Here is a 57,459-nt window from a genome sequence, read left to right on the forward strand (position 1 = left end):
CGAACTCGACCGTCCGGGGTCGGCGGCGCGTCGCATCATCCTCGACGAATGCCGCCGGGCGCTCGACGAAGACGGTTCGGACGCGATCGTGCTCGGTTGCGCGGGCATGGCCGAACTGTGCGCGGAAATCGAGGATGCGCTGGGTGCGCCGGTTATCGAAGGCGTCACGGCGGCGGTCAAATGGGTGGAGGCCCTGGTGTCGCTGCGTCTGGGTACAGCCAAGCGCGGCGATTATGCGCGGCCGCTGGCAAAGCGCTACGACGGCGAGTTCGCGCGCTTCAGCCCGACGGGCGATGCGACAGATGCAGCTGCACCAGGGGTAAACGCGAGCGGTTCGGCGGGCGAAGCCGCGCCCACGGCGCCGACGCACATACATTCCGTCTGACCCGCACTATCTGTCCGGATGTATGGGCGCATCCGGGTGTTTTCGCTACACTGACTTCGTCCTGGTGGCAGGATAGCGATACGGCTTTTCGCCGTTTCGCGCCTGTCGCCCCCGCGAATTCCCGTCGCAACGTCATTACCCTGTTTTCGTCAAAATCATGTCATTCGATTCGAACTACCCACGCGATCTGATCGGCTACGGCCGGCATCCGGTGCAGGCGAACTGGCCCGGTCGCGCCCGCGTCGCCGTGCAGTTCGTGCTCAACTACGAAGAAGGCGGCGAGAACTGCGTGCTGCATGGCGATCCGGGCTCGGAGCAGTTCCTGTCGGAAATCGTCGGTGCGGCGGCCTATCCGTCCCGACACATGAGCATGGAGTCGATCTACGAATATGGCTCGCGCGCCGGCGTGTGGCGCATCCTGCGCGAATTCGAAAAGCGCCGGCTGCCGCTGACCGTGTTTGGCGTGGGCATGGCGGTCGAACGTAATCCGGACCTCGCGCGCGCATTTGTCGAGCTCGGTCATGAGATCGCATGCCACGGGTATCGCTGGATTCACTATCAGGACATGTCGCCGGAGAAAGAAGCAGAGCACATGCGTCTTGGTATGGAAGCGATCGAACGCATCACGGGCGAGCGTCCGCTCGGCTGGTACACCGGTCGCGACAGTCCGAACACCCATCGTCTCGTCGCCGAATACGGCGGCTTTCTGTACGACTCGGATTATTACGGCGACGACCTGCCGTTCTGGATGGACGTCGAAGTGACGGGCGGCGAAACGAAACCGCAACTGATCGTGCCCTACACGCTCGACACCAACGACATGCGTTTCGCAAGCCCGCAGGGCTTTAACACCGCCGATCACTTTTTCACGTATCTGCGCGATGCGTTCGACGTGCTTTACGAAGAGGGCGGCGAAGCACCGAAGATGCTGTCGATCGGCATGCATTGCCGGCTGCTGGGCCGTCCGGGCCGCTTCCGGGCATTGCAGCGTTTTCTCGATCATATCGAGCAGCACGATCGCGTCTGGGTAACACGGCGCGTCGATATCGCGCGTCACTGGCGCGAACATCATCCTTACCAGAACAATCACCACGGGGCAGCGGTATGAAGGCCATGCAATATACCCTCGACCAGCTCAATCACACCTCGACCGACGCGTTCGTCGCGGCGTTGTCAGGCATTTTCGAGCACTCGCCGTGGGTCGCGGAAATCGCCGCTTCGCAACGGCCTTACGTCGATATCGACGCGTTGCATCGCACGATGTCGCACGCGGTCGAAACAGCCGGTGAAGCGAAACAGCTGGCGCTCATCAACGCTCACCCGGAGCTCGCCGGGAAAGCCGCGGTGCGCGGCGAACTGACCGCCGAGTCGACGCGCGAGCAGAGCGGCGCGGGCCTCTCGCAGTGCACGCAGGAAGAGTTCGACAGGCTGCTGCACCTGAACCAGGCTTATCGCGAGAAGTTCGGCTTCCCGTTCGTTCTCGCGGTGCGCGGCTATGACCGCCACGACATCATCGCGAACTTCGAGGCGCGCGTGAACAATAGCCGTGCGGACGAGTTGCGCGCGAGCCTCGACCAGATCTATCGCATCGCACGCTTCAGACTCGACGACCTGATCGACGCGTAAGTGCGTCCGGTGCGCCGGACGCATCACGCAGGCCGAACCGAAATCGAAGCGCTTTTTGCATTAACAGACACAAAGGAAGACAACGATGGCACTCCCGACTCTCGATCCCAACGCCCCCGACTTCACGCGCCGTTATGTGAACCTGGCGGATCCGCGTCTGGGCGCACAGGCGCTCGAAACCAGCGACGATTTCTTCGCGCCGAAAGAACGCATGCTGAATCCCGAGCCGGCGGTCTTCATTCCGGGCAAATACGACGAACACGGCAAGTGGATGGACGGCTGGGAGACGCGTCGCAAGCGCGTCAGCGGCTACGACTGGTGCATCGTGAAGCTCGCGCGCCCGGGTGTGATCAAGGGTCTCGATATCGACACGAGCCACTTCACCGGCAATTTTCCGCCGGCGGCTTCGGTTGAAGCGGCGCGTGTAGTGGATGGCGCGCCGAACCCGTCGACGCAATGGACCGAAATCGTTCCTTCGATGACGTTGCAGGGCAACAGCCATCACTACGTCGACGTCGCAGATGCGAACGCGTTCACGCATCTGCGCGTCAATATCTATCCGGACGGCGGCATTGCGCGCCTGCGCGTGTATGGTCAGCCGCAGGTCGACTGGGCGGGCGCGAGCCGCACCGAACAGTTCGATCTGGCCGCGATGGAAAACGGTGCGTATCTCGTGGCTGCGAACAACCAGCACTTCGGTGCCGCATCGACGATCCTGATGCCGGGCCGCGGTGTGAACATGGGTGACGGCTGGGAAACGCGCCGTCGTCGCGAGCCGGGTAACGACTGGGCGATCGTGGCGCTGGCGCAACCGGGCGTCATCAGGAAGATCGAAGTCGACACGGCCCATTTCAAGGGCAACTTCCCGGACCGCTGCTCGATCCAGGCTGCGTACGTGACGGGCGGCACGGACAGCTCGCTCGTCACGCAGGCGATGTTCTGGCCGGTGTTGCTCGGCGAACAGAAACTGCAGATGGACAAGCAGCATGACTTCGAAAGCGAGCTTGCGGCGCTCGGGCCGGTCACGCACGTGCGCTTTAACATCATTCCGGACGGTGGTGTGTCGCGTCTGCGTCTGTGGGGCACGCTCGCATCATGAAAACGCTCGCCATCGAACCGTTGACGCGCGAAGCGTTCGCCCCGTTCGGCGACGTGATCGAACTCGAAGGCGCGAAGCAGATTCCGATCAATCTCGGCACGACGATCCGCTTTCACGATCTCGCGAAAGTCGATGTGACGGACGAGGGCGGCCGCACGCTCGTCAACCTGTTTCGCGGACAGCCGCGCGTGCTGCCGTTCGAGGTGAAAATGCTCGAGCGGCATCCGTTGGGAAGCCAGGCGTTCGTGCCGCTCAACGACAAGCCGTATCTGGTGGTCGTGGCGCCGACGGGCGATCTGGATGCGGCGGAGATTCGCGCGTTCGTCACGAGTGGCTGGCAGGGCGTGAACTACGCGAAGGGCGTCTGGCACCATCCGTTGATCGCGCTCGGCGAGGTAAGCGATTTTGTCGTCGTCGATCGTGGCGGCGACGGGCTGAATCTCAACGAGCAGGATCTGGCCGAATCGCTCTGGCTTACCGAAGATGCATTGAGCGCAGTGTCGGCCTGACTGCATGGACGGTTCGATGCGAAAAAAACCCACGGCATCCGTGGGTTTTTTGTTTGCCGGGGCAGTCGGGGCCTAAATTCCGCCGCGTTTGCCCAGTAGCGGCGAGCGTCCGACGACTTTTCGCGGGGGTTCGGCCGGCTCCGGATCCGAGAATCCAGCGGCTTCTATCGCAGATGTCAGCCCCTTGAAGTGCACGCTCTTTCTGGGGCGACGCAACGATTCCATTCCTTCATTCCACGCGTGCAGCATCTGTTTGGCCACGGTGCGCCACTGCGGCTCGTTATTGGCCGCCGCGATCACCTCGTGACCCACGGATACCGCTGAGTCGCAGAGTGCTTCGACCATCGTCGCATAAACACGCGGCGCAATACCGGCTCGCGTGTTGAAGAAACGTTCGAGTGTCTTTCCGGCCGCCCATGTCTTGCGGCCATCGACGGGTAGCCCCGGCGGGTTCGCCGCGAAGCGCGGATAAGCCTGGGTCGTTACGATGTCGTACGCGGGCGTGAACGCGACATCGTCGACGGACGTGTAGAAGAGCGCCACGTTCTTCGTGTGACAGTCGGCGTTGCGGACAACGTAGTTCGTCAGCAGGTGCCACGCGAGCTGTTCGAGCTGCAGGCGCAGACTGTCCCGCTGAAGCAGATACGCTTTTGCTGCGTTGACCATTTTCTCGGTCGTCGAGTTGTACTTTTCGTGCGGCGGCAGACCGAGCAGGCCGCACATGTCCTCGACGCCATGCACCGGCAATCCTGCTTCGTTCACGTCGAAACGTTCGACAACGAGCGCGCGGCCATCGTCGGACATCTGCGTGCGTGCAACAGGCGCGACGTCGAGCTTGTCTAGTACGCGCATCGAGTAGAACTCGTTGAAGCCGAGAAACGGCGTGTTCTCGTCCGAGCCTTTGACGATATACCGGCTCGTCTTGATCGTCGATTTGCCGAGCGGCAGTGGCGGCGTTGCCTGGCTGGCGGTATCGCTTTCCGGCGCGATGAACTTCGGAACAGCGCCGGAGATAGCCGCCCGCGCGTATTGGCGAACCAGCTGGGCGAAGTGATCCGCCGTGTTGTCGCCCTGAAGAATTTCCTTGACGTCGAGCGCCTGCAGTTCCGTTCCGGGCGCGACGCCTTCCGGGGTCACCGTGACACGGCCAATTCCCATAGCGCCGACCACGGCAAGGAGCGACAGGTCGGTGCCGTCGAGCAAAGGCCCGAACTGCTCGCGGATCAGGCCCAGCAGATAACCTTCGGGGAGGTTCTGGCGAAAGAAAGGATGCAGGTCGCGCGGCCAGCGCCACGCTTCTTCGCGCACCGGCATCGCGAGGCTGATGAAATCGGTTGCCGCGACGTCACGCCCATACTTGAGCACGTAGTCGTCGCGCTCACGAAACAGCGAGGCGACCTTGCGGCCTTGCACATGAACATCAAGCCTCATTGCGCCGGCCCGCTCGATGCACGCTGCTCGGCGAGGATGTCCTCAAGCGTGCGACCGTGCCCGTGAGCAACAACTTTCAGATCGTAACCGGCGGCCTCCAGCAGGCGGACAAGAACCGACACGCTCATGTCGCCTCTCGCCAGCGTTTCCATACGGGCGACTGTCGTGCGCGCGACACCGGCGCGTCGAGCCAGTTCGCCCTGTGAAAGGGCGGTTTCATGGCGGACATCCTTTAGCATGTCCGAGACGTCTGCGAGCGTGGTCATATGTAGCCCTTGGGCATCAATAGGCGGGTTTATGCAATTTATTGTAGCCCACAGGATACAAACTTTCCACGCTAACTTGTAGCCCAAAGGCTGCATAAATAGCTAATAGCGCCAAAAATGTAGCCCAAGAGATACAGACATAACTATTCCGGGCTTCAGATGAAAACGGGCCTTTGCTTCCGCAAAGGCCCGTTCTGATGCACCGTAACAGGGAAACTGGAAGCCCGATGTCCCGTAGCACCCGATAAGTAGCGCTATTTGATCGCACCGCCCTGGAACCACGCGGCGATTTTCTGCCGCTCGTCGTCGGTCATGTGCGTGACGTTGCCAAGCGGCATTGCTTTCAGCGTCACCGCCTGCTGATAAATCCGCTGCGCGTTCCGCGAGATTTCGTCGGGCGTATCGAACAGCACGCCGGCCGGCGCGCTACCCATCATCGTCGGGTGCGCGGAGTGGCAGGCGACGCACCGCTGCTGCAACACCGGCTGGATGTCGGCGATCTTGAGGACGGGCGCGTTCGCGGCCTGTGCCTGCGCGACCACAGGCTTGGGCATCGTAGAGGCCACGGCGACGAACATCAACGCAATCCCGACCAGCGGCAGATACCACAGCACCTGGCCGCGATGGCGCATCACGAAGAACTGGCGGATCAGCGCGCCCGCCAGCATGATCACGACGAGCACGGCCCAGTTGTACGGATGCGTGTACGTCATCGCGTAGTGGTTCGAGAGCATCGCGAACACGACCGGCAGCGTGAAATACGTGTTGTGTACCGAGCGCTGCTTGCCGCGCTTGCCGTAGACCGGATTCGGCACTTCGCCCTTGAGCATTGCGTCGACCATCTTGCGCTGACCCGGGATGATCACGAAGAACACGTTCGCCGACATGATCGTCGCGAGCATCGCGCCCATGATCAGATACGCGGCGCGGCCCGCGAAGATGTGGCAGGCAAGCCATGCCGCGATCAGCACATAGATGCCGACGCAGATGCCGAGCACGCGGTCCTTGTTGCCCAGCAGGCGGCACAGCGAGTCATAGACAATCCAGCCGGCCATCAGGAACCCAAGCGCCGAAAAGATCGCGACGACGGGGCCCATGTCGAGCACGTTCTTGTCGATCAGGTAGGTGTTCGGTGCGAACAGATACAGCACGGTGAAAAGGCCGAAGCCCGAGAGCCACGTCGTGTACGACGGCCACTTGGACCAGTGCAGGTCTTCCGGCATTTCCGGCGGCGCGACGGTGTACTTCTGCATGTTGTAGAAGCCGCCGCCGTGCACATGCCACAGCTCGCCGAAGACCCCCCGGCGACGCTGGTTCGGGTCAGTCGGTGGTTTCAGGCTGTTGTCGAGCGCGACGAAATAAAACGATTCGCCGATCCAGGCGATCGCAGCGATAACGTGAAACCAGCGAATCGCGAGATTCAGCCAGTCGGTGATAAAGCCTTCCATGAAACGCCTCCACTTCTCATTCGTTGGCGCGTAGCGCCTTGCTATTCGATTCGACGGCGTTTTGCAGGTGCGTCTCCTGGCATCTGCAAAACGCGGCGGTATTGCGGGTCGTTGCTATCCAGTCGGGTTGTGTCGGAGTGAGCGCGGTGCGCGGGTGTGCGGTTTTCACCAGGGCTGCCGGTTCATATCCGCTGACCGTCTGTTCCTTGCATGCATCGAGACAACCGCTGCCGCCCTAACTGCCGCGATACGTGCTCCATGACCACGGCGACACCAGCAGCGGCACATGCCAGTGCGCGCCCGCATCGGCGACGCCAAAACGCAGCACGACACGATCGACGAAGCGCGGTTCGGGTGCTTGCGTGCCGGTCCCGGCAAAGTAGTCGCCTGCATGGAACACGAGTTCGTATTCGCCGGTAACGAGTGCGTCGCCTTCGAGCAGGGGCGCATCGCAACGGCCGTCGTGATTGGTGGTGGTGGTTTTGATCGCGCGGCGCGTGTCGCCGGAGAGCGCGAAGAGTTCGACCTTGATGCCGGCGCCGGGACGGCCGTTCGCGGTGTCGAGCACGTGGGTAGTGAGCTTGCCCATTCGCAGTTTTCCTTGTGTAAATTGCGAGTTTCAGCGGCGGCCCGATCCAGAATACGTTGCGGCGGATCGAGGCTCCACGTCAGTGGCTACATACCCGTCGGCGAATTGAAGCGAGCGCCGTGGGAGCCATTGTAAAAAGGATGTTGCGTCCGCGCGTGCCCGATAGGAAAGATAATACCTGGCGCATATATATACGCGTTTCACGTCCGCTGGATACGGGTTTTCCCGGGCACGCCGAAACCTGGACCGATCCTGCCGACGTCAGAAAAGGACCGGTATATCGGGTTTGTGAAGACAAGTATGGCGACTGGGTGAATTGCCAGCGCAATTTTGGCCGCTGAAGGTTACGCCAATGCGCAGCGTGCTGTGCATCCCGAAGACGGCGCTGTACGCTGGGTAACCGGGCCAACGGCGTTCGAATGGACGCGGCGGCGCCGGAGCGTGCTCGCCGCATCGCGTTCGGACGGTATCAACCTCGCGGGAACCGGGAGACACGAATGACGATGCAGACACAAACATCACAGATATCACAGACACCAAGGCGCGGCCGGACGATGCTGGTGAAGCACGCCGACGTGCTGGTCACCATGGATGCCACGCGGCGCGAAATACGCGACGGCGGCCTCTATATCGAAGACAACCGGATCGTCGCGGCGGGCCCGACCCACGAACTGCCAGAAAGCGCCGACGAAGTGCTCGACATGCGCGGACACCTCGTGATTCCGGGGCTCGTCAACACCCATCACCACATGTATCAAAGCCTGACGCGGGCCATTCCCGCCGCGCAGGATGCGGAGCTTTTCGGCTGGCTGACGAATCTGTACAAGGTGTGGGCGAACCTCACGCCGGAGATGATCGAAGTGTCGACGCTGACCGCGATGGCCGAACTGCTGCTTTCCGGCTGCACGACGTCGAGCGACCATCTGTACATCTATCCGAACGGCAGCCGGCTCGACGACAGCATCGTGGCCGCGCAGCGCATCGGCATGCGTTTTCATGCGAGCCGCGGCAGCATGAGCGTCGGGCAGAAGGATGGCGGATTGCCGCCGGATCCGGTCGTCGAAAAAGAAGCGGACATCCTGAAGGACACGCAGCGGCTGATCGAGACGTATCACGACGACGGTCGCTACGCGATGCTGCGGATGGTCGTCGCGCCCTGCTCGCCGTTTTCGGTGAGCCGCGACCTGATGCGCGAATCGGCGGCGCTCGCGCGGCAGTATGGCGTGTCGCTGCACACGCATCTGGCGGAGAACGTCAACGACATCGCGTACAGCCGCGAGAAGTTCGGCATGACGCCGGCGCAGTACGCGGAAGATCTCGGCTGGGTCGGGCATGACGTGTGGCACGCGCACTGTGTGCAGCTCGACGACGAAGGCATCGCACTCTTCGCACGGACCGGAACCGGCGTCGCGCATTGTCCGTGTTCGAACATGCGGCTTGCGTCCGGAATCGCGCCGGTGAAAAAGATGCGGCTCGCGGGCGTGCCGGTGGGTCTCGGTGTCGATGGTTCCGCGTCGAACGACGGCGCGCAGATGGTCGCCGAAGTGCGTCAGGCGCTGCTGCTTCAGCGCGTCGGGTTCGGTCCCGAGGCGATGACTGCGCGCGAAGCGCTCGAAATCGCGACGCTCGGTGGCGCGAAGGTGCTCAATCGCGACGATATCGGCGCGCTGGCGCCCGGCATGGCAGCGGATTTTGTCGCGTTCGACCTGCGTCAGCCGTTGTTCGCCGGCGCGTTGCACGACCCGGTTGCCGCGCTTGTGTTCTGCGCGCCGTCACAGGTTGCGTACAGCGTGATTGGCGGAAAGATCGTGGTGAAGGACGGCGTTTTGACGACGGTCGAGCTGGGCACGGTGATCGAGCAGCACAACCGTCTGGCGAAAAGTCTGTACGAAGCCGCGGCCTGAGCTGCACGCAGGACGAAGGACGCAAGAAGAAAGACATTCGCACCGGCCACGCGTTCCGCGCGCTGGTGTGAACGTCGAAGAGAACGCTTAAGGCTTGTCGATCAGCGTGCGGGTCGCTTCGGAGACGAGGCTTCTGAGCCAGCGCACTTCATCGGAGTAATGGCAGCGCTCGTGCCACAACTGGTAGTACTGCATCGGCGGAAAATCGAGCGGCGCGGGCACGACGGTGAGCGGCAGGAACTTCGCGTAGTGATCGGCGAAAAGACGCGTCGTGGTGAAGATCAGATCGGACTTGACCAGCACATACGGCGCGAGGTTGAAGTAAGGCAGTGTCACGACGACATGGCGTTTGAGACGTTCACGCGCGAGGTGAACGTCGATCGCGCCGCGCTGGCCCACCGAATACGGCGTCGGTGCGAGATGCGGGGCGTTCAGGTACTGGTCGAGCGTCAGGCCGCCGCGTTTGGCGAACGGATGCGTGTTGCTCATCAGGCATACGATCTGGTCGACGAACAGATTCGACAGATGCAGTTGCTCAGGCGGTTCCGGCCAGTTGCCGACGACGGTATCGAGCTTGCCGTCCTCGAGCGCGAGCTCGTAGTCGAAGGAGGGGCCGAGCGAATGAAACTCGAGCGTCGCGTTCGGCGCAGCCTGACGGAAGCGTTCGACGACCGTCGGCACGAACAGCACGTTGAGGTAATCCGGGCAACCGATGCGGTAGCAGCGAATGGACGTGGCAGGATCGAAATTGTGCTGCTGGAACTTGATGCGCTCGATTTCGCGCAGTGCGTTCTGCACGGGTTCGAGCAGACGCAGCCCATACTCGGTCGGCACCATGCCGGACTTGCCGCGCACCAGCAGCGGGTCGCCGGTGATGTCGCGCAGGCGGCGCAGCGCCGCGCTGATGGCGGGTTGTGACTGGTTGAGCTTGACCGCCGCGCGGGTCACGCTGCGTTCCATCAACAGCGTGTGCAAGACGCGTAGTAAGTAAGTATCGATCGCCTCGCGTTGCTGACTCATGACTTCTCCGGAATATATGTTCTGGCTGATCGAATGGGCTTTGGGGTATATGCGTTTTAGTATGGACAGAAAGAGCCGTCAAGGGAGGCTTACCCGCAACGCCTTGTTGCGACGCGGGTTTCCGGGAATTTTGATGGCTCGACGGGTTGTGTCGAATTAGGTATTGTCACCCGGCTGCAACGTCGTCCAGCGCGCTTCGCACGGCTTCGGACGGCCGCGTTGCGAAAGGGCAGTCACTGCGAACAACGGAATTACATGGTCGACATTTCCACCTGGGGCGGCGACGCCGCCGAACGGCCCGCGGGTACATCGCCGGCGAAAGCCGCGGCCGCGCCGCGTCTCGCACTGTCGGGCATCAGCAAACAATATCCGGCCGTGCGCGCCAACGACGACGTGACGCTTGTCGTCGAGCCCGGCGAAATCCACGCGGTCCTCGGCGAAAACGGCGCGGGCAAGAGCACGCTGATGAAGATCATCTACGGCTCGGTGCGGCCCGACGCGGGCGAGATCCGCTGGGAAGGGCAAGCCGTCGAGATCGCGAGCCCGGCGGCCGCGCGCAAGCTCGGTATCGGCATGGTGTTCCAGCACTTTTCGCTCTTCGAGACGCTGACCGTCGGCGAAAACATCGCGCTCGCGCTCGACGATCCGTTCGACCTCAAGACACTCTCCCGGCGCATCCGCGAAGTATCGGCCGATTACGGCCTCGACATCGATCCGCAGCGCCACGTGCACAGCCTGACGGTGGGCGAGCGGCAACGCGTCGAGATCGTGCGTTGCCTGCTGCAGAATCCGCGTCTGCTCATCATGGACGAGCCGACCTCGGTGCTCACGCCGCAGGCCGTGCGCAAGCTCTTCGCGACGCTGAAGCGCCTCGCGTCCGAAGGCTGCAGCATTCTCTACATCAGCCACAAACTCGACGAAATCCAGGAACTCTGCGACACCGCGACGGTGATGCGCGGCGGCCGCGTGACGGGCCACGTGAAGCCGCGCGAGGAAACGCACGCGTCGCTCGCGCAGCTGATGGTCGGGCATTCGCTGCCGGACTACGAGCGCCGCACGCACACGCCGGGCAATGTGCTACTCGACGTGAAGCATCTCTCCGTGGCGAGCGAGGATCCGTTCGGCACATCGCTCGACGATGTGTCGTTCTCGGTTCACGCGGGCGAAGTGTTCGGCATTGCGGGTGTCTCGGGCAACGGTCAGGCAGAACTGCTGGCGGCCCTCTCCGGCGAGCAGCGCGGCAACCGGGCCGAAGCGGTCACGATCTGCGGCAAGGCCGCGGGCAGGCTCGGCGCGGGCGGCCGGCGTTCGCTCGGCTTTGCGTTCGTGCCGGAAGAGCGGCTCGGGCGGGGCGCGGTGCCGGCGATGTCGCTCTCCGACAACGCACTCCTGACCGCGCACCGGCAGAAGATGGTGAGTTCCGGCTGGATCAGCACGAAGGCGATGCGCGCGTTCGCGGACCGTTGCATCGCATCGTTCGACGTACGCTGCGGCGGCCCCGACGCGATCGCGCAAAGCCTGTCGGGCGGCAATCTGCAGAAGTACATCGTCGGCCGGGAAATTCTCCAGGCGCCGAAGGTGCTGGTGGTCGCGCAACCCACGTGGGGCGTCGATGTCGGCGCGGCGGCGTTCATCCGTCAGCAGCTGCTCGACCTGTCGGCGAGCGGCGTCGCGATCCTGGTGATCTCCGAGGAGCTCGAAGAGCTGTTCGACATCTGCGACCGCCTCGCGGTGCTCGCGCGCGGCCGCCTGTCGCCGGTTCGGGCGACGGGCGATACGAACGCGGAGGAAATCGGCCGCTGGATGGCGGGCCTCTTCGGCGAGCGCAACGGCGGCGCCGGCGGCACGCCGCCACCACCGGCGGGCGAGCCGGCGCACGCCTGAACGCACGGCCGCAGCCTGAGACCGAACCCCTGCGATCGAATACATAACAACACGCTAACCACGGCTACCCATGATTTTTCCGTACCGACTCGAAGCGCGCACGATGCCCTCCCGCACGATGCGGCTCGCTGTGCCATTGATCGCCGCGCTGCTCACGCTCGCGATCGGCTTTCTCATTTTCGGCCTCGTCGGCCGTGATCCGCTGGAGGCGATGCACGCGTTCTTCATCGAACCGCTGTCGAGCGTCAACGGCTGGTCTGAACTGCTGCTGAAAGCCTCGCCGCTGTGCCTGATCGGCCTTGGGCTCGCGGTCGGATATCGCGCGAACGTGTGGAACATCGGCGCCGAAGGGCAGATGATTCTCGGCGGCATCGGCGCGAGTGGCGTCGCGATTTATTTCGATCAGGCGTCGGGCTGGTGGATCCTGTTCCTGATGATGATCGCCGGCATGCTGGCCGGCATGGCGTGGGCGGCGATTCCCGCGCTCCTGAAAAGCCGCTTCAACACCAACGAAATCCTGACGAGCCTGATGTTCACCTACGTCGCGACGCAGTTGCTGATCTGGCTCGTGAGCGGCCCGTGGCGCGATCCGCAGGGCATGAATTTCCCGCTTTCGGAGATGTTCAGCGGCGACGCGCTCTATCCGACGTTCGCCGGCGACTGGCACTGGAAATTCCTGCACGGCACGCGTTTGAACGCGTCGGTCATCGTTACGCTGATCGCGATTCCGCTGGTGTGGGTGTTCATGAAGAAGAGCTTCGCGGGCTACCGGATGAACGTCGGCGGTCTCGCGCCGCTTGCCGCGCGCTACGCGGGCTTCTCCGAAAAGAAGGCCATCTGGACGTCGCTTCTGATCGGCGGCGCGCTTGCCGGTCTCGCCGGTATGGGTGAGATCGCCGGCCCGATCGGCCAGTTGCAGGCGACGTGGTCGCCGGGCTACGGCTTCACCGCGATCATCGTCGTGTTCGTCGGACGGCTGCATCCGGTCGGCATTGTGCTCGCGAGCCTGCTGATGGCGCTGCTGTACCTCGGCGGCGAAGCGGTGCAGACCTCGATGCAGTTGCCGCAGGCGCTCTCCGGCGTGTTCCAGGGGCTGCTGCTGTTTTGCCTGCTGGGTGCCGACGTGTTTGTGAACTACCGCGTGCGCCGCCACACCGTGGCCTCCCAGACGCATTAAGACCCACTGATTTCCCGGCGATCCCCATGGACATTCAACAAGCCAGCGCACTGACCTCGAGCGCCGTCACCGCCGCCATTCCGCTGATGTTCGCGGGCGCGGGCGAACTCGTCACCGAGAAGTCGGGCGTACTCAACCTGGGCGTCGAAGGCATGATGCTGATGGGCGCCGTCACCGGCTACGCCGTGACCGCCGTCACCGGCAGCCCTTGGCTCGGCGTCGTGGCGGCCATCGGCGCCGGTCTCGCGATGGCGCTGCTGTTCGCGTTCCTCACGCTGACGATGCTCGCCAACCAGGTTGCCACCGGCCTCTCGCTGACGATCTTCGGCATCGGCCTGTCGGCCTATGTCGGCAAGCCGTATACATCGGCCGCCGTGCGCGCGACGATCGACACATGGACGATCCCCGGTCTGTCGAAGATTCCCGTCATCGGGCCTGCGTTTTTCAGCCTCACGCCGCTCGATTACCTCGCGTTCGCGATGTTCGCCGTGATCGGCTGGTTTCTGTATCGCACGCGCGCCGGGCTCGTGCTGCGCTCGGTCGGCGAATCGCCCGCGGTCGCGCACTCGGTCGGCTTTCCAGTGATCGGCGTGCGCTACGGCGCGACGCTGTTCGGCGGCGGCATGGCGGGTCTCGCGGGCGGCTACTACTCGATCGTCAACCTGCACCTGTGGCAGGAGCAGCTGACGTCCGGCCGCGGCTGGATCGCGCTTGCGCTCGTCGTGTTCTCGACGTGGCGTCCGGGGCGCCTCCTGATCGGCGCGCTGCTGTTCGGCGCGGTGACGGGCCTGCAGTTCTACGCGCAGGCGATCGGCGTGCCGGTACCGACACAATTCCTCGCGATGACGCCTTATATCGCGACCGTCGTCGTGCTGGTGCTGATTTCGCGCAATCCGAACACGATCCGGCTGAACGCGCCGGCTTCGCTTGGCAAGCCGTTCTTCGCCGCGGGCTGACGGCGACGCGAGCCCGCGCATTACAAAACTGTTTCGAGTATTTCCATCACACGACAGGAGAAACCACGATGAAAAGAAAACTACTGGGCGCGCTCGCGCTGACCGGCGCCGCGCTGGGTCTCGGTGCCGCGCTGACCCAGACCGCGCGCGCGGCCGATGCGCCGGGCGTCGCGTTTGTCTATCTCGGCAACCCGGGCGACGCAGGCTGGACGTTCGCGCACGATCAGGGTTCGAAGGAAGTCGAGGCGAAGTTCGGCAACCGGATCAAGATCACGCGCGTCGAAAACGTGCCTGAATCGGCCGACTCGGAACGCGTGTTCCGCGATCTGGCGAACAAGGGCAACAAGATCATCATCGGTTCGAGCTTCGGCTTCCAGGACTTCGAACTGAAGGTCGCCAAAGACTTCCCGGACACCGTGTTCCTGCACGCGACAGGCTACAAGAAGGCCGCGAACTTCGGCACGTACGACGTGCGGATGTACCAGGGTGCGTATCTGGCGGGCGTCGTCGCGGGCCACGTGACGAAGACGAACACGCTGGGCTTCGTGGCGTCGGTACCGATTCCGGAAGTGGTGCGCAACATCAACGCGTACACACTTGGTGCGCGTTCGGTGAATCCGAAGATCCACACGAAGGTTATCTGGATCAACAGCTGGTTCGATCCGGGCAAGGAAAAGCAGGCGGCGGAAACGCTGATCGGGCAGGGCGCCGACGTGCTGCTGCAGAACACCGATTCGAGCGCGACGCTCGCGACGGCTTCGGAAAAGCACGTGCACGCGTTCGGCTGGGATTCGGACATGAAGAAGTTCGGTCCTGACGCGCACCTCGGTTCGGTGGTCGCGCACTGGGGCGTGTATTACAACGCGGCGATCCAGCAGGTGCTGGACGGCAAGTGGAAGAACGATCCGGTGTGGTGGGGCATCCCGCAAAAGGCCGTCAACCTCGAGGACCTGAACACGGGCGCGATTCCGGCTGACGCACAGAAGGACGTCGAAGCGAAACGCACCCAACTTGCCGGCGGCAAGTGGGACGTGTTTACCGGCCCGATCAAGGACCAGTCAGGCAGCGTGAAGGTGCCTGCCGGCAAGACGCTGTCCGATCCGGAACTGCAACGCCTCAACTGGTATGTGGAAGGCGTCGACGGCTCGCTGCCGAAGTAACGCAGACAACAGCCCGCGGCACCCGCGGGCTGTTCACTTTCGACCAGACGGCGACCTTGCAGGGCCGCCGCTTTCAGGGGCTGTGCCCGAACCGGCATGGCCCTTTTCCGTTGCGCCGCGCACGCACCATCGCGGGCGCGCTCGTGGCGCAACTGCATGTACTAGTCGTCGATACGCAGGCCGACCTTGAGCGTTACCTGCCAGTGGACGACCTTGTCGTTCTCGATCTGTCCGCGTGTCTCCGTGACCTGGAACCAGTGCAGGTTTCGCAGCGTCTTCGCCGCTTTTTCGATGGCTGTACGCACGGCGTCATCGCTCGATTTCGTCGACGATCCGGTCAGTTCGATGTGCTTGTAGACGTGGTCTTTCATGAGCCCTCCTTGGGTTGAAGAAAGTATAGGCAATGACAAGGCCGTTAGCGGCCCGCGCGGAGCGTGCCCGGCGCGGCGCGGTACGTCCGGCAGCAACTGGCGGGCGGTATCATGGCCAGGACTTCAACACCAGACCAGTAAGGAAAACAACGTGGAAACCGGATTCTGTGGCCCCGGCCTGATGGGCGCGCCGATGATCAGGCATCTGCTGCGCGCGGGCCATGTCGTGCATGTCTGGAACCGCACGCGTGCGAAATCCGAGGCGTTGCAGGGCGACGGTGCAACGGTCGTCGATACGCCGCGTGAACTCGCGGCGTGCGCCGAAGCCATCGTGCTATGCGTCGCCGACGCCGCGGCGGTCGAAGCGGTCGTGTTCGACGAACACGGCGTGCTGGGTCCGGATGCGCACGCTCATGGTCGAGATCGCACAAAAGGGAAATTGCGCTGGATCGTCGATCATTCGAGCATTCCGCCGGGCGTGACACGCAGCCTCGCGGCGCGCGCCGCGGCGGCCGGCGTGGGCTGGATCGACGCGCCGGTTTCGGGTGGCACGACGGGCGCCGTAGCCGGCACGCTGGCCGTGATGGCGGGCGGTGAGGCCGCCGATGTCGAAGCCGTCACGCCGCTGATCAAGGCGTACGCGTCGCGCGTCACGCACATGGGCACGGCCGGCGCGGGCCAGACCACCAAGCTGTGCAACCAGGCGATCGTCACGTCGACCATCGCGGCGATCGCCGAGGCGGTCACCCTTGCCGAACGCAGCGGCATCGACGCTTCGCGCCTGACGGAAGCGCTTGCTGGCGGCTGGGCCGATTCCGTGCTGTTGCAGACGTTCGTGCCGCGCATGACGCAAACCGGCTTCGCGCCGCTCGGCGCCTTCAGGACGTTCCAGAAAGACGTCGAGACGGTCGCCGCCACGGCTGTCGAGACCGGCACGCCGATGCCGGTCTCGGGCACCGTCCAGCAACTGCTGCGGCTGGCGGTCGCGGCAGGTCTCGCGGATGCCGATTTCACGGCATTTATCGACGTATTGCAGCCAGAGCGCCGTCAGGCGCCGCGCGGCGACGGCGGAACAAAGCGGGCCGGATCGTAACGGCGATGAGGGGGCGCCGGGCAGGGCGTCCCGTTTCAATAACCTGCTAAAATGTTGGGTTTTTCGCAGTCAACACATTCAAAGGACGCACCGTGCTGTCTACCGCCAACATCACCATGCAATTCGGGCCGAAGCCCCTCTTCGAGAACATTTCGGTCAAATTCGGGGAAGGCAACCGCTATGGCCTGATCGGAGCGAACGGTTGCGGCAAGTCGACGTTCATGAAAATCCTAGGCGGCGACCTCGAATCGAGTTCGGGCACCGTGATGCTCGAACCGAATGTGCGCCTCGGTAAATTGCGTCAGGACCAGTTTGCGTACGAAGACGTGCGCGTGCTCGACGTCGTCATGATGGGTCACACGGAGATGTGGGGCGCGATGACCGAGCGCGACGCGATCTACGCGAACCCCGACGCCACCGACGACGACTACATGCACGCCGCCGAACTCGAAGCGAAATTCGCGGAGTACGACGGCTACACGGCCGAAGCACGTGCGGGCGAACTGCTGCTTGGCATCGGCATCGCGATCGCCGACCACAACGGCCCGATGAGCAACGTGGCGCCGGGCTGGAAGCTGCGCGTGCTGCTCGCGCAGGCACTGTTCTCGAAGCCGGACGTGCTGCTGCTGGACGAACCGACCAACAACCTGGATATCAACTCGATCCGCTGGCTGGAAGACGTGCTCAACCAGTACAACTCGACGATGATCATCATCTCGCACGATCGACATTTCCTGAACCAGGTCTGCACGCACATGGCCGACATGGATTACGGCACGCTGAAGGTCTATCCGGGCAACTACGACGACTACATGCTCGCCAGCACGCAGGCACGCGAGCGTCAGCAGACCGCCAACGCGAAGGCGAAGGAACGTGTCGCCGATCTGCAGGACTTCGTGCGCCGCTTCTCGGCGAACAAGTCGAAGGCGCGTCAGGCCACGAGCCGCGCGAAGCAGATCGAGAAGATCAAGATCGAGGAATTCAAGCCGTCGTCGCGGCAGAATCCGTTCATTCGCTTCGAGTACGAAAAGAAGCTGCACAACATCGCGGTGGTGGCGGACACGATTACGAAGAAGTACGACCGTACGATCTTCCAGAACTTCAACCTGAGCGTGCAGCCGGGCGAGCGTATTGCGATCATCGGCGAGAACGGCGCGGGCAAGACCACGCTGCTGCGTTCGCTGCGCGGCAATATCAAACTCGATCACGGCACGGTGAAGTGGGCGGAAAACGCGAACATCGGTTACATGCCGCAGGACACGTACGAAGAGTTTCCGGACGACATCACGCTGATGGACTGGATCGACAACTATCGTCAGGAAGGTGACGACGAGCAGTCGGTGCGCGGCACGCTGGGCCGGCTGCTTTTCAACGCGGACGATATCCGCAAGTCGGTGAAGGTGCTTTCGGGCGGCGAGAAAGGCCGCATGATCTGGGGCAAGCTGATGCTCGGCCGCCACAACGTGCTGCTGATGGACGAGCCGACGAACCACATGGACATGGAATCGATCGAATCGCTGCAGATCGCGCTGGAGAAGTACGAAGGCACGCTGATTTTCGTCTCGCACGACCGTGAGTTCGTGAGCGGTCTGGCGAACCGCATCGTCGAAGTGCGCACGGACGGCACGCTGAACGACTTCGGCGGCAATTACGAAGACTTCCTGCTGAGCCAGGGCGTGCAGTAACGTTTCAATGCAGGTCCGAGGTACAAGAGCCCGCTTCCTCACTCGAAGCGGGTTTTTTCATGGCGCGACGCGGCCACGGTGATGCAGCGTTGGGCGCAATACAGGCGAAGCTATTTGCATCGCCGCTGATCTGAATCAGGAAGCGGTGTGCCGATACCGGTCCACGCGCCTTTTGTTTGACCTCACGCAATGCGAGGTCTGGCCCATTCGCGACCATGGACGTTTCATGTCGACGAAGCGGGCCTCTCATGTTTCCAGCGCATTCTTTTTCCCCACTCGTGATTCGTGGCCGCTCGCTGTTGCCGGTCGTGCAGGGTGGGATGGGCGTCGGCATATCGGCGCACCGGCTTGCCGGCAGTGTCGCCCGCGAAGGCGCGATGGGCACGATCGCCAGCATCGACCTGCGGCATCACCACGCGGATCTCGTCGAGACATGTCGCACGCATCCTGATCGCGAGACGCTCGAACGCGCGAACCTCACGGCGCTCGCCCGCGAAATCAGGGCTGCGCGTGTGCTCTCGGAAGGACGCGGCATGATCGCCGTCAACGTGATGAAAGCCGTCAGCGCACATGCCGATTACGTGCGGGTTGCCTGCGAAAACGGCGCCGACGCGATCGTCATGGGCGCGGGCCTGCCGCTCGACCTGCCTGACATGACGCATGCGTTCGATGTCGCACTCATTCCCATCCTGTCGGATAGCCGCGGCGCGACGCTTGTACTGAAGAAGTGGATGAAGAAGGGGCGCCTGCCGGACGCTATCGTGATCGAGCATCCCGCGCACGCGGGCGGCCACCTTGGCGTGACGAACCTCACTGAAATGCACGACGGCCGCTTCGAATTCGCGCGCGTGCTCGACGAGATGCAGGCGGTGTTCGCGTCGCTAGGCTTAGGTCGTAACGACGTGCCGTTGATCGTCGCGGGCGGCATCAACAGTCACGACGCGGTGCGCATGTGCCTTGCAGCGGGTGCGAGCGGCGTGCAGCTCGGTACACCGTTCGCCGTCACCGAGGAGGGCGATGCGCATCCGGATTTCAAGCGCGTACTGGCCGAGGCGACGCCCGAGGACATCGTTGAATTCGTCAGCGTGACGGGGCTGCCGGCGCGTGCCGTCCGCACGCCATGGCTCACACGCTATCTGCGTCACGAGGAACGTATCCGTACAAAAATCGGCGCGCTCAGGCAGGCGTGTCCGACAGCGCTTGAGTGTCTGAGTGCATGCGGATTGCGTGACGGCATCGAGAAGTTCGGTCACTTCTGCATCGACACGCGCCTCGCGGCCGCGCTGCGCGGCGATGTCGCGAACGGCCTGTTCTTTCGCGGTCGTGAAGCGCTGCCGTTCGGCCACGCGATCCGCAGCGTGCGCGATCTGCTTGAGCTGCTGCTGACAGGCACAGCGCGACCGGCGGTTGCACGTCACGGTGCGTTTTCGCTTCGTTGATACCGGTCAACACGACCGGTCGTAAGTCCCTGGAAAATGTAGGGGCTTTACGACAACGAGGAAAGAAAGATGAACAGATGGACCAACGGGGTAGGCGCGGCGGTATGCGCGCTGAGCATGTGCATGCCGGCAAGCCAGGCTGCTGCGGCAGAGGAAGCTGTTCAGGCGGCAGCCATGGGCGGGATTCACGCAGGTGATGTACTCGTGCGTCTGCGCGCCATCAGCATCTTGCCGCAAGTCAGCACGAGCAATACGTTGTCGGCGCTCAATGTCGACGTCAACAACGCCACGGTGCCGGAACTCGACTTCACGTACATGATCCGCGACAACATCGGCGTTGAGCTGATCCTGGGTACGTCACGGCATCAGTTGACATCGAATCTGGGCGGTCTGGGTGGTGTGAACGTGTTGCCGCCCACGTTGCTGCTGCAATATCACTTCAACCATCAGGGGACGGTGCGGCCTTATGTCGGCGCCGGCCTCAACTACACGTTGTTCTACAACAATGGCCTGAGTGCAGGCGGCCAGCCGGTCTCAATCAGCAATCACAGTTTCGGACCGGCGTTACAGGCAGGCGTCGACGTGCAGGTGGCGAAAAATCTCTTCGTCAACGCGGACATCAAGAAGATCTGGATGCACACTGATGCGTCGCTTGGCGGTGCCTCGCTCGGCACGCTGCATATCGATCCGCTGGTGGTCGGCATCGGCGTCGGGATGAAGTTCTAGCGTTTGCTTTCGTTCCCGGGCGCACCTGGTGCCGCGTGTCAGGTTGCGCTGCTGACGTCCGCGCGCGGACGTGGCTGCTCAGAGGTGATCGTTCTGGAATCGCATCGCGGTGCCTTCGCGTTTGATGCGCTCCCAGATCGCGAGCTTTTCGTCGTCGCTCAGGAACACCCAGTTCGACACTTCGCCGGCGGTGCGACCGCAGCCCTTGCAGACTTCATCGAAAAGCGTCGAGCAGACACCGATGCAGGGGCTGTCGGGAAGATCGTGAAGATTTGAAGCCATGAAAACGCCCGGGCGAAGGAAGGGTGAACGGAAACCGTTCGACATGTTAACCGATCCGCCGGATTCCCGATCCGGGTGACGCGCCAGGTCGATCGACCTGGCCGGATGCGATGGCAGTCATGACCGCGTCACCCGCATGCGAACGTCAACCTCGCCGTGCGCATGCGAATGTGCCTTTCATCGCGCGATGCTGTAGCCGATGCGCGCGACCCAGTGCTGGCGATTGTTGTAATCGAGAATGTCTTCGCCGTAGCCGTTGAAGTAGCCCACCCACACGTAACCGCCCCACGCGCTGCCGAACAGTTTCGACAGCGGGTAAGTCAGCTGCGAATCGATACTGCCGTACCAGTGCTTCGTGCCCTTGCGCAGCGTGGTGGCGAGTTGCCAGCCGTCGGGACTGCCGTACTTCACGAGCAGATCGACGTAGCCGCGATAGTCGGCGATATCTTCGTTGCCGCTCTTGCTGAGGTAGTAGTAGATTTTCGGCGATACCGTCAGGTGGTTGCCGTCCAGGTTGCCGAATTCCCACGTCGGGCGCACGAACGCGATGTTGATCGCGCGCGAATCGTCGCCGCTCTTGCCGTTCGATTCGTGTCCGATACCGCCCGAGAATCCCATGCGCGTGAACCACGAACTGCGCCAGCCCGTGTCGGCGACGTAGTAGAACAGCTGCGGCATGTAGCTCGAATCGCGGAATGGCCGCGAATCGGCGCTCAGGTCCCACAGCACGGTCTGCGTGTAGGCGAAATACAGGTTGTCGAGAAAGGCCTTCGAGCGCAGGTCGTCGGGCATCATGATGCGGTACTTGAAACTCAGCTGGAAGCGCGCCGACGCATCGCCGTTCTTGCCGAAACCGATATACATCGGCTCGAAATACGAGAGCCTCGCGAGCGCGCTGCGGCCTGTCGTGGCAAGCGAATCGAGCGGCGCGTCGATCGCGTCTTCCGGGTTGTTGACGGCCGAAGATGCCGCCGCGACCTGGGCGGGTGTCGTCGCCTGCGCTTCGCTGCGTTCGGCCGTGGCGATCGTCTCCTGATCCGCACCGCGGTTGATGGCGACAAGCGCCGGCGAAGCGTCGAACCCGACCGGATCGATCCGCATCACGCCGCGTGCCGATTTCGGCCACGGCGCCGAAAACGTCACCTTGCGATACTGGCCGGGCTGCAGCTTCAACGTGTCCTGTACGCCGGGATCGCGCACGAGATCGACCGGCTGCGGTGCGAGGTCGCCATTCGTCAGCGTGACGCGGAGAGTCGGTGGCACCGTGACAGTGAGCGGCGTGGTGTCGTCGTCGGAATAGAGGAGTGTGATCTGCAGCGGATCGCGCACCGCGGCCTCGCGCGGTGGCTGCAGCATCGCGACGGCCGCGTGTGCCTGACCCGCGACGGCAAGGAGGGCCAGCCACCCCGTACGCGACGCCCGCAGCCGAAGGGCGGCACGTGATAGCAACAGAAGCAGACAGAAACGGGGCAGCGGCTGCGGATCATCGGCAAAAGCGGTATGGCGGGGAGAAGCGTGACAGACAGGCGAGGCATCGAAGCGCATGGGCGGTCGTCCAGATAAAAGGCCGGGATAAGGAGCTTGGATACGGGGCCACGAGACACAGACACACGACACAGTCACACCGCGCCGGTTTTCAGGCGCACCAGGCAAAGTGCATCCACATTGTAAAAGACAGCTTAATAAACCGTAAGGCAGGCGACGGGCGCCGCACGGCATTTCACTGTGCCGCGGATCACCTCAGAGCGTGGACGCAAGTTGCCATAGCAGCGCGCCGTTGAGCGTCAGAATGGCTGTCGCTGACAGCCACGCCAGCGCGAGCGGCAAGCCGTGCACGCGCCAGTGGCCCATCAGCGACCGGCACGACGCGAAACGGATCAACGGCACGACGGCGAGCGGCAACTGCAGGCTGAGCACAACCTGGCTTGCAACGAGCAACTGGTTGGAACCGTGCTGCCCGAACATCGAGACGGCAAGAAGCGCCGGACCCATCGCCAGCGAGCGCGTCAGGAGCGCGCGTTGCCAGCGCGGCAGGCGCAGCGCAAGGAAACCTTCCATGACCGCCTGGCCAGCGAGCGTGCCCGTCACGGTTGCGCTCAGGCCGCAGGCGAGCAGGGCCGCCGCGAAAAGGATGGCGGCCCAGTGCGTGCCGACGATCGGCGCGATCAGACGATGGGCATCGGCGAGATCGGTGATGTCGCGATGACCGCTCGCGTGAAACACAGCCGCTGCCAGGATCAGAAGCGCCGCGTTGATGACGAACGCAAACGACAGCGAGCCGAACGTGTCGTAATTGACGCCGCGTAACGCGTTCGCGATAGCTGCGTCGTCGTGGTCGGGTGCGTGGTTTCTGACGAGCGCCGAGTGCAGATACAGGTTGTGCGGCATCACCGTCGCGCCGAGGATGCCGGCCGCGAGCCACACCATGCCCGCATTGCGCAGCAGGTCGGCGCCTGGCGCGACGCCGGCGAGGGCCGCATGCCAGTCGGGCCGCGCGAGCGCCAGTTCGATGACGAAGCACAATCCCACGAACACGATCAGCCCGACGACGCTCGCTTCGAGCGTGCGTCGCCCGCGTCGCTGGAGCGCGAGTATCGCCAGCGTGCCGACCGCTGAGAGCAGCACGCCGACCGTCAGCGATACACCGAGCAGCAATTGCAGCGCGACCGCACTGCCAACGACCTCCGCGACGTCGCAGGCAATGATGGCAACCTCGCTCGTGAGCCACAGGAAGTACGCAGTGCGCCTGCTGAAGCGCTCGCGGCACAGCTGCGCGAGGTCGCGTCCCGTGACGACGCCAAGCCGCGACGAAATCCATTGCAGCAACATCGCCATCAGACTCGACATGAGCACGACGCTGAGCAACCGGTAGCCGAAGCTTGCGCCGCCCGCGAGCGCTGTTGCCCAGTTACCGGGATCCATATAGCCGACCGCGATCAGCGCGCCGGGACCGACGAACGAGGACCAGTGCGCGGGCCGTCCGGGCGCGGGGCGTTGCGGTCCGCCGCCGGCGGCGATGCGCGGGCGGCGTCGGTGGTGACGCATGGCGAACAGGTTTGGGTTCATCGCGATCATCAAAAAATCAGCGCAGGGTGCGCACGCACATTGCCACCGACAGGACAGGCAAACGACGCATCAATCGCCCACGAAGGGCAAGCAGGGCGCAAACGTCGTGCCCGGGGCCCATCGCACAGGCCCGGGCGAGGGCGGCCAGTATCGGGGGCGGGCAACTCGCGCGAAGCGAATATGGTCGCCTTATGCCGGTGGGCAGCGCGCTCCGCCTTTCCTGTCAATCGCCTTGCGTGCTTCGCCGCCAGGCCGCGGGCCGTCATGTTCCGAAATGAGCGTCCTTCGTCAAAACATAGACGATGGGGTTTTTTTCGGGTGGACATGCGCCGATAACCCGATAAAATTGCGCCCAATTTTGCAATGCTGGCATCGCCCCCACGAAGGCGGGGCCGGTTGCAGGGTGGTTTTCTGGTTGTACCCTTTGCACGACAGCGCGCCGTTTTTTTTGGAGCGTGCAGTATTTAGTGGTAGTTTTCGGGTTTTTCAGGGGAGCCGCGCGCGACGCGTTGCGGTATGAGCGGGGCAAAGGCCGGACAGAGCCGGTCAGGATCGGAGAACGGGATGAATAAACGGGTAATGGGCCGGCTGGCGGCGCTTGTGCTGTGCGCGGCGCCGTGGGTCGCGGCCGCGGCGAAGGATACGCAGTTGAATGTGTATAACTGGTCGGATTACATTGCCAAGGATACGATCCCGAACTTCACGAAACAGACCGGCATCAAGGTCAGATACGACAACTACGACAGCGACGACACGCTTCAGGCCAAGCTCCTCACGGGCAATTCGGGCTATGACATCGTCGTGCCGACCAGCAACTACGCGGGCAAGCAGATTGCCGCAGGCATCTTCGCGCCGCTCGACAAATCGAAGCTCCCCAATCTCAAGTATCTCGACCCGGCACTGATGGCGCTCGTCGCCGGCGCCGATCCGGGCAACAAGTACGCGGTACCCTGGGCATACGGCACGACCGGCCTTGCCTACAACGTCACGAAGGCCCAGCAGATTCTCGGCAAGTCCGTGCCGCTCGACAGCTGGGACGTACTCTTCAAGCCCGGGAACATCTCGAAGCTGAAAGCGTGCGGCGTCTCGGTGCTCGACGCGCCCGACCAGATGTTCGCCGCCGCGCTGCATTACATCGGCAAGGATCCGATGAGCACGAACCCGGACGACTACCGCGCCGCGCTCGCGATGATGAAGAAGATCCGTCCGTACATCACGCAGTTCAATTCGTCGGGCTATATCAACGACCTGGTGGGCGGTGACGTGTGCTTCGCGTATGGCTGGTCCGGCGACGTCGTGATTGCGAAGCATCGCGCTGTCGAAGCGAAGAAGCCGTACAAGATCGAGTATTACATTCCGAAGGGTGGTGCACCGGTCTGGTTCGACGTGATGGTGATTCCCAAAGATGCGAAAAACCAGGAAGCCGCGCTCGAATGGATCAACTATATCGAGACGCCGCAGGTCCACGCCGCGATTACGAACGAGGTCTACTATCCGAGCGCGAACCTCGAGGCGCGCAAGTACGTGGACAAGGACGTCGCGAACGATCCCGCCGTGTACCCGCCGGCTGACGTCATCAAGACGCTGTTCCTGCTGAAGCCGCTGCCGCCGGAAATCCAGCGTCTGCAGACGCGATTGTGGACCGAGTTCAAGTCCGGCCGCTGATGCCGGGCCGACACATGCGGTAGTGCATCAACAAGAAGCCCCCGGTGTTCACCGGGGGCTTTGTTCGTCAAACGCAGGAGCGAAGCAGCAGATCATGAGTGACCAGTCAGGCGTGTCGGCAGGGGCCGGCACGCTGCCCCAAGGCAATTCCTTCGTCGCAAACGATGCAACGGAAAACTTCGTGCAGATCGTCGACGTCGTCAAGAAGTTCGGCGAAACCGTCGCGGTCAAGGGCGTGAACCTGAACGTCGAAAAAGGCGAGCTGTTTGCGTTGCTCGGTAGTTCCGGCTGCGGAAAGTCAACGCTCCTGCGCATGCTGGCGGGTCTCGAGACCGTGACGTCGGGCAGGATTCTGATCGACGGCGAAGACCTCGCGCAGATGCCGCCGTATCGCCGGCCGGTGAACATGATGTTCCAGTCGTATGCGCTTTTTCCGCACATGAACGTTGAATCGAACATCGCGTTTGGTCTGAAGCAGGAAGGCGTGCCGAAGGCCGAACTGCGCGATCGTGTGCAGACCGTGCTCGAGCTCGTGCAGATGGGCCGCTTTGCGAAGCGCAAGCCGCATCAGCTATCGGGTGGCCAGCAGCAGCGTGTCGCACTGGCACGCAGCCTCGTCAAACGGCCGAAACTTCTGCTGCTCGACGAACCGATGTCGGCGCTCGACAAGCAGATCCGGCAGCGCACGCAGATCGAACTCGTCAACATTCTCGACACGGTCGGCGTGACGTGCATCATGGTGACGCACGATCAGGAAGAAGCGATGACGATGGCGGGGCGTCTCGCCGTGATGAGCGAAGGCGAGATCGTGCAGCTCGGCACGCCGCATGAAGTCTACGAATATCCGAACAGCCGGTTCTCGGCGGAATTCATCGGCTCGACGAACCTGTTCGATGGCAACGTCGTCGAGGACGAGCCGGATCACGTGTTCATCGAAACGCCGGATCTGCCGTGCCGTATGTACGTGAACCACGGCATTACCGGTCCGCTCGGGATGCCGGTGACCATTTCCGTGCGGCCCGAGCGCATCGCGCTTACGCGCAAGCCGCCTGAGGGCGCGTACAACTGGGGCAAGGGCGTCATCACGAACATTGCGTACATGGGCGGCTACTCGCTTTATCACGTCAAACTCGACGGCGGCAAGACTGTGATTGCAAACGTGTCGAGCCTCGCGATCTCCGAGATCGAGACACCGACGTGGGGCGACGAGATCTATGTGCGCTGGAGCGCGTCCGCCGGCGTGGTGCTGACGTCATGAAGCGGTCGATGAGTTCGTTCGCCTCGTGGCCCGTGCGCCGCTTTGGCCTGACCGGGCGCACCGCGGTCGTGGCCGGGCCGTTCCTGTGGCTGCTGCTGTTTTTCCTCGTGCCGTTCGTGCTGGTGGTGAAGATCAGCTTTGCGGATCTTCGGATGGGCATTCCACCGTATACCGAACTGACGTCGATGAAGGACGGCGTGCTTCATATCGCGCTGGATCTGTCGCACTACGTGTTTCTCGTCACCGACAGCCTGTATTTCGCGACTTACGTGAATTCGGTGGTGGTGGCGGCGATTTCGACACTGTTGTGCCTGCTGCTGGGTTATCCGATGGCGTATTACATTGCGCGATCGAATCCGTCGACGCGCAATATCCTGTTGATGGCTGTGATGCTGCCGTTCTGGACGTCGTTTCTGATTCGCGTGTACGCGTGGATCGGGATTCTGAAGAACAACGGGTTGCTCAATAATTTTCTGATGTCGATTGGCGTGATTCACGCGCCGATCGAGCTTTATCACACGAACACGGCCGTATATATCGGCATGGTGTATTCGTACCTGCCGTTCCTCGTGATGCCGCTGTACGCGCATCTGGTGAAGATGGATCTGACGCTGCTAGAGGCCGCATATGATCTTGGCGCAAAGCCGTGGAAAGCGTTTGTGCAGATCACACTGCCACTGTCGAAGAACGGGATTATTGCGGGCTGCCTGCTGGTGTTCATTCCGGCGGTTGGCGAGTATGTGATTCCGGAACTGCTGGGTGGGGCGAATACGCTGATGATCGGTCGCGTGATGTGGAATGAGTTCTTCGACAATGCCGACTGGCCGATGGCGTCCGCGGTGACGTGTGCGATGGTTGTGCTGCTGCTGGTGCCGATGGCGCTCTTTCAGTATGCGCAGGCGAAGGAGCTGGAGGACAGCCACTGATGAAGCCGAATCGTTTTTTGCAGATCGTCGCGCTGGGTATCGGATTTCTGTTTCTGTACATACCGATTGTGAGCCTGGTGGTGTATTCGTTCAACGAATCGCAGCTGGTGACCGTGTGGACGAAGTTTTCCGTGCGCTGGTATCAGGCGTTGCTTGAAGACGACGAACTGATTGCTGCTGCGTGGCTTTCCTTGCGGATTGGGTTGCTGACGGCATTTGCGTCGGTGTTCATCGGGACGTGGGCTGGATTTGTGCTCGCCCGAATGGGGCGGTTTCGTGGTTTTACGCTTTATACGGGGATGATCAATGCGCCGTTGGTGATTCCTGAGGTTATCCAGGGGATTTCGCTGCTGCTGCTTTTTATCGAAATGGGCAAGTGGCTGGGGTGGCCTGCCGGGCGGGGGATTTTCACCATCTGGATCGGGCATGTGATGCTGTGCATTTCGTATGTCGCGATTATTGTGCAGTCGCGGGTGAGGGATCTGAATCCGTCGCTTGAGGAGGCTGCGCTGGATCTGGGGGCTACGCCGTTCAGGGTGTTCTTTGCGATTACGTTGCCGTTGATTTCCCAGGCGCTTGTTGCCGGGTGGCTGCTGTCGTTTACGCTTTCGATCGATGATCTGGTGTTGTCGGCGTTTTTGTCCGGGCCTGGGTCGACCACGTTGCCGCTGGTGGTTTTTTCCCGCGTCAGGCTTGGGTTGAATCCTGAGATGAATGCGCTTGCTACTCTGTTTATTTCCGTTGTCACGGTTGGGGTGGTTGTGGCTAACCGGTTTATGCAGAATGCGGAGAGGAGGCGGCTTGCCATGGCGATGTAGTGGTTGTTTTGTATTTCTGGATTTTTTGGCAAGAAATACAAAACAAAAACAGAAAAACGAAAAAAACCTAAACCCGATACCCAATCCTCACCGCACCCCAATGCCGCCCGGCGACAACGACGGGCGCCGACGCATCTTTCATCAACACAAACGCCCCGCCTCCCATATCCCGCCGATACGTCTGCAGAAGAAACCGCTTCGTATTCGCGCCAGCGGCCAATCCCGTCCGGTCGTTGAACATCCGCCGGTTCCGGCAATTCGCCGCATTCCACACAGGATCCTCCCCCTGCGGCCGCGAAAATTTCAGGTTATGCGTCGGCAAATAACCCCTTGCATCGATAGCAGCACAAAACGCAACGCGCTCGTCGAGCTTGAGCAACGGCTCCTGTATTGCCGGCAACACGCGATCGGCAAATGCGGTAAACCGCGTCATGAACTGCGGTGGATTCGTTCCAGGCACCGGCACATAAGCCGTATCGAACAGGTCCGCCAGCGTAATGTCACCACGTGCAAGCGCCGTCTCGAACAACTTGCCCACCTTCGCCGCGGCGCCCTCGACGGCTTCGATAAATCGAGTGTCGGCAGTCTCCACGCCCGTCCCGGCCGTCAGTTCGATCAGCGTTTCGGATAAGCCCAGCAGATTTCCCAAGCGATCCTTTGCCTGCACGAAGTTCTCGCTCGAATCCTCGATGTCGCTCGCCATCTCCACGACCTGTGCTTCCAGCCCGTGGCACTGCGTCTCGATCTCGCCCGTCAGCGTTGCGATCTGGCCCGCGTCGGCATTCAGTTGCGTGATTGCTTCGCCCGTCGAATGCACGACGTCGCCAATCATGCGCGTACCTTCCCGCACTCGATGCGCGCGCGCCGTGTTCACTGATCCCTCTGAAATCAGCTGCTCGGTCTGCTGGGTCAACTGCGCAAGCGTCGTCTCGATCTGACCGGTGGCCTGCGCAGTCTTCGCCGACAGATTCTTCACCTCGGCGGCGACCACCGCAAAGCTCTTGCCGGATTCGCCGGCGCGAGCGGCTTCGATTGCGGCGTTCAGCGCAAGCAGATGCGTCTGTCGCGCAATCAGCGAAATTTCCTCGGAGACGCGGCTTACGTGAGCCAGCGCGGAGCGCAACGCGCCAATCTGGCTCTCGATGACGGTCACGCCCTCAACCAGCCCGTGGATGTCCGCAAGCGACGCCTGCAGCGTCTGTTGCGATTCCTGCACGCCGCTCGCGGCATCGGCGGTGACGGTGCGCATCTCGCGCGCAGCCGTGGCGATACGCTCGTTGCCCTGCATCGTCAGGGCAGCGGATTCGCGTAACGCACGACACACCTGTGCCTGGCGCTGAACGCGCGCCGCGACTTCGTCGACGTGTCCCGATACGTCGCAAATCTCGATGCCCAGTTTGCCCGCCTGCGTCGCAATATCGCCGACCACCGAACTCGATCGGCCCTTCCGGCGAAAGCTGAAGCCCGTCATGGATGTCTCCTTGTTGTCGCGGGTCGCATCGGTGAAACGCAATTCTCCCGGGTTCGCCCGCGCGAATGCCGCGTTTTCTTCCTTGGGTTTACGGCGCGCTTTCACATGACTTGATACGGACTATCCCTCGGTCGATATCATGGAGGCTTCGGCGCCGCTCCCTTCGGCTTACTGTTTTCACTGCGACTCAACTTTCCATCCATCACTTCATGTCCGAGGTTTTATTCAGCATTGCAGGCTGGGCGCAGCTCGCGCAGTTATGGGCGCTGATCGTGCTGGTCTGCAAGTTTCTATGGGGCCTCCTGCTGCTGCCCGGCGGGGGCTGAAAGTGTCACGTCAGGCAATCGCGCGCGTTTCCGGGTAACGTTGAGCGTCGCACCACACCATGCACAGGATGTATCGATGAATCAGGATTCGACCCAGCGCTTTACGAACCGCGTCGCGGACTACGTGAAGTACCGTCCAGGCTATCCGCGCGAAGTGATCACGTTCCTGCACGACGTCTGCGGTCTCGCGAAGGGCGCGCGGGTTGCCGACATCGGCGCGGGAACGGGCATCTCCGCGAAGCTCTTTCTCGATGCGGGCCATCCGGTCGTCGCCGTCGAACCGAACGAGGCGATGCGCAACGCGGCCGATGCGTGGCTCTCCGGTTTCGACGGTTTCAGCAGCAAGGCGGGCACGGCCGACGCCACCACGCTCGATGACGCCAGCGTGGATCTCGTCGTCGCCGCGCAGGCGGTGCACTGGTTCGATCCGGCGACGGCCCGCCGTGAATTCGCCCGCATCGTGAGGCCAGGCGGCCTCGTCGCGCTTTTCTGGAACAGCCGTCTGCTCAGCGGCACTGCGTTTCTCACCGGCTTTGAAGCATTGCTCAAGCGCTATGGCGTCGACTACACGGAAGTGTCCGGACGCTATGGCGACGACGCGACAATGGCCGCCTGGTTCGACAATGGCTTCGCGCACAAGGCGACGTTTCCGAACGCGCAGCAGCTGGATTTCGATGGACTGAAAGGGCGGCTGATGTCGTCGTCGTTCGCACCAAAGACAGGGCATCCCGATCACGAACCCATGCTCGTCGCGCTACGCGAACTGTTCGACCACACCGCGACACACGGCACGGTCGAATTTGCTTACGAAACGCGTCTGTACGTCGGCGGTACGTCGAATAGCTAGCGGCAGGCCGGCTCATCCATCGAAGCGGAAACTGAAGCAGAAGCAGAAACGCGCGGGATCGTCAGGCAAAAAAACAGGCTCCGAAAGGAGCCTGTTCTCGTTCTGCCGTGTATGTGTACTGACAGCGCTGCTCAGGTATCGCTCCAGCCGCCGCCGGAGTCGTCGCTGCTGCCCATGTCGATGCCACCGCCGCCACCGCCGTCGCTCCAGTCGTTCGAACCCTGGCCGAAATCGACATCTCCGCCACCGGCACGCCGGCGTGCATCGTCGGGATCGACCAGCACATCACGTTCGATGATGCGATCGCGGCCACCGGAATTCAGTACCTGACCAAGCAGCACGCCGGTGAGCAGACCGCCCATGCCACCGCCAAATCCGCCACCTTGCTGGACGACGACAGGCGGCTGTTGTTGTGGATACGGGTAGGGCGCCTGCTGACGACCGAAGCGCTCGTCGGCTTCACGTGCATACGCGGAGTCGCCACTGCCGAGCGGGCCCGGGCCGTACGCCGCCGCGCCGGACGCATTCGGATCGGGACGCCCCTCGGCACGTGCCTTCAGACTTTCGACCTGGCGTTCGAGATCGTCGAGCTGATACGGCGGCACGGGGTTCGGGCTGCCCGACAATGTTTCGACGAGCTGCCGCAACTGTGTCTCCGCACCTTCGACTTCCTTTTCCAGCGCCTCGTGTCCGGGCACCGTCGAGATTTTCACGTCGAGCTTGAGCGAACGCACGGCGTTGAGCAGTTCAGTCGCACGCTTTAACTGCGCACGGCGATCGTCGTCGACACGGGAGTCGTCTTTCGAGCGCGCGCGCTTTAACGTCCAGCGCAGCACAAACGCGATCACGACAACGACGAACACAAGACCGATCCACAGGCCCATCGAAGGTTCATGACGTTGCGGCGCGACCGGCTGCATTGCCGGTGTCTGCTGGATCTGCGCGGCCTGCTGCGCGGAGGGTGTGGGTGCGCGGTTCGTCTGGATGGCACCGGCGCGGGCCGCGTCGGTGCGGATACGCGCTTCTGTCTGCGCGAAGCGCGAGGGATCGGTGAAACGGACCTGCGGATCGAGCGTCTTCGCCTGCTGGATCTGCGCGAGCGCGTCGGCGTAACGACCTTCGCGGTCGAGCACCTGCGCGTACAGATAATGCGCCCGCGCATTGTTCGGATGCGCCTGCAGCACCTGCGTCAGGCCGGCATCGGCCTGCTGCCAGTTACCCTGCTGCATGGCGGTTTCGATCTGCGTTGCGGTGGGCAGCGCGAACGCGGCGCCTGACACCAGCATCAACGACACGAACGCCGCTGCGAAAAATCTTTTCATGATGCGACCAGGCGACTTCACGCCCGTCTCCATGGCAATCGATTCAGATGCGACGCCGCGCGTCACGCAAGGTTCGAACGACGAGACCACGACTGCGACCATGGCTACGACGATCGAACCGGACCTGACCCGCGCGGCGCCGCACCGGTCCGGCGGTTACTGCTGAGCCGGCGTGTTCAACTGCTTCTTCAACGCTTCGAGGCGGTCTTCCACGGAAGGGCCGCGATTCAGTTCCGCGAGCTTGTCGTCGAGCGCCTTGCCGCTTTTCACGTCGGCGGAATTCAGACGCGCGTCGGAGCGCGCGTTCGAGAGTGCGACCTTGTCCTCGAGCTTCTGGAAATCTTCCGACAGGTTTTTGCCGCCGATGCCGCCGAGCGCCGTTGCGGCGACATCCTTGGCCTGCGCGATCTGCTGCTTCGCCTGCAGGATGTTCGAGCGTGCGTTCAGGTCGTTACGGCGCTGGCGCATTTCGTCGATCTGCTGCTTCAACTGATCGACCGAAGGTTCGAGCGTGGACAGTTCGGAGGCCAGCGCGTTGCGTTCGGCTTCGGCCGTTGCCTGCGCGCCGAGTGCTTCGCGGGCGAGCGTTTCGTCGCCGCCCTGCAGCGCGCGCTTTGCGCCGTCTTCGTATTTCCTTGCCTTGTCGGCGGCGACGTCGCGCTTGCTTTGCTGCGTCGCGACCTGCGCCTGGATTTCGATCAGCGAGTTCTCCGCTTTCGCGATGCTGTCGTCGAGTTCGCGCACGATCTGGCGCGAATCGCGCGAAGGATCCTGCACGGAATCAGCCGCGTCGTTCAGGAGACCTTTGAGCGTGCGCGAGACGGTGTCAAATAGCGACATGAATACCTCCGTAGATTGAATTCGGCGCTGGAAAATCCGGGCGCATTTAACCGACAGCTTACGCCGCCGCACGTTTCATTGTGCAGACGGCCGGTCCCCACATCGGGTCGTTTCCGTGAATTGCAATGGCGGCATTCTTCGATCGCGCCATTGCCGCGGATTCACTGTCATGAAAAGTGCGCGGGTGGGTCCAGTCGCTCGCGGATATTACACCACGGCATGACTTAAACCGGGCTTAAAGACAGGTTTCACAAAGGTTTCAAAACGTAGTTATTACCGCAGATTCATACCCATGTTTCAGCGGTGTGCGAAAAGACGATTCCAGAACAGATCCGGTTGAGATCGGGCCACAGCCGGTGGCCCGATGTGTGTCGATTTCGTTCAGCGTGAGGCGAGCTCCGTCATGCGAAGCGCCCACCTGTGGCGGGGTCGCCATGCGGATCGCTGTCGGCGTCGTGTTCGTCGCCAATTCGTGCGGGCGAGCGTAGTGCATCGATTGTGTCCGCCGGATGCGCCGCCAGCGAGGCAGCTTTCGCTGCTGCCACGCGCGCGACCGCTTCAGTTGCGTTGCGCATTTCCTCTTCGGTTGCTGTTGCGGGATCGAACGGGGGGGCATCGGGCGGCAGATCGTCGGCTGGAGCGCCTGCTGTGTCGAAAGGCATGGGGTCGAGACGGGACGGCGCGTGGTACGGTTGCGCGTCGTCGCCTGGAGCCGCCTGTACACGCACAAGTCCTGGTGGCAGCGGCACGGGTTCCGCCGCGTGCGTATGGCGTGTGCCGCGTGCAGCCTTGCGCAGCGCCTCGTTGAGCGCATCCGGCTCGCGTGGCGCCCGTAGCCGGTCGACGATGCTGGCTGCTTTTACCTGCTCGCTGGTCGCGCCGAAGTTCAATACGGCGCGCCGCATCAGTTCGCTGACGCTGATGCCGAGCCCCTCGGCGGTCGATGCAATCGCGCGTTTCTGCGCGGGCGTGACGAATACGACGATGCGTTCGCTAGGCTTGTTCATGGTCGGCTCGCGTGCGTTTTACGCGTTTTTACGGCTTGCGGCTGGTTATGATGGTCCTGTCATCCCGTCGAACCGGTGTGACAGGACCATCATAAGGCGACTCGTGCGGATGCGAAACGGGCATCGTACGAACTGCGTTCCGGCACAACAGCGCCCCCCGTCAGGAAGAAGGCGACAAAACCGGGCGCCGCGGGAAAAGGCCGTGACTTCAATGAGTTGTAGCCTTTCCCGCGCTATTGTCCACAGGCCTTTGCACATTTTGTGTGGATAACCCCTCGTTCCCCGGTAAAAGACCTGCGTCGGCTTGCGGGGAACCATCCGCAGGGAATTCTTACAAAAAAATCGGGTAGACCGCTGTCTGAATTCTTTAAAATGCGCTGTTAAGTTGCGCCGGCCGTTGTGTGCCGTGCGCTGTGCGGCCGCCGGGGTTGTTGGGCCGCTTGGGGCGTCAGCGGGGTTGCCGTTCATTTGTCCGGGCAATGCGACGCTTTTCGACAGCATGTGTCAACCCGTCGGTGTGGCCTGCGCGATGCGCGGTCTGCCACGACCATGATCCGTGCGCGCGCGACGCGTGCGCAGAAGGCGTGCAGTACGGGCGCTAACCATACAAGTCATGCCAATTATCAAACGACCGCCTTCAAATCATCCGGCCAACGACCGGAATCCTGACCGCCGCGCCGGCTCCCATCCAGATCGCCATGACGCCCGTGACGACAAATCGCGCGGCCGTTCGGTCGGCGTGACGATTGTCCTCTGGTTCATCGGCCTGATCGCCATCGTGGCAGTCGTGGGCGCGCTGATCGCCGGTTACGCGCTCGTCGTGATGGGGCCGCAACTGCCTCCGCTCGATGCGCTTACCGATTACCGGCCAAAGGTGCCATTGCGCGTCTACACGGCCGATCACGTGCTGATCGGCGAGTTCGGCGAAGAGCGCCGCAGTATCGTGCGTTTCGCCGATATCCCTGACCAGATGAAAAAAGCGGTGCTCGCGATCGAGGATTACCGCTTTTACGAGCATGGCGGCGTCGACTTCGTCGGTATCCTGCGTGCCGGCCTGACTGACCTGATGCATGGCGGCAACGCGCAGGGCGCGAGCACGATCACGATGCAGGTCGCGCGCAATTTCTTCCTGTCGAGCGAGAAGACCTACACGCGCAAGATCTACGAAATGATGCTCGCATACAAGATCGAGCGCGCGCTGACGAAAGACCAGATCCTCGAGGTGTACATGAACCAGATCTATCTGGGCGAGCGCGCTTACGGCTTCGCGGCCGCCGCGCGCGTGTACTTCGGCAAGGACCTGAAAGACATCACGCTCGCCCAGGCTGCCATGCTCGCGGGTCTGCCGAAAGCGCCTTCCGCATACAACCCGGTCGTGAATCCGAAGCGCGCGAAAATCCGTCAGGAATACATCCTGAAACGGATGCTCGATCTGAACTACATCACGCAGGCGCAGTACGACCAGGCCGTGAAGGAAGAGATTCACACCAAGGTGTCGGGCAACGAATACAGCGTGCACGCCGAGTACGTTGCGGAAATGGTGCGTCAGATGATGTACGCGCAATATCGCGACGAAACCTACACGCGCGGGCTGAACGTCACGACGACGATCGATTCCGCCGATCAGGACGCGGCCTATCAGGCCGTGCGCAAGGGTGTGATGGATTACGAACGGCGTCACGGCTATCGTGGTCCCGAAGGGTTCATCGCGTTGCCGTCGGACAGCGACGACCGCGACCAGGCCATCGACGACGCGCTTGCCGATCACCCCGACAACGGCGAAATCGTCGCGGCTGTCGTGACTGCCGCGACGCCGAAGGAAGTGAACGCGCAGCTCGTCGACGGTACGGTCGCGGCGGTCACCGGCGACGGCCTGAAGTTCGCGGCCACGGCGTTGAGCCCGCGTGCCGCGCAGGCTCAACGCATCAAGCCGGGCTCGATCGTGCGCCTGATCGCCGATGCGAAGGGCAACTGGCAGATCACGCAGTTGCCGCAGGTCGAGGGCGCGCTCGTCGCACTTGAGCCGCAGGACGGCGCGATCCGTTCGCTGGTCGGCGGTTTCGACTTCAACAAGAACAAGTTCAACCATGTGACGCAGGCATGGCGCCAGCCGGGTTCCAGCTTCAAGCCGTTCATCTATTCGGCCTCGCTCGACAAGGGCCTCGGACCGGCGACGATCATCAACGATGCGCCGCTGTCGTTCCCGGCAACCACGCCGGGCGGCGAGGCGTGGGAACCCAAGGACGACGACCAGCCGGACGGTCCGATGCCGATGCGTCTCGCGCTTGAAAAATCGAAGAACCTGGTGTCGATCCGCATCCTGTCGTTCATCGGCACGAAGTACGCGCAGGATTTCGTGACGCAGCGCTTCGGCTTCGATGTCGACAAGACGCCGCCGTATCTGCCGCTGGCGCTCGGTGCGGGGCTCGTGACGCCGTTGCAGTCGGCGGGCGCGTACGCGGTGTTTGCGAACGGCGGCTACCGGATCAATCCATATCTGATCGCCGAAGTCACCGATGCACGCGGCCAGCTGATTTCACGCGCGCAACCGTTGACCGCCGGCCGCGATGCGCCGCGCACGATCGAGCCGCGTAACGCGTACATCATGAACAGCATGCTGCATTCGGTAGCCACCGCGGGCACTGGCGCCGGCACGAACGTGCTGCATCGTTCGGACCTGCAGGGCAAGACCGGCACGACGAACGACGCCAAGGACGGCTGGTTCGCCGGCTACCAGAAGTCGCTCGTGGCGGTGGCGTGGATGGGCTATGACCAGCCCAGGTCGCTCGGCAGCCGTGAATTCGGCGCGCAGCTTGCGTTGCCGATCTGGGTCGAGTACATGCAGCGCGCGCTGCGCGGCGTGCCGCAGGAAGAGCCGCCGATGCCCGATACGGTCACGCAGATCGATGGCGAACTGTTCTATTCAGATGTGACGCCGGGTAGCGGTTTTGTCGCGAGTATTGGCATGGATGCCGCCAATCCGCTGGCGGGCGGCACGAACTCGGTGGGTGGCGTGGGGCCCGCTGGCCTGACGCCGCCGGATGTTTCGTCGAGCGAAAAGAAACAGATCCTGGACCTGTTCGAATCGAACAAGCCGTGATGTATAGCGGCGAAACACGCTGAAATGCGTCGCACCGGACACCGGATGCCGCGGAGTTCGGTGCGCGACACACACTGTAATCTGCACTGGTAAGTAACTATTGCCTTTGCCGTGAACACCGCTGGATAATATTTCCGCGTCAGGCGCGGCGTCTCACCCCGGTTAAGGCGTGTGCATGCCAGCCCAGACGGTCAGCGTTTCCAGTGTCCGGTGTTTCCGGCCCAGGCACGACGCGATTGCCCCAAACGCCTCATTTATCGGGTCCTCCTTTGAAGAACCGCATTCTCCTCTGTTTTGCCACAGGATTGTTGCGCGTGCTCGCGTTCCTGCCTTATGGAATCGTCGCGCGTTTCGGGAGCGGGCTCGGCTCGCTGCTGTACCGGATTCCCAGTTCCCGTCGCCGCGTCGTGCACACGAATCTGCGGCTATGTTTTCCTGACATGAGCGAGGCTGAGCGCGAAAATCTGGCACGTGCGCACTTTCGGCACGTGATCCGCAGTTTCGTGGAGCGCGGCACGCAATGGTTCGGCAACGCGAAATCGCTGGCGCGCCTCGTCGAAGTGGAGAGTGCGATCGATCTCGCCCAGGCGCACGAGCACCCGACGATCTTCGTGGGCTTTCACTTTGTCGGCATCGAAGCGGGTTGCATGATGTACTCGACGCGCCACCCGGTCGCCTCGCTGTACACGCCGATGTCGAACGCGATGTTCGACGCGATGGCGCTGCGTCAGCGTGGCCGCTTCGGCACGGAAATGATCCCGCGCAGCAACAGCGTGCGTCACGCGTTGCGCGTGCTGCGTGCGGGTAAACCGGTGATGCTCGCGGCCGACATGGATTTTGGCCTGCGCGATTCGGTGTTCGTGCCGTTCTTTGGCGTCGAGGCCTGCACATTGACGTCGGTCTCGCGACTCGCGAAGGCGGGCAATGCACGCGTGGTGCCGTTCGTGACCGAAGTGCTGCCGGAATACCGTGGGTACCGGCTGAAGATATTCGAGGCGCTGAGCGACTTTCCGTCCGAAGACCCGGCGATCGATGCGCGTCGCATCACCGAGTTTCTGGAGACTCAGGTGCGGCGGATTCCCGACCAGTACTACTGGGTTCACAAGCGGTTCAAACATCGTCCCGAGGGCGAACCTGCTGTCTATTGAAGCGCTGGCCTGATTTCGTTGCAGCAGATAAAAGTGTTCTGCGATCAGCGGGTTAGGTGTGCTGTCAGAACGTTATCAACAGCCCTTTCAACATGATCTGTGGATAACCGCGGTGCGCAGTCAATTCCGCGCCGCACCTTCAACAGCAGGTTTCACGTCCTGCACCGGATTCCCCATCGCCTGAAAGAGCGCCGCCGTATCGCTGAGCCGTGCGCCCGTATAACGGATCTCATCGAGTTGCGCGTTGCGATACTGCTGCTCGCTCGATCGCGTCGATGTCACAGGCACGGCGCCAAGCCGGTAACGCGCCGACGTTTCGTCGAAGATCCCGCGTGCCGAGCGCGCCGCGAAATTCGCCGCATCGAGCGCCTGCGCGTCGTGTTCGAGCGCGGCGAGCGTATCGGCGACGTTCTGGAACGCGGCGAGCACCGTCTGTTTGTATTGCGCGGTCGCGGCCTCATAAGAATCGACCGCCGCACGACGCTGCGCGAGCAATGCGCCGCCGTGGAAGATCGGTTGCGACAGCGACGCGCCAATGCTCCAGATCGCGCCCGCGCCCGACAGCGCCACCGGCCAGCTAAACCCGCCCTGGCCCATGGACGCCGTAAGCGACAAACTCGGGAACATCTGCGCAGTGGCTACGCCGACATCGGCAGCGGCGGCCTTCAACGTGGCATCCGCGGCCTGGATGTCCGGTCGCGACTTCAGCAGATCCGAAGGCACCGAAACCGGCACCTGTTCAGGTACGTGAATACGCGCGAGGTCGAGATCGGGTGGTGCGGCATCGGGCGTGCGGCCGAGCAGTACGGCGAGTGCGTGACGCGTCGTCGTCCATTGCTGACGCAGGCCCGGCAGGCTCGCCGCGAGCGACGCCGCGCTTTGCTGCGCACTGAGCGCATCGCTGTGCGACACCGCGCCGAGATCGTAGCGGCGCACCGTATCGCGTGCCTGTTCGTTGGCGAGCGTGACGAGGCGCTGCGTGGCGTCGATCTGTGCATGCAACGTTGCCGATGCGAGCGCCGCGGACACGATGTTGGCCGCCAGCGCCCGACGCGCCGCGTCGAACTGGTACGCCTGCACGTCCACGCGTGCGGCGAGCGCCGCGTTTTCGAGTCGCGCCGCGCCGAAAATGTCGAACGTGTAGTGCGCCTGCAGTTGACCGACAAACACGTTGTACAGAAACGTATTCGGGCCGGCTTCGGGAATCCCCAGCGCGCGTTCGCGTGTCGCCTGGCCGCCCGCGTCGATCGACGGCAGCAGCGAGCTGCCGATCTGCGCGCGCAACTGCTCGCGCGCGGCGGCCAGACTGCGGTCCGTGGCGGCGAGCGTCGGACTGTTGCGCAGGCCTTCGTCGACGAGCGCGTTCAGATCGTCCGACTGAAACTGCTTCCACCACTCGGGCACGGCCTTCGCGCCCACCACGAACTGCTGCGTGACGCCCTGGGCCGGCACGGTCTGGGTCGGCTGCGCCTCGGCGCCGTAGTGCGCCGGCGCTGGCATCGCGGGCGGCTCGCCATTGGGTCCGAACGAGCAGGCCGCGAGCGCGAACAGGGTGAGCGTGCCGGCCGCCGTTCGCGTGATGCTGTACGTGGAAAAAACATGGGCCATGATCAGACTCCCGATTGCGCAGGCGAGGGCGGCGTCGGTTCGCGCTCGTCGTTGCGCACTTTGAACGACATGGCGTAGAGCGCCGGCAGATAGAAGAGCGTCAGTACCGTGGCGCTCGTGATCCCGCCCATCAGCGCGGTTGCCATCGGCCCGAAGAAGTTCGAACGAAGCAGCGGTATCAGCGCGAGCACGGCAGCGGCGGCGGTCAGCGTGATCGGCCGGAAACGTCGCACGGTCGCGCCGACGATCGCATCGAAACGCTTGTGTCCGGCGGCGATATCCTGCTCGATCTGGTCGACGAGAATCACCGAGTTACGCATGATGATGCCGAACATCGCGATCACGCCGAGCATGGCGACGAAGCCGAACGGCTTGCCGAACAGCAGCAGCGTCGCGGCCACGCCGATCAGGCCGAGCGGGGCGGTCAGCACGACCATCAGCACGCGCACGATGCTCTGCAACTGGATCATCAGCAGCGTCAGAACAGCAATGACCATGATCGGCATCTGCGCGTTGATCGATGTCTGGCCCTTGCCGCTTTCTTCCACCGAACCGCCCACCTCGATGCGATAACCGACGGGCAGCGTGGCCCGTATCCGCGACAGCGTCCTGTCGACGCTGTTCGTGACGTCGATGCCCTGCGCGCCGGGCGCGACATCGGATTGCACGGTGATCGTCGGTTGCCGGTCGCGTTCCCAGATCACGCCGTATTCGAGATCGTTACGCAGATGACCCAGCGTACCGAGCGGCACCGCGCCGTTCGGCGTCGGCATCGAAAGCGTGAGAAGGTTCGCCGGGTCGACGCGTTCGCTCTTCGGCGCGCGCAGGTCGACGCTGATCAGCTTGTCGCGCTCGCGATACTGCGTGACGGTGTAGCCGGAGAGCGTCATCGCGAGGAAGCTCGAAATGTCCTCCGACGTGACGCCGAGTTCGCGTGCCTTCTTCTGATCCACTTCGAAGCGCACTGAACGCTCGGCCGGTTCATCCCAGTCGAACTGGACGTTGCTCGTGCGCCGATCGGCGCGCATCGTCGCGGCCACGCGCTCGGCAATCGAGCGCACGGTTGCGATGTCGTCGCCACTCACACGGAACTGCACCGGATAACCGACAGGCGGGCCGTTTTCGAGCCGCGACAGGCGCGTGCGGATCGCCGGAAACTCGTTGCGCAGTTTCGGCTCCAGCCAGCGTGCGAGTTTCTCGCGGTCTTCCACCGACTTCGCCGTGATCACGAACTGCGCGAAATTCGGCTGCGGCAACTGCTGGTCGAGCGGCAGATAAAAGCGCGGCGCACCCGTGCCGACGAAGTCGACCGTGTGATCGATTTCGGGCCGTCCTTCGAGTGCCTTTTCGAGGCGTTGTGCCTGACGCAGCGTCGCCTCGAACGAAGCGCCTTCTGGCAGACGCACGTCGACGAGCAGCTCCGGCCGGTCGGAGCTCGGGAAGAACTGCTGCGGCACCAGCGCGAAGGAGGCGATCGCGACGATAAAGAGCAGCACCGTCACGATCAGCACGATGAAGCGCCGTTCGACACACCAGCCGATCCAGCCGCGCAGGCGCCGGTAGAAACGCGTGTCGTAAATGTCGTGTTCGTGACCATGCGCTTCGTGCGCCTGACGCTTTCGCTCCGGCAGCAGGTGATAGCCGAGCATTGGAATCAGCACGACGGCCGCGAGCCACGACGCGATCAGCGCAATCGCCGACACTTCGAAAATCGAGCGCGTGTATTCACCCGTGCTCGATTTCGCGAGCGCGATCGGCAGAAAGCCGGAGACAGTGACGAGCGTGCCCGTCAGCATCGGAAACGCCGTGCTCGTGTAGGCGTATGCAGCAGCACGCGTGCGGTTCCATCCCTGTTCGAGCTTCACTGCCATCATTTCGACGGCGATGATCGCATCGTCGACGAGCAGGCCGAGCGCAAGCACGAGCGTGCCGAGCGATACCTTGTGCAGACCGATACCGAACAGGTACATGCACAGCGCGGTGACCGCGAGCACGACCGGAATCGAGATCACGACCACCATGCCGGTACGCACGCCAAGCGAGATCAGGCTCACCACCAGCACGATCCCGATGGCCTCGGCGACGGCTTCGAGAAAATCGTCCACCGAATGTTCGACCGCGTGCGGCATGCTCGATACTTCGACGAGCTTCAGCCCTACCGGCAGATGCGCGCGCAGCATGGCGGTTTTTTCGTCGAGTGCCTTCCCGAGGCGGATCACATCGCCGCCAGGCTGCATCGTCAGGCCGATACCGAGCACGGCCTTGCCGCCATAGCGCATCTGCGTCGCGACCGGATCGTCGTAGCCGCGTTTGATCGTGGCGATATCGCCAAGCCGGAACGAGCGGTTGTTGATGCGAATCAGCGTATCGGCGAGCGCCTGGACGTCCTTGAACTGGCCGGTCGGTCGCACGAAGACGCGGTCGTCGGCGGTGGTCAGCGTGCCGGCCGGAGACACCGCGTTCTGCGAGTTGATCGCCTGGGCCAGTTGCTGCGGCGAGACACCGAGGCGCGTCAGTTGCGTGTTCGCGATCTCGATGTAGATGTGCTGGTCGGGGTCGCCGAAATAATCGACCTTGCCGACGCCTGGCACGCGCAGCAGCACGGTGCGTAATTCGTCGGCATAGTCGTGCAGCTGGGCGGCGGAAAAGCCGTCGCCTTCGAGCGTGTAGATGTTCGTATAGACGTCGCCGAACTCGTCGTTGAAGAACGGCCCCTGAATGCCTGGCGGCAGCGTCGCGGCGATGTCGCCGACTTTCTTGCGCACCTGATACCAGGTTTCCGGCACGTCCTTCACCGGCGCCGAATCCTTCATCGAGAAGAACATCAGCGATTCGCCCGGGCGCGAGTAGCTGCGCACGAAATCGATTTGCGGCGTCTCCTGCAGCTTGCGGCCGATGCGGTCGGTCACCTGCTCCTGCACCTGGCGCGCGGTCGCGCCAGGCCAGAACGTGCGGATCACCATCACGCGGAACGTGAACGGCGGATCTTCCGACTGCGCGAGCCGCGTGTACGCGAGGATGCCGAATGCCGTCGCCATCGCGATCAGGAACACGACCAGCGCCTGATGCCGCAATGCCCATGCGGACAGGTTGAAACGGCCTTCCTCGTGACGGTAGTCTTCCGGTTGTGGGGCGTCGTGACGCGCTTCTTCCTGCGAATCCGGCGCGGTCATGACGCGAAGTCCTCGGGATGCAGCGGTGCGATCACGCGAACCTGCTCGCCGGCCGTCACGGTATGAACGCCTTGCAGGACGACGCGGTCGCCGTCGTTCAATCCCCGCGAAATGGCGATGGTGCGTTCGTTGTAGCGCGAGACCTGCACGCGACGCAGTTCGAGTTTGTTGTCGCCGGCGTGCACGATCCACAGCGCGGGTGCGTTACCGTCGTGGAACAGCGCGGTAGCGGGTACGACGAAGGAACTTGCCGCACTCGCCGCCGGCACGGGTTGCGTGAGCGCGATGTCGGCAGTCATGCCAAGGCGCACTTCGGGACCGGGGTTTTCCAGCGTGAGCTTCGCGCGATACGTGCGGCTTTGCGCATCGGCAGCGGGCGACAGTTCGCGCACGCGTGCCGAAAACGTCCGGCCGGGCAGCGCGGACAACGTGACCTTCGCAACCTGACCGGTCGCGAGCGAAGCGAGCGCACTTTCGGGCACATCGCAGACGACGTCGACGTCACCCGTCCAGGCGAGGTTATAGACGGCCTGGCCCGCGGACACGTTCTGGCCCGTATCGGCCTGTTCCGCCGTGATGACGCCGGCGTGATCGGCCGTGAGCGTGGCGTACTTCAGCTGGTCCTGCGCGAGCGCGGTTTGTTGCTGTGCCTGATCGCGCTGCGCGATGGCCGACGTGTAGGCATCTTCAGTCTGTTCGAGCTGCGCCTGCGAGATGAGGTTCTCGCGCGCCTGGGCGCGATCGCGGTCGAACTGTTGTTTCGCGTAGACCGCACGCGACTTCGCGGCTTCGAGTTGCGCCTGCGCGCTGGCCGCGTTCTTTTGCGCATCGGCCGGGTCGAGGCGGGCGACGACCTCGCCGCTCTTCACGACATCGCCGAGCCGCACGTGCCGTTCGATGATCTTGCCCGCGATCCGGAACGACAGCGGCGTGGAATAACGCGCCTGCACTTCGCCGGGCAGCGTGGCGGAAACGGGATGACCGTCCGGATGAACCGCCTGCGCGACAACCGGGCGCGGCGCGGGTGCGGCAACTTCATTGCGGTGACAGGCGCTGAGCACCGTCACGGCACTCAATACGGAGACGAGCGCAGCAGTGCGCAACGGCGCGAAACCTGCGTGCTGATGGGACTGCCTGCGCGGCGAAGCCGGCGCGCTAAAGCCAGGACGATTCACGATAACCCCAGGACTGACGTGGCGAACAGGGACAGCAAACAGGGTGCGACAGGCGGCGGATGTGGCCAGCGGACGCGGATCAAAAAGGAGATGCGGGACGCTTGCTTCAAATATTGGTATGGATTCTAATGCATATGTGTATCTGAATGCAAAGCTGGATCAATTACTCCTGGATGCTAGACTCCGCCGATGAAACGAAAACGCCTCACACGCGAGCAGAGCAAGGACCAGACGCGCGAGCGCCTGCTTGACGCCGCGCTCGCCATGTTCATGAAGAAGGGATTTGTCGCGACGAGTGTCGAGGACATCGCCGACGCAGCGGGTTACACGCGGGGTGCGTTCTATTCGAACTTCCACAGCAAGCCCGAGGTGTTCCTGGAACTGCTGCGGCGCGATCACGAACAGATGCAGGCCGATCTGCAGAGCATCTTCGAAGGGGAGTCGACGCGCGAAGGGATGGAAAAGCGCGTGTTGACGTTCTATCGGCGTCTGCCGTTCGACAACAAGTGCTTTCTGTTGTGGGTGGAAGCCAAGCTGCTGTCGGCGCGCGACGCGCGCTTTCGCACGAATTTCAACGAGTTCATGCGCGAGAAGCGCGAACAGATGGCGGCGTACATCCAGGAGTTTTCGGTGCGTGCCGGCACGCCGCTGTCGCTGCCGCCTGAAACGCTGACGCTCGGTCTTTTCGGTCTTTGCGACGGGGTGCAGTCGTTCTATACGGCCGATCCGCAGCACATCACCGATCACATGGTCGAAACGGTGCTCTCGGAGTTTTTCGCGCGGGTGGTGTTCGGCAGGAGCGCGGACGATGTGCTCTGAACTTGCCTCCACGCCGTTTTGCGTCCTGCTTCTGAGCGCCTGCCGGGTTAGCGGCGCTCAGGCTTGAGTTACTCAGCTTCCGAGTCCTGGTCCGTAGTTGCTGCCAATCAGTTTCGTCACCGCATTCACATCGGCGTAGTCCTGCTCGGGCAGGCCGTCGAGCATCGAAAGCACTTCATTGCTTGCGCCGGCCTCGCGCGCGGCGTCAACGAGCGCGTCCTTGTTCACGGGCCAGGAAATGGTCTGCAGGATGTCGGTAATCTGCATATCGAGCGATTCGTCGGGAATAGGGATGCCGGTCATGCGCGAGGTCCTTGTTCTAATTAATACCTGTGCCCGACCCGCGGCGCCGCACCCGATGCGTGATGCTGAAGCCCGCGCTTCCCGCACTTGCAGGCGGCAACCCGGTGCAACGGGCGCTCAGGTCTGCAGATGCTCGTTCTTCGCGACAAAGCCGCGATCGGGGTGTTTCGACTTCGGCAGCGCGATGAACTCCCAGTGCTGCGTCTTGCTGCCGTCGATCGCGGCCACATCCGGCGCCGCTGGTGCGACCGGCGCGGCGTTTGCCGCAAGCGCCGCCGGGGAGGAACCGTCAGGGTCGCCCGCGGCGCCCGCCGCCGGGTTTTCATAGGCCGTGTGAACCGGCGCGGCGAAACACGAGGCCGACAGCGTCACCATGGTCAATAGCGTCGAGATTTTCATCGCCCGAGCTCCTTTGCTCTTGCAGCACAGAGGCTGCAGCAAGCGTTGTGCCATGGCGGTATCCCGCAGCCTGACACCCGCCTGGCGCGGACCGCGAAGACGGGGCGCCTTTTACTATCTTAGGACGCAATTCGCCCACACGCCGCAGCAAAAACGACAAAACCGCGCGAAACCGGTGGAGACTTTTGCAATCTTCGCAAACGGCTGACGTTCAGTTGCGAGCAATCATGCGGAATGCGTGTTGCGGTGCGGGAATTTCGCGCCGGTTTTGCGCGACCGGTCCGGACTGGCTGGGCGCCGGCCGGGCAATGCGCTAGCGCAGCACGTCGAACTGCGTCCACGGCCAGGACGGCCGGTCGCGCATGTATCCGTTCAGCCAGTTCCATTGCGGATGGCGCTGCATGAAGGCCTGCGCGTCGAACGGCCGGCCGCACGGGTGACCCCAGCGCGCCCAGAACGCCATGTCGCGCGCCATTTCGCTGTCGACGACCTTGCCGTCGTTCGCGCCCCACGGGTTGAACGGACCGTGGTCGGAGCCGCCGAAGCGCTGGTCGTCGAGTTCCAGATGCCCGCAGATCGTTCGCGAGCACGGGTTGTCGCTGCGGTCGAGATAGACGTCGTGATGATCGGCGATCATGGCTTTGGCGACGTCGATATCGATCTTGCCGCGATGCTGTTCAGCCAGTTGCATGAAGCGCAGGCGACGCGCTCCGTTCCTGCGCACGTCGGTGTAATCGTCGCCTTCGCCGACGCATTCCTGGTTGCGGATCTTCAGGTCGGTCGCGGTGTTGTAGCCGCTATAGAAGCCGTTCTTCGTGCTTTCGAAGCCGGAAAACTGCAGGCCAAGTTCGTAGCGGGCGATCTCGCCCGTCTTGACGTCGCCAAGCAGCCAGCTGTTCGCGTAGCCGCCGTTGTTCGCGACCGCGAACCTCTCGCACCATTCGCCGATGCTGTTCGCATACTGGGTCGCGCGCCGTGAGCGGTAAAACTCGGGCGCGCCGGCGGCGTTGTAGCCCGCGAAGCTGGAGATCGTCGTTTCGGTCACCATCAGGCCGGCGGACGTGATCCAGAAATCCGTCAGGCTCGAGATGCAGCCGGGCAGACCCTGCATCAGGATCCGGTGGCCGGCATCCGGAACGATGTCGAACACGACGTTGAAGGCGTCGCCGGCGGCGTAGCGGTCCCACGAGTTGTGCGCCATCACGATGCGGCCGTCGCGGGTGGCGTCGCCGGTCGCGATGAACGCGCTGCAATGATGGCCGCGCCGCCCGCGCCACGGTTTCAGGCCGAGGCGCGGCTGCTGTTGCGCCGCGTGAGTTGGCCACCAGCTTTGCAGCAGGTCCATGTAGCCGTTCCATGCCAGCACGTCGGCGAACGGCAGCTTCGCGCCGTCGGCGATGCCCTGGATTTCGTCGGCGAATTCGGTGTCGAGGCGCGGCGCGAACTGCGCCACGGCGGCATCGACGAACGTGTCGAAGTCTTCGCCGGTGTCCCACTTCGCGAGGTAGCGGGCAGTGTCGATCGCATGCCGGATCTCGGCCGCGAGGAGCTGGCCGTGCTGCTCACCGCGATCGTACGGCTCGCCCTCGATGTGCAGGAAAATCCAGCCGGCCTGATCGCGGCGGACGGCATCGCCTGACGGGTCGCTCATCTTCGCTCCGGGTCGAAATGGCGCTCACGGTTATCCGCGCAGCGCGCGCCCGATCGACCGAAGACAACCGCAGGCCGGCACGCTGCACGGCTCTTTTCCATTCTAGAAAATATGCCGCGCTTTGCTACCGGGTGTGCGAGACGCCTGCGTCAGCGCGTGGGGTTCATCCGGAAATACGCATCGAGCAGCGATGTCTTGTATACGACCCCTGCGAGCGTCGGACACGCGGTGCTCTCGACCACCGGCAGCCGTTCGCCCTGAAACGCCATGAAATGCTGCAGCGCGTCGCCAAGCGGCATGTCGGGTGTCAGCACATCGAAATGGGGCTGCAGGTAGTGCGCGGCGGTGCGCGTCGAGGTGTCGTGTTTGTCGAGCAGATCGGACGTGATGTCCTTCAGCGCGACGACGCCGAGGAAGCACCCGGCGTCGTCGATCACATACAGATACTTCACCGGATATTCGAGGAACACACGCGTCATGTCATGCACGGTCGCCTTGAGCGGCACGATGGTTTCAGCCGGCTTGATCAGCTCGCGCATCTGCGTTGCGCGCAGGCGCATGCGTTCCTGTTCGTCACGGTTGCGCATCAACGTGATCTCGTACATCGACGTCTTGCCGATCGCGCGCGACACGAAGTACGCCACCACGCACGAGAGCATCAGCGGCAGCACGACCTGGTAGGAGAGCGTCATCTCGAAGATCATCAGGATCGCCATCAGTGGCGCCTGCGTGGCGCCCGCGAGGAACGCCCCCATGCCGACCATCGCATACGCGAACGGCGCCGACGTGCCGTGCGGCCACAGCGCATGCATGCCCTGACCGAACAGCGAGCCCAGTACGGCGCCGACGAAGAGCGTCGGCGTGAAAATCCCGCCGACCGCGCCCGAGCCCGCGGTCGCCGCGGTCGCCACGAGCTTGAACACGAGCACGAAGACGAGCGCCGTCCAGGTCCACTGCGAATGCAGGATCGAGTTCACGACGCTATAGCCGTTGCCCCACACATCCGGCGACCACACGGAGATGATGCCGACGATGAGACCGCCGAGCGCGAGCGTGACGGGCAGCGGCAACGGCAGGCGCCGAAAGGCAGCCTTCGAGACGCCGAGCAGGCGCAGGAACTGCGGCGCGGCCGCACCGCACAGCAGGCCGAGCGCGACGAAGAGCAGCACCTCGACACCCGTCACCGGCGGGAACACCGGCATTTCGTACGGCGGTTTGTAGCCCGCGAATTCGCGCATCGTGATGTTCGCGACGACCGAGGCGACCACGACCGGGCCGAAGCTTTCCATCGCGATCGAGCCGAGCACGATCTCGGTCACGAAAAACGCGCCGGCGATCGGCGCGTTATAGGCGGACGTGATACCCGCCGCCGCCCCGCACGCCACCAGCAATCGCAGACGCGGCGGGTCGAAATGCACCCAGCGGCCGATCAGCGACGCGCAGAGCGCCGCGAGCTGCACCATCGGTCCTTCGCGTCCGATCGACCCGCCGCTCGCGATCGTGAAGAGCGACGACACGCTGCGCCACAGGCTCGGGCGCACCGGCACGACGCCGTCGCCGATCGCGACAGCTTCCATGTAGTCGGTATGACTTTTTTTGTCGACGCCGCGCCGCGCGACCAGCAGGAAGAAGCCGGCGATCAGGCCGCCCGCGGCGGGCAGCCAGATCCGCACGGTCCAGGGCAGACGCCGCGCCATGTCGACGATGCCGCCGTTGCTGCCGGAAATGGCGCGCTGAAGGAGCGCGATCCCTTCACGGAAGGCGACCGTCGCAAACGCGCCGGCCACGCCGACGACCACCGACCACACGAGCATCGTGTGAGCGTCGGACAGACGAAACAGTTTTTGGGCGCGCGTGCGCAGTTTCAGCAGAAATGAAAGCACGGAAGAAACGGGCATGAGTCAGGGTTGGACGGCGCGTGCCAGCACGGCATCGCGGGTTGCGTCGACAAGGCCGCGTTCAACGCGCGGCCTTGTCGAGTTCGGGGTAATGCCGGAAGACGCACGCCTCGTTATGCGCGATGCGCCGGTCGGACTCGAGATACGCGGCGAGTTTCGGCCGCGCGATGACCGCGTCGTGCAATGCCGCGAGACGCGGATAGTGCTCGCCGAAATGCTTCATCGCAAGCGGAAACGCGTAGTGGAGGCCGTCGATCAGCTGGAACATCGACAGATCGACGTACGTCAACGCGTTGCCGACAAGATATGCATCGCCATCGGGGTTCTGCTTCAGCACCCGCTCGAAGTATTTCATGTACTTCGGAATGCGGTTGTCGATGAAGTCGTGCGCACGCACTTTGGCGGCGTCTTTCTGGTCTTCGTAATACAGGCCGCTCGCGAGCGGATGATGCGTGTCGTGCGCTTCGGCGACCATGTCGGCGATCGTGAGCTGCAGGCCGTTCACGACGTAGCGCAGGTTTTCGTCCTTCGGCGCGAGCCCGAGTTTCGGACCGAGATACATGAGGATGTTGGCGGTCTGCGCGACGACGAGGTCGCCGTCTTTCAGGAACGGCGGCGCAAACGGCGGATGCGGTTCGCTTTTGCTCCTGAGCACGTCGAGCATCGCGCCGGTGCCGTCCCTGTCCGGCGCGCGGGTCACTTCGGTATAGCGGGCGCCGGCTTCTTCGAGTGCCAGCCGCACGAATTCGCCGCGGCCTTGCAGGCCGTCCCAGTAAAAGAGTTCATAAGCCATCGATCGATCCTCGCCTGGATTGAGAGTTCGACTGCGCGAGCCGAAAGTATGCCGCGCCGGCGCGCCGCGTTGTGTGAACAGCGGACAAAAAACCGCGGCGAGGTGCGTGGACGGCGTCAGGCGCGAAACCAGACGAAGCTGCGCGTATCACGCGTATCGCTCGCGGGCGCAAAAACGCAAAAAGCCCCGCACGAAGCGGGGCTGCCGGTCGGACCGGCGAGGCGGGGCGTATCAGCCGAAGAAGCGCTCGACGGCCCATGTAATGCCCAGTCCACCGCCAATCAGCCAGACATACAGGATCAGTCCGGTCGTCAGGGCGCGCGGGCCCGCCTGTTTGACCTGCGAGATGCGGGTTTCGATGCCGAGGGCGGTCATTGCCATCGTCAGCGCGAAGGTGTCGAGCGTGTTCAGCGTGTGCGTCGCGGCTTGCGGCAGCACGTGCATCGAGTTGACGATCACGAGTGCGAGGAAGCCGAGCGCGAACCAGGGTATCGCGAGCTTGCGTGCCGGCGTGCCGTCGGCGGCTACGCCCGATGCTGCCGTACCGCGTGCCGACCGGTTGAGCCACACGCCCAGCGAGAGCAGCACCGGAACCAGCAGCATCACGCGGGTCATCTTGACGATCGTCGCGATATGCGTCGCTTCCGGGCTGACGTTGCTCGCCGCGCCAACCACCTGCGCCACCTCGTGAATCGTGCCGCCAAAGAAGAGGCCGACGCCGCGTGTATCGAGATGCAGCCAGCCCGCATGGTAGAGCACCGGGTAGAGGAACATCGAGAGCGTGCCGAACAGCACCACGCTACCCACGGCCATCGCGCTTTGATGCGGCTTCGACTGCAAGGTCGATTCGAACGCGAGCACTGCGGCCGCACCGCAGATCGCGCTGCCGGCGGCGGTCAGCATGGCGGTGTCGCGATCGAGCTTCATCAGTTTCATGCCGGCCCATGTACCGATCACGAGCGTGCTGACGACGATCAGGACCGATTCCACCAGACCCGGCAGGCCGACCTGGGCGATTTCCTGAAGACTCACGCGCAGCCCGAAGAATGCCACCGCGATGCGCAACAGCTTGCGCGCCGAAAAGTTGACGCCTGCAGCCCAGCTTTCCGGCATGCCGTCGCGCAGCACATTGCCGTAGACCGCACCTGCGACGATGCCGATGATCAACGGACTCATGCCGAGCCCGGCGATGAACGGCAGCGACGAAATGCTGGTGACCGCCGCCGCGAACAGCGCGACAAAGAGAATGCCGTTGAGCTGCCCGCGCGTGGATGGCGCCTTGCGGGCCAGCGCTGAAGCGGAAACGGAGGGGGAGGCCGTGGACATGAGATGTGCCGTCAATGAACGGGTTCGATGCGATGGCCTAATCCTAATTTAGATATATCGATATGAAAAATCGTCATTTGCGACGTAAAATATCGGATTAGCTGATATTTAGTCTCCATGACCCCTGACCAACTGATAACGTTCGCTGTCGTCGCCGAGCACCGAAACATCAGCCGGGCGGCGCTTGCGCTGCATCTGTCGCAGCCGGCGGTGTCCGGCCAGTTGCGGCAATTGCAGGATGAATTCGGCGAGGCGCTTTATCAGCGGGACGGGCGCGGCGTGCGCCTCACCCCGGCGGGCGAGCAGTTGGCAAGCTATGCGGCCCGGCTGCGCGACACCTGGCAGCAGGCGCATGCGTATCGCGATGCGCTACGCGGCATGGAACGCGGCACGCTGCGCATCGGCGCCAGCACGACGCCGGCGAGCTATCTGCTGCCGTATCTGATCGCTGCGTTTCACCGGAGCTATCCCGAAGTCTCGATCCATACGGCCGACGGCAATACGTCCGACATCGTCGGTTCGCTGGCATCGGTCGATATCGCGATGGTCGAAGGGCCGGTCGGCACCGGTCTGCCACCCGATACCGCCGTCCATCCATGGCGTGAAGACGAGATCGTCGCGATCATGCCGCGCACGCATCCGTTCGCGGCAGCGCGCGAGAGCGTGCCGGCGGCTGGGCGTCACGTGACGCTCGCCGAACTCGGCGAGCACACGCTCGTGTTGCGCGAAACGGGCTCGGGCGTGCGGCAGATGGTCGAGCGCGCGTTCGCGCGCGCTGCGGTGCCGATGCGCGTCGCGCTGGAGATCGCGGGCGTGGAGGGCGTCAAGGAGGCCGTGCGGGCAGGGATGGGCATCGGTTTCGTGTCGGCGATGTCGATGCGCCACGACGACAACGTGCTGCGGCTCTTCTCGCTCGCGCCCGAGCCGCTGACCCGCCATTTCTCGATCCTGATTCCGCACGCGAGCGCGCCGTCGCGCGTCGCGGAGCGCTTCCTGGCGCTGTGCCTTTCCGGTGTCGACTGACCGTTCCACGGGCTTCGGAACCGGTTCCAGGGGATTTCCACTATGGCGCCGGGAAGTTGCGAAGCGCAGTATTTCTCCAACGAAGCGCGCAGGCGCTTTTTTCAGAACCCATTATGGAACCGGTTCCATTGTTAATGATCAAGGAACCGCTGGAAACAGAGGTCAATCGACATGCCCGACATCGTGATCGTAGCGAGCGCATTCGGCGCCGACGCCATCCGGCGTGACGGCCATCAAGCGTGGCTGGGTTCGGCGGCAACGGCCGGCGCGTCCGCCTTCGAAGTGCGGCGCGAACTGTTCAACGCCGAAGAAGACACCGCGCCAGACGTCCTGAACGATCTTGGCGAAGCGATCGCCGCACTCGGCATGTGGTCGGTCTGGTCGACACCGGACGCGCTGTACACCGCCGAAGGCGCGCTCGATCTGGACGCGCTGCGTCTCGCGATCGCCGAAGGCGAGGCGCTCGGCGCACGCTTCGTGAAGCTGCAGCTGGGCGGCTTCGCGCACGAAGCGCGCGCCGCCGCGATCGCCGGATGCCTGCGCGGCGCGAACCTCCGTCTTGTCGTCGAAAACGGGCAGATGAAGGCAGGCGGCCAGCTCGCGCAGTTCGTCGGGCTGTTCGCGGCCCTCGAGCGCGAAGGCTATCCGGATGTGCTCGGCATGACGTTCGATATCGGCAACTGGCAATGGCCCGGCGAAGCGCCGCTCGAAGCCGCGCGGCAGCTCGCGCCACATGTCGAATACATTCACTGCAAGGCGGTGACGGGCGAGGGCGCACGACGCTTCGCGGTCGCGCCCGCCCCCGACGATCCCGTCTGCGCGGCCGTCCTGCCGCTTCTGCCGCGCCACGTGCCGCGCGGCATCGAATTTCAATTCGACACCGCCAGCCTTCAGGCCGACGCTTCGCGCTATGTCGCCTGGCTTGCGGCCGCATAGTGTCGTAAAGCATCGCAATTTCACCCAGGGCCGCACCGGCGCTTCACCGCGTGGTTTGGTCAGAACGTGCAGTACAGCAAGGATATTTTTCAATGAAACCGGTACTCGATGTCATCACCTATGGCGAGGCGATGGCGATGTTCGTCGCGGCCGAAACCGGCGCACTCTCCGACGTCTCCTGCTTTACGCGGCGCATCGCCGGCGCCGACCTGAACGTCGCGATCGGCCTGTCGCGCCTGGGTTTCAAGGTGGGCTGGATGAGCCGGGTCGGCGACGATTCGTTCGGCCAGTACGTGCGCGACACGCTGGCGAAGGAAGGCATCGACGCGAGCTGCGTCACGACCGACGCGCGCTATCCGACCGGCTTCCAGCTCAAGTCGAAAAACGACGACGGCAGCGATCCGGCCGTCGAATATTTCCGCCAGGGTTCGGCGGCAAGTCATCTATCGGTTGAAGACTACGTGGCCGACTACGTGCTGCAGGCACGCCATTTGCACCTCACGGGTGTCGCGCCCGCGCTGTCCGATTCGTCGCGCGAACTGGCCTTTCATATGGCAAAGGAAATGCGCGCGGCCGGCAAGACGATTTCGTTCGATCCGAACCTGCGCCCGACGCTATGGCCTTCGCGCGAGACGATGATCGCCACGCTGAACGCGCTTGCCGCGCACGCTGACTGGGTGCTGCCCGGCATCGGCGAAGGCGAGATCCTGACTGGTTACACGAAGCCCGAAGACATCGCGCGCTTCTATCTCGATCAGGGCGCGCGCGGCGTCGTCATCAAGCTCGGCGCGAAGGGCGCGTATCTGCGCACCGCCGACGATGCGGGCGTGATCGCATCCCAACCGGTGGCGAACGTCGTCGACACGGTGGGCGCGGGCGATGGCTTCGCGGTGGGCGTCATCAGCGCGCTGCTGGAAGGGCGCACGATGCCGGAGGCCGTCGCGCGCGGCAATCGCATCGGCGGGCTCGCGATTCAGGTGACCGGCGATTCGGAAGGGTTGCCCACGCGCGTCGAACTCGACGCGCTGGAAAGCGGTCGCCTGCTGGCTGCAACACGGGAATCCGCACGCACGGCGTCGCAGACGCTGCATTAGAACGTGCACGAAGGCGCGACACGCCCATCCATTTCAACGGGGATCAAGGAGACACCCATGACCACCTCATCGCTTGCGATCCGCCGCTGGTGGACGATCATGCCGATCGTTTTCATCACCTACAGTCTCGCGTATCTCGATCGCGCGAACTTCGGCTTCGCGTCCGCTGCCGGCATCAATCAGGATCTCGGCATCAGCAAGGGGCTGTCGTCGCTGATCGGCGCGCTGTTCTTTCTCGGCTACTTCTTCTTCCAGATTCCGGGCGCGATCTACGCCGAACGGCGCAGCGTCAGGAAGCTCGTGTTCTGGAGCCTGATCCTGTGGGGTTGCTGCGCCGCGCTCACCGGCATGGTCAGCAACATTCCGTCGCTGATGGTGATCCGCTTCGCGCTCGGCATCGTCGAAGCCGCCGTGATGCCCGCGATGCTCATCTTCATCAGCAACTGGTTCAGCAAGAGCGAACGCTCGCGCGCCAACACGTTCCTGATTCTCGGCAATCCGGTGACGGTGCTGTGGATGTCGGTGGTGTCGGGCTATCTCGTGCATTCGTTCGGCTGGCGTCACATGTTCATCGCCGAAGGCGTGCCGGCGATCGTCTGGGCGGTGATCTGGTGGTTCATCGTGCAGGACAGGCCGGCACAGGTATCGTGGCTCTCGCCGCAGGAAAAGAAGGATCTTGACGACACGCTGCGCGCCGAGCAGGCCGCGATCAAACCGGTGCGCAACTACAGCGAGGCGTTTCGCACGCCGGCTGTGATCAAGCTGTGCGCGCAGTATTTCTGCTGGAGCATCGGCGTCTATGGTTTCGTGCTGTGGCTGCCGTCGATCCTGAAGAACGGCTCGACGTTCGGCATGGTCGAAACCGGCTGGCTGTCGGCGCTGCCGTATCTGGCCGCGACGATCGCGATGCTCGCGGCCTCGTGGGCTTCGGATAAACTCAACGCGCGCAAGGCGTTCGTGTGGCCGTTCCTGCTGATCGGCGCGATCGCGTTCGCGGCTTCGTATGCGCTCGGCTCGACGCACTTCTGGATGTCGTACGCGCTGCTGGTGATCGCGGGTGCCGCGATGTACGCGCCGTACGGCCCGTTCTTCGCGATCGTGCCGGAACTGCTGCCGAAGAACGTCGCGGGTGGCGCGATGGCGTTGATCAACAGCATGGGCGCGCTCGGTTCGTTCGTCGGTTCGTATGTGGTCGGCTATCTGAACGGCGCGACCGGAAAGCCGGCGGCGTCGTATGCGTTCATGAGCGTGGCGCTCATTGCCGCCGTGATCCTGACGCTCGCCGTCAAGCCGCAATCCACGCGATCTGTACGCAAGCTCGCAACACCGCTACAAGGAAAATGAGTCGATGAAGAAAAAGATTGTCGCGTACAAGCCGTTGCCTGCCGATGTCATGACGTATCTGCGTGAACACGCGGACGTCGTCGAAGCCGACGCCGCGCGGCACGACGCATTCGTCGCCGCGCTGAAAGACGCCGACGGCGCGATCGGCGCGAGCGTCAGGATCACGCCGGCGATGCTCGAAGGCGCAACACGGCTGAAAGCGCTGGCGACGATTTCGGTTGGCTTCGATAACTTCGACGTCGCGGATCTCACGCGCCGCGGCATCCTGCTCGCGAATACGCCCGACGTGCTGACCGAATCGACGGCCGATACGGTGTTCTCACTGATTCTGGCAACGGCCCGGCGCGTGGTCGAACTGGCGGATTACGTGAAGGCCGGCGAGTGGAAGCACAGCATCGGCGCGGAGCATTTCGGTGTCGACGTGCAGGGCAAGACGCTTGGCATCGTCGGGCTCGGCCGCATTGGCGGTGCCGTTGCGCGACGCGCGGCGTCCGGCTTCAACATGCGCGTGCTCTACACGAACCGCAGCGCGAATGAACACGCGGAACAGGCGTACGGCGCCGTGCGCGTCGAACTCGCCGAACTGCTGGCGCAGTCCGATTTCGTCTGCCCGCAGGTGCCGCTCACGCAGGAAACGCATCATCTGATCGGCGCGGCCGAACTCAAGGCGATGAAAAAGAGCGCGATTCTGATCAACGCGTCGCGCGGCCAGACCGTCGACGAAGCCGCGCTCATCGAAGCACTGAAGGCCGGCACGATTCACGGCGCTGGTCTCGACGTGTTCGAACAGGAGCCGCTCGCGGCGGATTCGCCGCTGCTGTCGATGAAGAACGTCGTCGCGCTGCCACACATCGGTTCGGCGACGCACGAGACGCGCCATGCGATGGCCCGCTGCGCGGCGGAAAACCTCGTCGCGGCGCTCGACGGCACCTTGCGCACGAACATCGTCAACCGTGAAGTGCTGGGCGCATGAGCACACCCGTTCGCACGATGGCACCACGACGCGCCACGATCAACGATGTCGCGCGCGAAGCCGGTACCGGCAAGACCAGCATCTCGCGCTATCTGAACGG

General features: G+C 63.2%; 51 protein-coding genes (2 of these 51 running past the window's edge). 29 read left to right on the plus strand and 22 right to left on the minus strand.

All coding sequences use genetic code 11. The annotated features are described in order from the left end of the window. From LPA37_RS01505 to LPA37_RS01525, 5 genes are all read left to right on the plus strand, one after another. Positions 1-385, plus strand: the 3' end of a protein-coding gene (locus LPA37_RS01505; RefSeq protein WP_229011135.1) for an aspartate/glutamate racemase family protein. 443 nt of this gene lie to the left of the window's left edge; only the last 385 of its 828 coding nucleotides appear in the window; the start codon falls outside the window, past its left edge; it ends in the stop codon at positions 383-385. A 157-nt stretch (positions 386-542) separates the two neighbouring features. Next, positions 543-1,493: an allantoinase PuuE gene (puuE, locus tag LPA37_RS01510; protein ID WP_228976369.1), complete on the plus strand. Its 951-nt coding sequence runs from the start codon at positions 543-545 to the stop codon at positions 1,491-1,493. Beyond that, positions 1,490-2,011, plus strand: coding sequence for a 2-oxo-4-hydroxy-4-carboxy-5-ureidoimidazoline decarboxylase (gene uraD / locus LPA37_RS01515; protein ID WP_229011137.1), 522 nt, complete (start codon positions 1,490-1,492; stop codon positions 2,009-2,011). Before puuE ends, uraD begins: the two co-directional genes overlap by 4 nt. 85 nt (positions 2,012-2,096) lie before the next feature. Further along, positions 2,097-3,110, plus strand: a complete 1,014-nt coding sequence (alc, locus tag LPA37_RS01520; RefSeq protein WP_228976365.1) for an allantoicase — start codon at positions 2,097-2,099, stop codon at positions 3,108-3,110. Beyond that, positions 3,107-3,619 (plus strand): ureidoglycolate lyase, encoded by a 513-nt coding sequence (locus tag LPA37_RS01525; RefSeq protein ID WP_229011139.1) that lies wholly within the window; start codon positions 3,107-3,109, stop codon positions 3,617-3,619. Before alc ends, LPA37_RS01525 begins: the two co-directional genes overlap by 4 nt. Positions 3,620-3,691: 72 nt before the next feature. Here the strand turns inward: LPA37_RS01525 and LPA37_RS01530 are convergent, their stop codons facing one another. From LPA37_RS01530 to uraH, 4 genes are all read right to left on the minus strand, one after another. Next, entirely contained in the window at positions 3,692-5,050 is a 1,359-nt protein-coding gene (locus LPA37_RS01530) for a type II toxin-antitoxin system HipA family toxin (RefSeq protein WP_229011142.1), read from the minus strand. Beyond that, a complete protein-coding gene (locus LPA37_RS01535; protein ID WP_229011145.1) occupies positions 5,047-5,316 on the minus strand; it encodes a helix-turn-helix domain-containing protein in 270 nt (89 codons plus the stop codon). The genes LPA37_RS01530 and LPA37_RS01535 overlap by 4 nt, the downstream gene beginning before the upstream one ends. 254 nt (positions 5,317-5,570) lie before the next feature. After that, positions 5,571-6,764 carry a urate hydroxylase PuuD gene (locus tag LPA37_RS01540; RefSeq protein ID WP_228976352.1) on the minus strand — a complete coding sequence of 398 codons (1,194 nt, stop codon included), beginning with the start codon at positions 6,762-6,764 and terminating at the stop codon, positions 5,571-5,573. Between the two features lie 235 nt (positions 6,765-6,999). Continuing rightward, a complete protein-coding gene (gene uraH, locus LPA37_RS01545; RefSeq protein ID WP_228976350.1) occupies positions 7,000-7,353 on the minus strand; it encodes a hydroxyisourate hydrolase in 354 nt (117 codons plus the stop codon). A gap of 497 nt (positions 7,354-7,850) precedes the next feature. Between uraH and LPA37_RS01550 the strand changes: the two genes are divergently transcribed. Next, positions 7,851-9,257, plus strand: a complete 1,407-nt coding sequence (locus tag LPA37_RS01550) for an 8-oxoguanine deaminase (protein WP_229011147.1) — start codon at positions 7,851-7,853, stop codon at positions 9,255-9,257. An 87-nt stretch (positions 9,258-9,344) separates the two neighbouring features. Here LPA37_RS01550 and LPA37_RS01555 read toward each other — a convergent pair whose 3' ends face one another. Then, positions 9,345-10,277 (minus strand): LysR substrate-binding domain-containing protein, encoded by a 933-nt coding sequence (locus LPA37_RS01555; RefSeq protein WP_228976346.1) that lies wholly within the window; start codon positions 10,275-10,277, stop codon positions 9,345-9,347. A 255-nt stretch (positions 10,278-10,532) separates the two neighbouring features. On the opposite strand from LPA37_RS01555, the gene LPA37_RS01560 reads away from it, so the two are divergent. From LPA37_RS01560 to LPA37_RS01575, 4 genes are all read left to right on the plus strand, one after another. Then, positions 10,533-12,161, plus strand: coding sequence for an ABC transporter ATP-binding protein (locus tag LPA37_RS01560; protein ID WP_229011149.1), 1,629 nt, complete (start codon positions 10,533-10,535; stop codon positions 12,159-12,161). Positions 12,162-12,231: 70 nt separating this feature from the next. Further along, complete coding sequence (locus LPA37_RS01565) at positions 12,232-13,338, plus strand: ABC transporter permease (protein ID WP_228976342.1); 1,107 nt, start codon at positions 12,232-12,234, stop codon at positions 13,336-13,338. A 26-nt stretch (positions 13,339-13,364) separates the two neighbouring features. Beyond that, the gene (locus LPA37_RS01570) at positions 13,365-14,294 is read left to right on the plus strand and encodes an ABC transporter permease (protein WP_228976340.1); all 930 of its coding nucleotides are present in this window, start codon (positions 13,365-13,367) and stop codon (positions 14,292-14,294) included. A gap of 68 nt (positions 14,295-14,362) precedes the next feature. Continuing rightward, positions 14,363-15,454, plus strand: coding sequence for a BMP family ABC transporter substrate-binding protein (locus tag LPA37_RS01575; RefSeq protein ID WP_229011151.1), 1,092 nt, complete (start codon positions 14,363-14,365; stop codon positions 15,452-15,454). A gap of 161 nt (positions 15,455-15,615) precedes the next feature. Here the strand turns inward: LPA37_RS01575 and LPA37_RS01580 are convergent, their stop codons facing one another. Then, positions 15,616-15,825 carry a dodecin gene (locus LPA37_RS01580; RefSeq protein ID WP_228976336.1) on the minus strand — a complete coding sequence of 70 codons (210 nt, stop codon included), beginning with the start codon at positions 15,823-15,825 and terminating at the stop codon, positions 15,616-15,618. 151 nt (positions 15,826-15,976) lie between these two features. Between LPA37_RS01580 and LPA37_RS01585 the strand changes: the two genes are divergently transcribed. The 4 genes from LPA37_RS01585 (at position 15,977) to LPA37_RS01600 (ending at position 20,768) form a co-directional block, all read left to right on the plus strand. Next, entirely contained in the window at positions 15,977-16,918 is a 942-nt protein-coding gene (locus tag LPA37_RS01585; protein WP_228976334.1) for an NAD(P)-dependent oxidoreductase, read from the plus strand. Between the two features lie 92 nt (positions 16,919-17,010). After that, complete coding sequence (locus tag LPA37_RS01590) at positions 17,011-18,603, plus strand: ABC-F family ATPase (protein WP_228976332.1); 1,593 nt, start codon at positions 17,011-17,013, stop codon at positions 18,601-18,603. 248 nt (positions 18,604-18,851) lie between these two features. Next, positions 18,852-20,042: an NAD(P)H-dependent flavin oxidoreductase gene (locus tag LPA37_RS01595; RefSeq protein ID WP_229011153.1), complete on the plus strand. Its 1,191-nt coding sequence runs from the start codon at positions 18,852-18,854 to the stop codon at positions 20,040-20,042. A 69-nt stretch (positions 20,043-20,111) separates the two neighbouring features. Beyond that, positions 20,112-20,768, plus strand: coding sequence for an OmpW/AlkL family protein (locus tag LPA37_RS01600; protein ID WP_267478028.1), 657 nt, complete (start codon positions 20,112-20,114; stop codon positions 20,766-20,768). Between the two features lie 78 nt (positions 20,769-20,846). On the opposite strand, the gene LPA37_RS01605 is transcribed toward LPA37_RS01600, so the two are convergent. The 3 genes from LPA37_RS01605 to LPA37_RS01615 form a co-directional block, all read right to left on the minus strand. Continuing rightward, a complete protein-coding gene (locus LPA37_RS01605) occupies positions 20,847-21,050 on the minus strand; it encodes a DUF1289 domain-containing protein (protein ID WP_228882784.1) in 204 nt (67 codons plus the stop codon). Between the two features lie 177 nt (positions 21,051-21,227). Then, entirely contained in the window at positions 21,228-22,595 is a 1,368-nt protein-coding gene (locus tag LPA37_RS01610; RefSeq protein ID WP_407672467.1) for a phospholipase A, read from the minus strand. 195 nt (positions 22,596-22,790) lie between these two features. After that, positions 22,791-24,116 (minus strand): Nramp family divalent metal transporter, encoded by a 1,326-nt coding sequence (locus tag LPA37_RS01615; RefSeq protein ID WP_229011155.1) that lies wholly within the window; start codon positions 24,114-24,116, stop codon positions 22,791-22,793. Positions 24,117-24,680: 564 nt separating this feature from the next. On the opposite strand from LPA37_RS01615, the gene LPA37_RS01620 reads away from it, so the two are divergent. The 4 genes from LPA37_RS01620 to LPA37_RS01635 all read left to right on the plus strand — a co-directional run bounded on the left by LPA37_RS01620 (position 24,681) and on the right by LPA37_RS01635 (position 28,783). Next, on the plus strand, positions 24,681-25,781 hold the full coding sequence (locus tag LPA37_RS01620) for a polyamine ABC transporter substrate-binding protein (RefSeq protein ID WP_228976324.1): 1,101 nt from the start codon (positions 24,681-24,683) through the stop codon (positions 25,779-25,781). A gap of 94 nt (positions 25,782-25,875) precedes the next feature. Beyond that, a complete protein-coding gene (locus tag LPA37_RS01625; protein WP_228976322.1) occupies positions 25,876-27,039 on the plus strand; it encodes an ABC transporter ATP-binding protein in 1,164 nt (387 codons plus the stop codon). Then, the gene (locus LPA37_RS01630) at positions 27,036-27,965 is read left to right on the plus strand and encodes an ABC transporter permease subunit (protein WP_228976320.1); all 930 of its coding nucleotides are present in this window, start codon (positions 27,036-27,038) and stop codon (positions 27,963-27,965) included. The genes LPA37_RS01625 and LPA37_RS01630 overlap by 4 nt, the downstream gene beginning before the upstream one ends. Then, positions 27,965-28,783, plus strand: a complete 819-nt coding sequence (locus tag LPA37_RS01635; RefSeq protein ID WP_228976318.1) for an ABC transporter permease subunit — start codon at positions 27,965-27,967, stop codon at positions 28,781-28,783. Before LPA37_RS01630 ends, LPA37_RS01635 begins: the two co-directional genes overlap by 1 nt. A gap of 67 nt (positions 28,784-28,850) precedes the next feature. Here LPA37_RS01635 and LPA37_RS01640 read toward each other — a convergent pair whose 3' ends face one another. After that, positions 28,851-30,254, minus strand: coding sequence for a methyl-accepting chemotaxis protein (locus LPA37_RS01640; RefSeq protein ID WP_228976314.1), 1,404 nt, complete (start codon positions 30,252-30,254; stop codon positions 28,851-28,853). 402 nt (positions 30,255-30,656) lie between these two features. Between LPA37_RS01640 and LPA37_RS01645 the strand changes: the two genes are divergently transcribed. Then, positions 30,657-31,427, plus strand: coding sequence for a class I SAM-dependent methyltransferase (locus LPA37_RS01645; RefSeq protein ID WP_229011157.1), 771 nt, complete (start codon positions 30,657-30,659; stop codon positions 31,425-31,427). A 131-nt stretch (positions 31,428-31,558) separates the two neighbouring features. On the opposite strand, the gene LPA37_RS01650 is transcribed toward LPA37_RS01645, so the two are convergent. Then, positions 31,559-32,749: a tetratricopeptide repeat protein gene (locus tag LPA37_RS01650; RefSeq protein WP_228976311.1), complete on the minus strand. Its 1,191-nt coding sequence runs from the start codon at positions 32,747-32,749 to the stop codon at positions 31,559-31,561. A 31-nt stretch (positions 32,750-32,780) separates the two neighbouring features. Between LPA37_RS01650 and LPA37_RS27675 the strand changes: the two genes are divergently transcribed. Further along, positions 32,781-32,915, plus strand: coding sequence for a hypothetical protein (locus LPA37_RS27675; protein WP_267478029.1), 135 nt, complete (start codon positions 32,781-32,783; stop codon positions 32,913-32,915). Here the strand turns inward: LPA37_RS27675 and LPA37_RS01655 are convergent. Then, complete coding sequence (locus LPA37_RS01655) at positions 32,906-33,589, minus strand: PspA/IM30 family protein (protein ID WP_228976306.1); 684 nt, start codon at positions 33,587-33,589, stop codon at positions 32,906-32,908. The genes LPA37_RS27675 and LPA37_RS01655 overlap by 10 nt on opposite strands. A 401-nt stretch (positions 33,590-33,990) precedes the next feature. Continuing rightward, on the minus strand, positions 33,991-34,596 hold the full coding sequence (locus LPA37_RS01660) for a plasmid mobilization protein (protein ID WP_228976303.1): 606 nt from the start codon (positions 34,594-34,596) through the stop codon (positions 33,991-33,993). A gap of 613 nt (positions 34,597-35,209) precedes the next feature. On the opposite strand from LPA37_RS01660, the gene LPA37_RS01665 reads away from it, so the two are divergent. Together LPA37_RS01665 and LPA37_RS01670 are read left to right on the plus strand one after the other, a co-directional pair. Beyond that, positions 35,210-37,696: a penicillin-binding protein 1A gene (locus LPA37_RS01665; protein WP_228976301.1), complete on the plus strand. Its 2,487-nt coding sequence runs from the start codon at positions 35,210-35,212 to the stop codon at positions 37,694-37,696. Positions 37,697-37,965: 269 nt separating this feature from the next. Beyond that, the gene (locus LPA37_RS01670) at positions 37,966-38,844 is read left to right on the plus strand and encodes a lipid A biosynthesis lauroyl acyltransferase (RefSeq protein WP_229011158.1); all 879 of its coding nucleotides are present in this window, start codon (positions 37,966-37,968) and stop codon (positions 38,842-38,844) included. Positions 38,845-38,964: 120 nt separating this feature from the next. Here LPA37_RS01670 and LPA37_RS01675 read toward each other — a convergent pair whose 3' ends face one another. Genes LPA37_RS01675 through LPA37_RS01685 form a run of 3 tightly spaced genes read right to left on the minus strand, consistent with a single transcriptional unit; the run spans position 38,965 to position 44,728 of the window. Further along, positions 38,965-40,452 carry an efflux transporter outer membrane subunit gene (locus tag LPA37_RS01675; protein WP_229011160.1) on the minus strand — a complete coding sequence of 496 codons (1,488 nt, stop codon included), beginning with the start codon at positions 40,450-40,452 and terminating at the stop codon, positions 38,965-38,967. Between the two features lie 2 nt (positions 40,453-40,454). Next, entirely contained in the window at positions 40,455-43,625 is a 3,171-nt protein-coding gene (locus tag LPA37_RS01680; protein WP_229011163.1) for an efflux RND transporter permease subunit, read from the minus strand. Then, positions 43,622-44,728, minus strand: a complete 1,107-nt coding sequence (locus tag LPA37_RS01685; RefSeq protein WP_228976478.1) for an efflux RND transporter periplasmic adaptor subunit — start codon at positions 44,726-44,728, stop codon at positions 43,622-43,624. Before LPA37_RS01685 ends, LPA37_RS01680 begins: the two co-directional genes overlap by 4 nt. Positions 44,729-44,989: 261 nt before the next feature. On the opposite strand from LPA37_RS01685, the gene LPA37_RS01690 reads away from it, so the two are divergent. Continuing rightward, positions 44,990-45,619: a TetR/AcrR family transcriptional regulator gene (locus LPA37_RS01690; RefSeq protein WP_229011165.1), complete on the plus strand. Its 630-nt coding sequence runs from the start codon at positions 44,990-44,992 to the stop codon at positions 45,617-45,619. Positions 45,620-45,691: 72 nt separating this feature from the next. Here LPA37_RS01690 and LPA37_RS01695 read toward each other — a convergent pair whose 3' ends face one another. The 6 genes from LPA37_RS01695 to LPA37_RS01720 all read right to left on the minus strand — a co-directional run bounded on the left by LPA37_RS01695 (position 45,692) and on the right by LPA37_RS01720 (position 51,989). Beyond that, positions 45,692-45,922 carry a DUF2795 domain-containing protein gene (locus LPA37_RS01695; RefSeq protein ID WP_228976291.1) on the minus strand — a complete coding sequence of 77 codons (231 nt, stop codon included), beginning with the start codon at positions 45,920-45,922 and terminating at the stop codon, positions 45,692-45,694. A gap of 117 nt (positions 45,923-46,039) precedes the next feature. Next, positions 46,040-46,321 carry a hypothetical protein gene (locus tag LPA37_RS01700; protein ID WP_228976289.1) on the minus strand — a complete coding sequence of 94 codons (282 nt, stop codon included), beginning with the start codon at positions 46,319-46,321 and terminating at the stop codon, positions 46,040-46,042. Between the two features lie 313 nt (positions 46,322-46,634). Continuing rightward, on the minus strand, positions 46,635-47,972 hold the full coding sequence (locus tag LPA37_RS01705; RefSeq protein WP_228976288.1) for a C45 family autoproteolytic acyltransferase/hydolase: 1,338 nt from the start codon (positions 47,970-47,972) through the stop codon (positions 46,635-46,637). Positions 47,973-48,121: 149 nt separating this feature from the next. Beyond that, entirely contained in the window at positions 48,122-49,855 is a 1,734-nt protein-coding gene (locus LPA37_RS01710) for a ClcB-like voltage-gated chloride channel protein (RefSeq protein WP_228976285.1), read from the minus strand. Between the two features lie 76 nt (positions 49,856-49,931). After that, the gene (locus LPA37_RS01715) at positions 49,932-50,663 is read right to left on the minus strand and encodes a glutathione S-transferase (RefSeq protein ID WP_228976283.1); all 732 of its coding nucleotides are present in this window, start codon (positions 50,661-50,663) and stop codon (positions 49,932-49,934) included. 231 nt (positions 50,664-50,894) lie between these two features. Then, the gene (locus LPA37_RS01720; RefSeq protein WP_228976281.1) at positions 50,895-51,989 is read right to left on the minus strand and encodes a YeiH family protein; all 1,095 of its coding nucleotides are present in this window, start codon (positions 51,987-51,989) and stop codon (positions 50,895-50,897) included. Positions 51,990-52,106: 117 nt separating this feature from the next. On the opposite strand from LPA37_RS01720, the gene LPA37_RS01725 reads away from it, so the two are divergent. From LPA37_RS01725 to LPA37_RS01750, 6 genes are all read left to right on the plus strand, one after another. Continuing rightward, positions 52,107-53,012 (plus strand): LysR family transcriptional regulator, encoded by a 906-nt coding sequence (locus LPA37_RS01725; RefSeq protein WP_229011167.1) that lies wholly within the window; start codon positions 52,107-52,109, stop codon positions 53,010-53,012. A gap of 171 nt (positions 53,013-53,183) precedes the next feature. Then, positions 53,184-53,948, plus strand: a complete 765-nt coding sequence (locus tag LPA37_RS01730) for a sugar phosphate isomerase/epimerase (RefSeq protein ID WP_229011169.1) — start codon at positions 53,184-53,186, stop codon at positions 53,946-53,948. Positions 53,949-54,040: 92 nt separating this feature from the next. Then, positions 54,041-55,042, plus strand: a complete 1,002-nt coding sequence (locus LPA37_RS01735; RefSeq protein ID WP_228976276.1) for a sugar kinase — start codon at positions 54,041-54,043, stop codon at positions 55,040-55,042. A gap of 57 nt (positions 55,043-55,099) precedes the next feature. After that, on the plus strand, positions 55,100-56,386 hold the full coding sequence (locus LPA37_RS01740; RefSeq protein ID WP_229011171.1) for an MFS transporter: 1,287 nt from the start codon (positions 55,100-55,102) through the stop codon (positions 56,384-56,386). 4 nt (positions 56,387-56,390) lie between these two features. Beyond that, complete coding sequence (locus LPA37_RS01745; protein ID WP_229011173.1) at positions 56,391-57,359, plus strand: 2-hydroxyacid dehydrogenase; 969 nt, start codon at positions 56,391-56,393, stop codon at positions 57,357-57,359. Further along, positions 57,356-57,459 carry the start of a LacI family DNA-binding transcriptional regulator gene (locus tag LPA37_RS01750; RefSeq protein ID WP_229011174.1) on the plus strand. The gene runs 943 nt beyond the window's last position, so the window shows 104 of its 1,047 coding nt (coding positions 1-104); the start codon lies at positions 57,356-57,358; its stop codon lies beyond the right edge, outside the window. The genes LPA37_RS01745 and LPA37_RS01750 overlap by 4 nt, the downstream gene beginning before the upstream one ends.

The organism is Paraburkholderia gardini, from assembly GCF_907164545.1.
GTDB lineage: Bacteria > Pseudomonadota > Gammaproteobacteria > Burkholderiales > Burkholderiaceae > Paraburkholderia > Paraburkholderia gardini.

Excerpts from the sequence above, each read along its gene's own strand:
- puuE (WP_228976369.1), top strand. The coding sequence starts at position 543 with ATGTCATTCGATTCGAACTACCCACGCGATCTGATCGGCTACGGCCGG.
- uraD (WP_229011137.1), top strand. The coding sequence starts at position 1,490 with ATGAAGGCCATGCAATATACCCTCGACCAGCTCAATCACACCTCGACC.
- alc (WP_228976365.1), top strand. The coding sequence starts at position 2,097 with ATGGCACTCCCGACTCTCGATCCCAACGCCCCCGACTTCACGCGCCGT.
- LPA37_RS01525 (WP_229011139.1), top strand. The coding sequence starts at position 3,107 with ATGAAAACGCTCGCCATCGAACCGTTGACGCGCGAAGCGTTCGCCCCG.
- LPA37_RS01530 (WP_229011142.1), bottom strand. The coding sequence starts at position 5,050 with ATGAGGCTTGATGTTCATGTGCAAGGCCGCAAGGTCGCCTCGCTGTTT.
- LPA37_RS01535 (WP_229011145.1), bottom strand. The coding sequence starts at position 5,316 with ATGACCACGCTCGCAGACGTCTCGGACATGCTAAAGGATGTCCGCCAT.
- LPA37_RS01540 (WP_228976352.1), bottom strand. The coding sequence starts at position 6,764 with ATGGAAGGCTTTATCACCGACTGGCTGAATCTCGCGATTCGCTGGTTT.
- uraH (WP_228976350.1), bottom strand. The coding sequence starts at position 7,353 with ATGGGCAAGCTCACTACCCACGTGCTCGACACCGCGAACGGCCGTCCC.
- LPA37_RS01550 (WP_229011147.1), top strand. The coding sequence starts at position 7,851 with ATGACGATGCAGACACAAACATCACAGATATCACAGACACCAAGGCGC.
- LPA37_RS01555 (WP_228976346.1), bottom strand. The coding sequence starts at position 10,277 with ATGAGTCAGCAACGCGAGGCGATCGATACTTACTTACTACGCGTCTTG.
- LPA37_RS01560 (WP_229011149.1), top strand. The coding sequence starts at position 10,533 with ATGGTCGACATTTCCACCTGGGGCGGCGACGCCGCCGAACGGCCCGCG.
- LPA37_RS01565 (WP_228976342.1), top strand. The coding sequence starts at position 12,232 with ATGATTTTTCCGTACCGACTCGAAGCGCGCACGATGCCCTCCCGCACG.
- LPA37_RS01570 (WP_228976340.1), top strand. The coding sequence starts at position 13,365 with ATGGACATTCAACAAGCCAGCGCACTGACCTCGAGCGCCGTCACCGCC.
- LPA37_RS01575 (WP_229011151.1), top strand. The coding sequence starts at position 14,363 with ATGAAAAGAAAACTACTGGGCGCGCTCGCGCTGACCGGCGCCGCGCTG.
- LPA37_RS01580 (WP_228976336.1), bottom strand. The coding sequence starts at position 15,825 with ATGAAAGACCACGTCTACAAGCACATCGAACTGACCGGATCGTCGACG.
- LPA37_RS01595 (WP_229011153.1), top strand. The coding sequence starts at position 18,852 with ATGTTTCCAGCGCATTCTTTTTCCCCACTCGTGATTCGTGGCCGCTCG.
- LPA37_RS01600 (WP_267478028.1), top strand. The coding sequence starts at position 20,112 with ATGAACAGATGGACCAACGGGGTAGGCGCGGCGGTATGCGCGCTGAGC.
- LPA37_RS01605 (WP_228882784.1), bottom strand. The coding sequence starts at position 21,050 with ATGGCTTCAAATCTTCACGATCTTCCCGACAGCCCCTGCATCGGTGTC.
- LPA37_RS01610 (WP_407672467.1), bottom strand. The coding sequence starts at position 22,595 with ATGCGCTTCGATGCCTCGCCTGTCTGTCACGCTTCTCCCCGCCATACC.
- LPA37_RS01615 (WP_229011155.1), bottom strand. The coding sequence starts at position 24,116 with ATGAACCCAAACCTGTTCGCCATGCGTCACCACCGACGCCGCCCGCGC.
- LPA37_RS01620 (WP_228976324.1), top strand. The coding sequence starts at position 24,681 with ATGAATAAACGGGTAATGGGCCGGCTGGCGGCGCTTGTGCTGTGCGCG.
- LPA37_RS01625 (WP_228976322.1), top strand. The coding sequence starts at position 25,876 with ATGAGTGACCAGTCAGGCGTGTCGGCAGGGGCCGGCACGCTGCCCCAA.
- LPA37_RS01630 (WP_228976320.1), top strand. The coding sequence starts at position 27,036 with ATGAAGCGGTCGATGAGTTCGTTCGCCTCGTGGCCCGTGCGCCGCTTT.
- LPA37_RS01635 (WP_228976318.1), top strand. The coding sequence starts at position 27,965 with ATGAAGCCGAATCGTTTTTTGCAGATCGTCGCGCTGGGTATCGGATTT.
- LPA37_RS01640 (WP_228976314.1), bottom strand. The coding sequence starts at position 30,254 with ATGACGGGCTTCAGCTTTCGCCGGAAGGGCCGATCGAGTTCGGTGGTC.
- LPA37_RS01645 (WP_229011157.1), top strand. The coding sequence starts at position 30,657 with ATGAATCAGGATTCGACCCAGCGCTTTACGAACCGCGTCGCGGACTAC.
- LPA37_RS01650 (WP_228976311.1), bottom strand. The coding sequence starts at position 32,749 with ATGAAAAGATTTTTCGCAGCGGCGTTCGTGTCGTTGATGCTGGTGTCA.
- LPA37_RS27675 (WP_267478029.1), top strand. The coding sequence starts at position 32,781 with ATGGCAATCGATTCAGATGCGACGCCGCGCGTCACGCAAGGTTCGAAC.
- LPA37_RS01655 (WP_228976306.1), bottom strand. The coding sequence starts at position 33,589 with ATGTCGCTATTTGACACCGTCTCGCGCACGCTCAAAGGTCTCCTGAAC.
- LPA37_RS01660 (WP_228976303.1), bottom strand. The coding sequence starts at position 34,596 with ATGAACAAGCCTAGCGAACGCATCGTCGTATTCGTCACGCCCGCGCAG.
- LPA37_RS01665 (WP_228976301.1), top strand. The coding sequence starts at position 35,210 with ATGCCAATTATCAAACGACCGCCTTCAAATCATCCGGCCAACGACCGG.
- LPA37_RS01675 (WP_229011160.1), bottom strand. The coding sequence starts at position 40,452 with ATGGCCCATGTTTTTTCCACGTACAGCATCACGCGAACGGCGGCCGGC.
- LPA37_RS01680 (WP_229011163.1), bottom strand. The coding sequence starts at position 43,625 with ATGACCGCGCCGGATTCGCAGGAAGAAGCGCGTCACGACGCCCCACAA.
- LPA37_RS01690 (WP_229011165.1), top strand. The coding sequence starts at position 44,990 with ATGAAACGAAAACGCCTCACACGCGAGCAGAGCAAGGACCAGACGCGC.
- LPA37_RS01695 (WP_228976291.1), bottom strand. The coding sequence starts at position 45,922 with ATGACCGGCATCCCTATTCCCGACGAATCGCTCGATATGCAGATTACC.
- LPA37_RS01700 (WP_228976289.1), bottom strand. The coding sequence starts at position 46,321 with ATGAAAATCTCGACGCTATTGACCATGGTGACGCTGTCGGCCTCGTGT.
- LPA37_RS01705 (WP_228976288.1), bottom strand. The coding sequence starts at position 47,972 with ATGAGCGACCCGTCAGGCGATGCCGTCCGCCGCGATCAGGCCGGCTGG.
- LPA37_RS01715 (WP_228976283.1), bottom strand. The coding sequence starts at position 50,663 with ATGGCTTATGAACTCTTTTACTGGGACGGCCTGCAAGGCCGCGGCGAA.
- LPA37_RS01720 (WP_228976281.1), bottom strand. The coding sequence starts at position 51,989 with ATGTCCACGGCCTCCCCCTCCGTTTCCGCTTCAGCGCTGGCCCGCAAG.
- LPA37_RS01725 (WP_229011167.1), top strand. The coding sequence starts at position 52,107 with ATGACCCCTGACCAACTGATAACGTTCGCTGTCGTCGCCGAGCACCGA.
- LPA37_RS01730 (WP_229011169.1), top strand. The coding sequence starts at position 53,184 with ATGCCCGACATCGTGATCGTAGCGAGCGCATTCGGCGCCGACGCCATC.
- LPA37_RS01735 (WP_228976276.1), top strand. The coding sequence starts at position 54,041 with ATGAAACCGGTACTCGATGTCATCACCTATGGCGAGGCGATGGCGATG.
- LPA37_RS01740 (WP_229011171.1), top strand. The coding sequence starts at position 55,100 with ATGACCACCTCATCGCTTGCGATCCGCCGCTGGTGGACGATCATGCCG.
- LPA37_RS01745 (WP_229011173.1), top strand. The coding sequence starts at position 56,391 with ATGAAGAAAAAGATTGTCGCGTACAAGCCGTTGCCTGCCGATGTCATG.